The organism is Micromonospora inaquosa, from assembly GCF_003857055.1.
Lineage (GTDB): Bacteria > Actinomycetota > Actinomycetes > Mycobacteriales > Micromonosporaceae > Micromonospora > Micromonospora inaquosa.
In genome coordinates, this window is the sequence record NZ_QGSZ01000196.1 from 1 (window position 1) to 42,296 (window position 42,296).

A 42,296-nucleotide genomic window follows, 5' to 3' on the forward strand; every position below is an offset into this window, starting at 1 on the left:
ACTACGCGTCTCGTGGGCTCGGAGATGTGTATAAGCGACCGCCCCAGGAGCAACAGTTGACCAAGCAGCGCAGCCGGGACCCCCTCGACGTTTGGCACCAGCCGGGTCGGCTGCTGCCGAAATTCGTGGGTCAGCCTGGCCAAGCGTGCGCAGACAGTGACACCAGATTGTTTTTTCTCGAATCAACAGAACGCGCCGCGAAAGCGATCTGCAACACCGCTCCCTGCCGGTGGCGGGCCGAGTGTCTGCAATTCGTGTTGCAAATGACCGCCGATAGAGACCGATATGGCGTGTGGGGCGGCACCACCCCGGAAGAACGTCGCCTCTTGCGGCGCGAGCGAGCCACCAGAAGGTTCGCACGGGACGCAGCTCAGGTCGCACGGGGCGCAGCACAGTGCGTCGAATTGTGGAATCAGGGCTGGCTCATCGGTGATATTGCACACCATCTGGGGATCAGCTACGCCGAAGTCTATGAAGCGATTGACCAAGCAGGCGTCACTTACGCGATGGTCACCGAACGAAACGAGCAAGCCCAACGCAACACCGATCAGGCACCAACCGCGCAGCCCCAATAGAAGACGGCCCCGGGACGGTGCACCACCACCAACCCGGGGCCTTGACCGCCTAACAGGAGGCGACCCGTGGACAACCTACCCACCAGCACGAACTACCCAGTCCCCCGCCACGAACCCGACGACCACCGGCTGTCGTACGGCCTGCTGCTCGACCTGCGGGTCGTCCTGCTGCGGCACGGCTACCCCGAACTGACCAGCGCCGACCTCGCGGAGCTGATGAACGCCATCGACAGCTTCGCCTACGGCCCCCGACCGGCAGCCGCCGAGTACGGGCACGACCAGGACACCCCCGCCGGGCAGCCCCTCCCGGCAGGAGTCGAAGGCACCCCGATCAACACCCGCAAGACCAGGAGGAACCAGCGGTGAAGCGGTCGTTCGTGTACCGCAAGCAGCATGTCCCCGGGGTGTACCAGCGGTGCAACCGCGACTGCCCCGCCGACACCTGCAACGTCCACACCTGGTCGTACCACGTGGTCCTGCCCGCCAAGGACGGCCGGCGACCGCAGCTCACCAAGGGCGGCTTCCCGAACGGTCGGGAGGCGATGAAAGCCCGCGAGGAAGCCGCCAACGCCGGGCGCAACGGGAAGACCAGCAGCAAACCCAAACTGACCTTCGGCGATTGGGCGGACCGGTGGCTCGCCGGGAAGGTCGAACGCGGGGAGTTGCGCCCGTCCAGCCACACCGCCCACTTGACGGCCCTCGGCCACCTCAAGCGGTACCTCGGGAGCAAGAAGCTCAAGAGCCTGACCAGCCAGGACCTGACCGAGACCTACACCGCGATCATCCGAGACCGGCGGGTCGAGATCGAAAAGGCGGCCAAGGTCGGCAAGAAGGCCGTCGGAGCAAACGGGCAGACCCTCCGGCCGATCTCCCCGGCCAGCATCACCCGGGTTCACAGCGTCGCCAACGGGTGCCTGCGGGACGCCGCCGACGCGAAGTTCATCGACCACAACCCCGCCGCGACCGCGAAGAAGCCGAAGTACCAGGCACCGAAGATCAACCCGTGGGCACCCGCCCAGGCGCGGCAGTTCCTGGACTTCCTCGCCGGCAACGCCGACCGGCTGAACCCGTTGATCCACCTCGCGATCCACACCGGGTTGCGCCGGGGGGAGCTGCTCGGGCTCGGCTGGGCGGACGTCGATTTGGACGCCGGGACCGCCCGGGTGTGGCGGCAGCGGGTGACCGTCAAGGGGGAAGTCTTCGTGGTCGACCAGACCAAGACCGACGCCGGGGACCGGGTAGTCCCGCTGTTCGCTGACACGGTCGCCGTCTTGCGGCAGTGGCGGGCGCAGCAGAACCGGGAGCGGCTGGCGTGGGGGCCGGCTTGGAATGACGGCGGGTGGGTGTTCACCCGGGAGGACGGGCAGCCCCTGTACCCGGACACGGTCGGGCGGGCGTTCCGGAAGCGCACCGAGCAGGCCGGTCTCCCCCGGCTGCGGTTCCACGACCTGCGACACACGTTCGCGTCGATCGCGCTCAACGCCGATGTGTCGATGCCGGTCCTGTCGAAGGTGATGGGACACACCAACCCGAACTTCACGACCAAGCAGTACACCCACCTGTCCCCGGAGAAGCACAGCGAGGCCATGCGAGCAGTCGGCGAGAAGGTGCGCAGCGCCGCCGGCTGAACCCGCCGAATAGCAAGCGAATAGCAAAAACCGACAAAGAGCCCCTGCCGTGACCAGCGGCAGGGGCTCTGACTTTGGAAGACGCGACACAACGCACTCCCGGAACCATGCCCTGACGTGTCACGATTCAGAGCACGGCGTGCGGACGGGGCGTCGAAGGGCAGCGGTGGCCGCGCCGGAAGGCGCGTTAAGGGGGATGTCCGGGTGTCAGCGGGTGGGGCCCGCCGGGGACGGCGGGACAACGGGCTCGACGCGAACGAGTACGCCGTCGTCGGCGACGTCGATCCGCGCGTCGGTGAGCACCTGCTCGACGTGCTGGCCGCCGGTGGGATCGCCGCCTACCTTCAACCCTCCGCCGACCTCAACCCGGTCACCCGCACCACCACCGTGCCGGCCCGGCCGGTCGACCGGCTCTACGTCGACCGCTCGCATCTGACCACCGCACGGGACTACCTGACCCAGCTCGCCGACGAGACCGCTGTCGAGCAGCCGCCGGCCCGCGACGAACCGGACATCGACGCCGAGTGGGCACGGATCATCGCCGGCTTCCACACCACCTCCACGCCCGGTGATCACCCGTGGCCGGCCTCCGAGGACATCGACGAACGGGACACCCGGGACGAGCCGACCACCGGCCCGCTGACCCGCTCCAGCACCGACGAGCCGGGTCCGACCGCCACCGACGTTCGCCGGCTACCGTCCGCCACGGACATTTCCGGGATCTCCGTGGGGCGCGGCACCCGACCCGACGAGCCCTCGCTGCTCGACGGGCTGGACACCTTCGGCGCCGACCTGCCCGACGACGAGGACGACGAGGGTTACCACCCGCCGCCACCGCCGCCGCTGCCGCGGGTCAGCAAGTACGCGGTGATCGGCACGCTCGGGGTGGTCGTCGGGTTCGTGCTGTTCCTCTTCCCGTGGCTGCTCCCGATCGACCGCTCGGCTGTCACGCTGTTCGGGTTCACCGGCATCCTGGCCGGTTTCGTCACGCTGGTCTGGCGACTGCGCCCCGGCGACGAGGACGACGACGACCCGGACAACGGCGCCGTCGTCTGACGTCGGCCCGCATCCCGGGACAGCAGCGCCCCGCCGGGGGCGTAACAGTGGTGTAACTTACTGTCAGTAGGAATACCGCTGTACGTCACTTCCCCCGCTGACTGACCGGTTTTCCCTTGCTCGCGGCGGTCAGTCCTCTGCTGATCGGAATGCCCGAGATGCGACAGAGTTCTCTCGTGGTGGTGGCCAACCGCCTCCCCATCGACGACAATCAGGCGCCCGACGGGGCCTGCGAGTGGCGGCGAAGCCCAGGCGGGTTGGTCAGCGCACTGCACCCGCTCCTGCGGCACACGCCGGCGACCTGGGTCGGCTGGGCCGGCGGCACCGGGCCGGCCCCCTCGCTGCCGGACGTCGACGGCGTGCGGATGCAGACCGTCGCGCTCAGCCCGGAAGACCTGCGCGACCACTACGAGGGGTTCGCCAACGCCACCCTCTGGCCGCTCTACCACGACGCGGTGGAGCAACCGCAGCACCACCGCCGGTGGTGGGAGGCGTACCAGCGGGTCAACCAGCGCTTCGCCGAGGCGACCGCGGAGGTGGCCGAGCCGGGCGGGGTGGTCTGGGTGCAGGATTACCACCTGCAACTGGTCCCCGGTCAGCTCCGCGCGCTCCGCCCGGACCTGCGCATCGGGTTCTTCCTGCACGTGCCGTTCCCGCCGCCGGAACTTTTCATGCAACTGCCCCGCCGGGCCGAACTGCTGCGCGGCATGCTCGGCGCCGACCTGGTCGGCTTTCAACGAGTGCAGGCGGCGCACAACTTCGCCCAACTGGTGACCCGGGTGCTGGAGCTGCCGGCCACCGACCGACGGATCGGCATCGACGGCCGGGTCGTCCGCATCGGCGCGTTCCCCGTCTCCATCGACACCGCCGAGATGGCCGCGCTCGCCAGCCGCCCGGACGTGGCCGCTCGGGCCCACCGGCTCCGACAGGACCTCGGCGACCCCCGCCAGGTGGTCCTCAGCGTGGACCGGATGGACTACACCAAGGGCATCGAGCAGCGCCTCAAGGCGTACAGCGAGTTGCTCGCCAGCGGCGACGTCAAGGTCCGCGACACGGTGCTGGTGCAGGTCGCCATGCCGAGCCGGGAACGCGTCGGCCAGTACCAGATCCTGCGCGAACGCATCGAACGCGAGGTCGGCCGGATCAACGGCGAGTTCGGCCGGGTCGGCGAGCCGGCCATCCACTACCTCACCCAGCCCTTCGACCGGGCCGAGCTGGCCGCGCTCTACCGGGTCGCCGACGTGATGGCGGTGACCCCGTTGCGCGACGGAATGAACCTGGTCGCCAAGGAGTACGTGGCCGCGCGGGTCGACGACACCGGCGCTCTGCTGCTCAGCGAGTTCGCCGGCACCGCCGCGGAGCTGTCCCAGGCGTACCTGGTCAACCCGCACGACCTGGAAGGGCTCAAGCAGGGCCTGCGGGCGGCGCTGCGGGCCAGCCCGGCCGACACCACCCAGCGGATGCGGGCCATGCGCGCCCACCTGCACCAGCACGACATCCGGGCCTGGGCCCGCTCCTACCTGCGCGCCCTGGACGAGGGCGGTGCCCTGATCAATCGCCTGACCAGCCCCGACACCGGCTCCGACGGCACCGCACGGGTGCCCCGGCCGGCCACCCCGACCGGCAGCCCGGCCGCCCACCAGGCCGGCGGCTGACCACGGTCGACCCGGCCGCTCAGTGTGCCGCCGGCTCCTTCTCCAGCCAGTCCAGGATCGCGTCGATCGGCTCCGCCCACCGCGCGTCCAACATCAGGTCGTGGCCCATCCCGGGGAAGAGCAACGGGGCCGACCCGTACCGGCGGGCCACCCGGGTCAACGTCGACGCCGGCACCACCCGGTCGTCCGGGCTGCCCAGCACCAGCACCGGGGGCGCACCCACGGCCGGCTCGGCCGCCGGATCACCCAGCAGCGCCCACTGCGCCCGCCGACCCGCCCGACCGAGGCGTCCGACGTACCGCCGGGCCTCCTCGTCGGGCAACTCGCGGCTGAACAGCTGCCCCCGGTTGAGCCGCAACGGCCCGCCGAACACCGCCGGCAGCGTCCCTGCCGGGTTGCGGCGCAACGCCGCGCCCAACACACCCCAACCGCCGAAGACCGGCGCCACCAGCACCGCGCCCCGCGCCGGGTAGCGGGCCAACGCGTGCGCCACCACCAGGGCCCCGGCGCCGTGCCCCACCAGCACCGCCTGCCGCGGCAGGCTCGCCGCCACCTGGACCACATCGTGGGCGTACGCCCGCAGCGTCGCCTCCGGCGCCGGCTCGCTGCCACCGTGCCCGCGCAGGCTCATCGCGTACGCCGGGAACCCCCGCGACGCGGCGTGACCCAACCAGTGCTCGGCGAACGCCCACGCGCCGTGCCCGAACCCGGGAACGAAGAGCAGCGGCGGACGCCCCTGCTCCAGCTCGGGGATCGCGCTGAGCACCTCCCGCCGGGCCGGCCGGACCGGGCGGAACCACTCCCGGCCCCGCATGATCCGCAGCTCACTCGCGCTCACGGTGCAGACCTTTCGTTCGCGACTGCGGGGCTCGCAAGCTCACTCCTCGCGCTCACTTGCCCTCCAGCTCGACCAGGGCGCGCTGAACGGCGCGCAGATAGTCGGCGTGCCCGACCTCGAACCAGTGCCGGCTGCTCTCCTTCACCGGCCCGGAGTACCGCTCCCCGGCCCGGTCCCGCACCCGCTGCGCGAACGCCGCAGCCCGTTCCGGCCGGTCCCGACGGGCCGTGAGCAGTCGGGCGAAGAGCACCGTCTGCCAGTGCGACAGGGTGAACAGCCCGGAGTCCGGTTGCAGCAGGCCGGCTACCGCCAACGTCGGATGCCCCGGGGTGAACGCGTTGAGCCACAGCGTGGGCCGACCCGCGCCCGCGCTGTCACCGAACACCGACGCGTCGAGGAACTCGAAGCGCGGCAGGTAACCGGTGGCGAAGACGACCACCTCGGGGTCGATCTCACGACCGTCGGCCAACTCCACCGCGTACGGGTGGAAACGGGCGACGTCCGGCACCGGGCCGATCCCGCCGTGGCCCACGTAGTAGACGAGCTGACTGTTCGCGATCGGGTGCGTCTCGTACACCCGGTGGTCGGGCTTGGGCAGGCCGAAGCGGGTCAGGTCGCCGACGGTCAACCGCAGCGTCCAGTGGTAGAGCCACTGGCGTACCCGCAGCGGCACCCGCAGCGCCAACAGGGTGTCGTTGACCTGGTCGGCGGGCCGGCCGAGGACGTACTTCGGCGCGTACCAGTAGCCACGCCGGGTGGAGTGCCAGCAGCGCGACGCCTGCTGGGCGGCCTCGACGGCGATGTCGCAGCCGGTGTTGCCGGCGCCGACCACCAGCACCCGCTTGCCGCGCAGCTGCGCCGGGTCCTTGTAGGACGAGGCGTGCATGATCTCGCCACGGAACTGTTCGAGGCCCTCGTAGCGGGGCAGCTTCGGCGACCAGTTGTGGCCGTTGGCGATCACCACGGCGGCGTACCGGGCGGTGCGCTCGGGGCCGTACCCGCCGGTGGACCGGGTGGTCACGTCCCACCGCTCCCCCTCGACCGGCTCGACCCGGATCACCTCGGTGCCGAACCAGATGTGCGAGCGCAGGTCGAAGTGGTCGGCGTACCGCTCGAAGTACGACAGCACCTGACCGTGGTGCGGGTAGTCCGGCCAGGAGTCCGGCATCGGGAAGTCGGGGAACTGGGTGAACGGCTTCGACGAGATCAGGTGGGTGCTGGCGTACACCGGGCTGCGGTCGTGCCGCCAGTTCCAGGCGCCGCCGACGCCCGTCTCCCGCTCGTAGCAGTCCACGCCGAACCCGTGCTCACGCAGGTTCTTGATGGCCGTCAGGCCGCTGGCCCCGGCCCCGATGACGCAGACGGTGTCGCCCCGGTCGGAGACCGGGCGGCCGTCGCTGTTCGCCGTGGGCGAGGTCGCCTCCGGGTCGGGCCGGCCGTGGTCGGTGGAGGTGGACACCGGGGACATCTCCTTTTGGTACGGCAGGCGTGCCGGTCGCCGCGAAATCCTCTCCACAACCGAGCCGGATGTCCAGTCCTGGGACCGACGCGTCGACGCTCGGGCGGGGCTCGGAGGTCAGCCGGTGGCGGGCAGGAGCAGGTCGACCAGGACCGGGAAGTGGTCGCTGGCCCGGCGGGTCTGCGGGGTGTCCACCACGTCGTAGTCGACCACTGTGATCCGCGGGTCGACGAAGAGCGCGTCGATGCGTCGGCGCGGGTCGGCGCAGGGGAAGGTGAGCCGCTCGGCCCGGTCGGCCGCCACCGCGGCGTCGGTCAACCCGCGCGACACGGTGGCCCAGGCGGGCCCGTCCGGGCCCTCGTTGAGGTCCGCCCCGGCCAGCACCGGGCTGGTCGCCGCGTCCAGGCCACGCTTGAACTCGGCGGCCTGGGAGGGCCGCTCGGCCGGGTCGGTGGACAGATGCGAGCCGGCGAGGGTGAACTGGGCGTCACCGACCCGGCAGTCGGCGTACGCGGCGCCGCGCAGGTGCCGGCCGGGGGTCAGCGGGAATCGCTGACAGCGGGTGCCGCGCACCTGGACCCGCAGGCTGGTCAGGAGCAGGTTGCCCAGGGCGGGCAGTCCACCGGCGGCCACCACCAGACCGAACGACTCGGCCAACGTGGCGGACTTCTGCCGCCACCGGAACCGGCGCGGCCCCTCCTGCACGATCACCACGTCCGGCGTCGCGGCCCGGACCACCGCGGCCAGCGCGGCGGTGTCGTCGCGCTGACTGTGGATGTTGTACGACACCACGCGCAGCGGCACACCCATTCCGGCCCGCCTCAGATCCGGCGGGCCAGGTCAGCCGCGCCGATCACCCCGGCGCTGTTGCCCAGCTCCGCCGGGAGCACCTCGGCCACCGGCAGGCGACCGCGCTGGGCGAGCGCGTCGAGGTACGAGCGGCGGGTGGGGCCGAGCAGCAGGTCACCGGCGTCGATGACGCCGCCGCCGACCACCAGGGTCTGCGGGTCGAGGATCTGCGCCATGTCGGCGAGGCTGGTGCCCAGCCAGCGGCCGATCTGGGCGAACGCCTCGGTGGAGACCGGGTCGCCGCCCTGGGCGGCAGCGGTCACCATCGGGCCGGTGATCGCCTCGGCCTCACCGCCGGCCAGCTTCAGCAGGGCGGTGGCCCGGTTGGGCTCCTGCCGGGCGCCGGCCCGGGCGAACCGGACCAGGGCGCTGCCGCTGGCGTACTGCTCGATGCAGCCCAGCCGGCCGCAACCGCACTGGTGCCCGTCCGGCACGGCCAGCATGTGGCCCAGCTCCGCGGCGATGCCGTGCGCGCCGCGCATCAGATCGCCTCCGAGCACGATGCCGCCGCCCACACCGGTGCCGATGGTGAACATGATCATTGAGTCGTCGGCGTCGCGGGCCGCGCCGTAGCGGAACTCGGCCCACGCGGCGACGTTCCCGTCGTTCTCCACGATCACGGGCAGACCGACGGCCTCACTGACGTACTCGCGCAGCGGCTCGTCACGCCAGGCCAGGTTGGGGGCGAAGAGCACTGTCGAACGGCTGGCGTCGATCCAACCGGCCGCGCCGATGCCGACGGCCTCGATGGTCCGCCCGCTGGCCAGCTCGGCGACCAGCTCGATGATGACGTCGCGGGTCTTGGCGACGTCATCGGCGGGAGTGTCCCGTCGGGTCTGCACGAGGACCTTGCCGGTGTCGTCAACGACACCGCCGGCCACCTTCGTGCCACCGACGTCGACTCCGATGGTCAGCGTCACCGCTGCCGCCCCCCTCTGCTGTGCTGTCCGGCCCAGGTCCCGGCCCACTGCCGGTCCGGGTCGGAATGTCCCGCGCTCAGGCGCCGTCGCCCGATGCTTCCGCGTCGGCGTCATCGGGCACCCGCGAGGCGGGCACCACGGGACGGGTGGTCGGTGCCGGTACGGTCGCCGACCCGGCCTCGTCGACGGGTGGTGCGGCGGCCGGGGCGAGTGGGTCCGCCGTCCGGGTGGCGACCGACCAGACATCCCGCTCCGGCGCCGGCTGAGAATCATGCCCGCTACGGGTGGCATCGCGCCACACGTGGTCGTCGCCGGTCGCGGTGGACGGGGTGCTCAGGGCCGGCTCGGGGAGCACGTCGTCGGTGCTCGCGGCGGGTGCCGGCGTTGGCGGGGCGGTCCGCTCGGCGGCCGGCTCGGCGGGGCTCGGCGCGGCCGGTTCCGGCGGGGAGAACGCGCGGAGCAGGCTGGCGACGCCCGCGGCGAGGTCACCGGCGCCGGTCGCGAGGCGTTCGGCGAATTCCGGACTCGGGTCCCGCAACGCGGCGATGCCCCGACAGACCGGGCAGACGCAGCATTCGGCCGAACCGGTGGCGAAAGCACCACCTGCGCCGGAACGTCCGTCGGGGCCTGCGCTGTGACCGAGGACACCGGACAACATCCCGCCCAACGAGCCGAACGCGCCGCCCGCCGAGCCGGCGGAGGCCAGTCGCGCCCCCGCCAGCAGAGTGGCGACCAGTCGCTCCGCCTCTTCCCGGGCCGAACCCGGATCCGTTCCGCCCACCGTCGGCTCCTCTACCGTGCCACCGGACACGTCACTGCGCCGCACCGGTTGCTTCTACCCGGCGCTTGAGCTGCTTCAACGCGGTGTCCATGATCATCTTTTCGGCTTTGCGCCGAAACATCCCGAGCATTCCGACCGACAGCTCGACCTCCAGCGTGTAGGTCACCGTGGTGCTGCCGTCCGGGTTACCCACCAGGTCGTACGAACCACGCTGGGCCTTCTGCATCTTCGAGGGGGCGACCAGGTACCACTCGATCCGGGACAGATCCTCGGCGTACTCGTAGGCGAGCACGTACTCGTCGGCCATCACCCCGGCATCGATGGTGAAATGCACCTGACTGGCGTAGCCGTCCTCGTACTCCTCGACGACCTCGGCCCGGCGCACCGCGTCGGTCCACTCCGGGTAGCGCGCGAAGTCGCAGATGACCGCCGTCACCCGATCCGGTGCGGCGCCGATGATGATCGACTGGGTGGAGGAGTCCGCCATGGGGGGAGGCTACCCGCCTCCTGCTTGTCCTACCCCGACCGCCCGCCGGGTAGGTTTCGACACATGCCGACGCCACGGCGGCAGCCAGCCCGGCCAGTACGAGCACGAAGGAGTGCAGGTGCGCGAGTTTTCCGTCCCGCCGATCGTCACCGTTGGCGACGCGGCCAACCTCACCGATCCGGTCTGGGACAACGCCGAAGTCGCGCCCGACACCATCCAGTTCGCCCGCCCCACCCCGAGCACCGACGGCACCATCACCGCCTGGACCGAGGTGACCTGCCTCCAGTTCCGCGACGAGGTGGCCGCCGTGGCCCGCGGGCTGATCGCCGCCGGCATCGAGCCGGGTGTCCGCGTCGCTCTGATGAGCCGCACCCGCTACGAGTGGACGCTGCTGGACTACGCCATCTGGACCGTCGGCGCGGTGACCGTGCCGATCTACGAGACGTCCAGCGCCGAGCAGGCCGCGTGGATCCTCGAGGACTCCAACGCGGTCGCCGCGGTGATCGAGACCGAGGCGCACGCCGCTCTGCTCGCCGGGGTCCGGCACCGGCTGCCCGAGCTGGGCCAGGTCTGGCAGATCGACGGCGGTGGGGTCGACGAGCTGGTCACGACCGGCGCAACGGTCGAGCTGGCCGAGGTCGAGCGGCGACGCAAGGCCGTCCGGGCCGGTGACCTGGCCACGATCATCTACACCAGCGGCACCACCGGCCGGCCCAAGGGCTGCGTACTCACCCACCGCAACATGTACGCCGACATCGCCAACGCGGTGCCGGTGCTGCCGAACCTGTTCAACGCCGGCGCGAGCACCCTGCTCTTCCTTCCGCTGGCGCACGCCTTCGCCCGACTCATCCAGATCGGCGTCGTGCAGGCGCGGGCCACCATGGCGCACTGCGCCGACACCAAGAACCTGGTCGCCGAGCTGCAGGCGTTCCGGCCGACCTTCGTGCTCTCCGTACCCCGGGTGTTCGAGAAGGTCTACAACGCCGCCAAGCAGAAAGCCGAGGCGGACGGCAAGGGCGGCATCTTCGCCCGCGCCGAGCAGGTCGCCATCGCGTACAGCGAGGCTCTGGAGTCCTCGGGCGGGCCAAGCCTGGCGCTCCGCGCCCAGCACGTGGTCTTCGACCGGCTGGTCTACCGCAAGCTGCGCGCCGCGCTCGGCGGACGCTGCCGGGACGCGATCTCCGGCGGCGCGCCACTCGGCGCCCGGCTCGGCCACTTCTTCCGGGGGATCGGCGTGACGGTCTCGGAGGGCTACGGCCTCACCGAGACCTCGCCCGCCGCCGCCGCGAACCTGCCCACCGGCACCCGGATCGGCACCGTCGGCCGTCCGCTGCCCGGCGTGACAGTGCGGATCGAGGACGACGGCGAGATCCTGATCTCCGGCGATCTGATCTTCCAGGGTTACTGGCGCAACGAGACGGCGACCGCGGAGACGATCAGTGCCGACGGCTGGCTCCGCACCGGCGACCTGGGCCAGCTCGACTCCGACGGCTACCTGAGCATCACCGGCCGCAAGAAGGAGCTGATCGTCACCGCAGGCGGCAAGAACGTCGCCCCGGCGGTGCTGGAGGACCTGGTCCGGGCTCATCCGTTGATCAGCCAGTGCGTCGTGGTCGGTGACCGGAAGCCGTTCATCGCGGCGCTGGTCACCGTCGACGAGGAGGCGCTGCCAGCCTGGCTGGAGAGCGCCGGGTTGTCCCTCGACACCCCCGTCGAGCGGCTGCGCGAACACGAGGCCCTCCGCAAGGAGATCCAGACCGCGATCGACGCCGCGAACCAGGCCGTATCAAAGGCCGAAGCGATCAAAGTGTTCCGGATCCTGCCCCACGACTTCACCGAGGCGACCGGCGAGCTGACCCCGTCGCTCAAGGTCAAGCGCCAGGTTGTCCACAAGACGTACGCGGCGGAGATCGCCGATATCTACCGAGGCTGACTACCATCCGTCACGTGCCCGCATCGACAGCAACCGCACCGCACCCGCATCCCCTCGCCGCGGCCGCCCGCCTGGTGATGCTGGCGCTGATCGCCGTCCTGACCCTGTTCGCCACCCACGACGTCGCCCAGCTGTGGTGGATCGCGTTGCTGGCGGTGGCCGGGCTGCCGTCGCTGCTGGCACCGCAGCACCGGCTGGTCGGTCCGCTGAGTCGGGTGGCGGAGGTGGTGGTGCTGGGGCTGGCCGCGAGCCACGTCGCCGCGGTGGCGTCCATCGGCGGCACGGTCGACGGCCTGGGCGCGTCGGCGGTGCTGCCCTACCTGGCGGTCCCGGTGACCGTCACCGCGCTGCGCCGCCGCTTCCGCGAGGGTGCCGCCCTGCTCGTGGTCACCGCCGCGACGCTGCTGGTCAGCGGCGCGGTGACCCGGGTCGACGGTGGGCCCCAGCTCGGCCAGGCGGGTTACCTCGCGGTCTGCGCGCAGTGGTTGATCCTGGCGGCGCTGGGGCTGTACGCCGCCGGCACGCTGCACCGGGTGATGGCGGTCCGCGGTGAGGGCAAACCCCAGCCGTACGCCGAGGCCACCCGGCTGCTGACCCAGTTGCGTACGGTGGCCCGGCAGCTGCCCGGGGCGACCCTGGATCCGGGCGGCATCTCCGAGCACCTGCTGGAGGAGCTGCGCACGGTGGCCCGCGCGGATCGGGGCGCGGTGCTGTCGGCCAGCGGCGGCGGTCGGCTCGTGGTGCTCGCCCAGGCCGGCGTCGACCGGGTGGACTGGGAGACGACGCTGGACGCGGACTCGGCGATCGCCGACGCCTGGGCCACCCAGCAGGCCACCACGGCCGCCCGGTCGCAGTCGCGCTCGCACCGCGGCGCGGAGGTGTCCGCGCTGATCATTCCGCTGGTCGCCGGGGTGCGCACGGTGGGGCTGGTGGTGCTGGAGGCCGACGCCGCGCAGGCGTACCCGCCACCGGTGGTGTCCCAGGTGACCGCGCTGACCCGACCGGCCGCGCTGCGGCTGGAGGCGGCGCTGCTCTTTGACGAGGTGCGCTCGCTGGCCACCAACGAGGAGCGGCAGCGGCTGGCCCGGGAGATCCACGACGGGGTTGCGCAGGAACTGGTGATGGTCGGCTACGGCATCGACAACGCCCTGGCCACCGTGTTTGACGACGCCGACGAGACCGCCGAGGCCCTGCGTACGCTGCGCGGCGAGGTGACCCGGGTGATCCAGGAACTGCGACTGAGTCTCTTCGAGTTGCGCAGCGAGGTGGATCGGCAGGGCGGGTTGGCCGCGGCGATCGCGGAGTACGCGCGGACCGTGGGCGCGTCCGGTGGGCTGCGGGTGCACCTCTCGCTGGACGAGTCCACCGCCCGGCTGCCGGCCGCCACGGAGGCTGAGTTGCTGCGCATCGCGCAGGAGGCGGTGACCAACGCGCGCAAGCACGCCGGGGCGTCGAATTTGTGGGTCACTTGTGAGGTGGACCCCCCCTACGCGCAAATAGAAGTGTCGGATGACGGTCAGGGGATGGCTGACCAGCGCCCGGACGGGCGGTACGGTCTTGCGATCATGGCCGAGAGGGCGGAACGTATCCGGGGCCGGTTGGAGATCAGGCCGCGGCAACCCAGCGGCACGACCGTGGCGGTGGTTCTCGGCACCTCGGCCCGGCGCGATAACGTGCGCGGCAGCGCAGCACCAGAAGGGGAGTAACCCGAGGATGACCACAAGTCCGATACCGGCCACCCGTACCAAGGTCCTCCTTGTCGACGATCATGACCTGATTCGCAAGGGTTTGCGGCACGCCTTCGAGCGCGACCGCCAGTTCGAGGTCGTCGGTGAGGCGGCCACGGCGGCAGAAGGAGTACGCCAGGCCGGCGCCTTGCAGCCGGACGTGGTGATCATGGATCTGCGGCTGCCCGACGGCAGCGGCCTGGAGGCCACCCGGGCGCTGCGCAAGTCCAGCGCGTCGATGGGCATCGTGGTGCTGACCATGTACGCCGGCGACGATCAGCTCTTCGGCGCCCTGGAGGCGGGCGCGAGCGCCTTCGTGCCGAAGACCGCCCCGGCTGACGAGGTGGTGGCCGCCGCGCGGCACGCCGCCTCCTCCCCCAGCGCGTTCACCGCGGCCGACCTGGCCGAGGCGATGAAGCGTCGGCTCGCCCCGTCCGGTCCGCAGCTGTCTCCCCGGGAGGGGCAGGTGCTGCGGCTGCTCGCCGACGGGATGAGCGTGGCGGGCATCGCCAAGCAGCTGTTCGTCAGCGAGTCCACGGCGAAGACGCACATCTCCAAGCTCTACGAGAAGCTCGGCGCGGCCAACCGGGCTCAGGCCCTGATGACCGCACTCCGGCTCGGCCTGCTCGAGGCACCGGACGCGCCCAAGTTCTGACCTGCCTCCCGCTCGCCGAGCGGGATGTCGCGACCGACGGTCCGCGCCAGCTTCACCCTGGCGCGGACCGTCGCGCATCGACCGACGTCGGCGGGCAACCTCCGGCGCGCTATGGTCTGGCGTGCGTGGCGGGTGCACAATACCCGCGCGGGCGACGACGCTCGCGTCGCGGATTCGAGGGGTGAAACGCATGCAGCGGCCGGATTGGGCACCCGACACCATCGACATCGAGCGCCCGAGCGTCGCCCGGATGTACGACTACTACCTCGGTGGTTCGCACAACTTCGCCGCCGACCGGGCCGCAGCTCAGGCGATGGTCGCCGCGGTGCCCGAGGCGCCGCTGATGGCCCAGGCCAACCGTGCGTTTCTGCGGCGGGCCGTGCACCATCTGGCCGAGGCCGGGATCCGGCAGTTCCTCGACATCGGCTCGGGCATCCCGACCGTCGGCAACGTGCACGAGATCGCCCAGCAGCTCGACCCGCGGTCGCGAGTGGTCTATGTGGACGTCGACCCGGTGGCGGTGGCGCACAGCCGCGAGATCCTCGCCGGCAACGAGCAGGCCACGGTGGTGCAGGAGGACCTGCGCCACCCGGAGGCGATCCTGGCCCATCCGGACGTCCGTGAGCTGCTCGACCTGAGCCAACCGGTGGCCGTTATGGTCGTGGCCGTCCTGCACTTCGTCTCCGACGACGACCGGCCGGCGGAGCTGCTGCGGACGCTGCGGGACGCGTTGGCGCCCGGCAGCTACCTGGTGTTGTCACAGGCCAGCGACGACGGGCGCAGCGAGGACGAACGCGCCGAGGCGGAGCGGGTCTACCAGCGCACCGACAACCCGCTGTGGGTGCGCAGCCGCGCCGAGCTGACCGCGCTCTTCGACGGCTTCGAACTGCTCGACCCCGGCGTGGTCTGGGTGCCCCAGTGGCGACCGGACACTCCGGAGAGCGCGGAGGACGCCGAGCGCGCGGTCTTCATGGGCGGCGTCGGGCGCCTCGGTGACTGAGTCGCCGGGGGCGACCCCCCACCCGGGCACGTTCGCCCGGGCCTGGGCGAAGGCGGTCTCCGGCACCAGCTACCTACCGATGACCCAGGCCCAGTTGGAGTCCCTGCTGGACCGGCTCACCGCGGAACTGGCCAGCGCGTTGCTCACCGAGCCGTTCGACCTGCGGGCCGGGCACCGGGTCGGCGCCGAGTTGGTCGCCGCGCACATCGCCTCCGCCGAAGGGCTGGGCCGTACCGTCGAGGTCATCCAGCTCCGCCTGGTGCGCGACCTGGGGTTGGTGGCCGAGGAGGTCGAGGACCGGATGGCCCGGCTGTTGGCGGCCGTGGCGACCGGCTACGCCCGCGCGTTGCGCGACCGGACGCTCGACGAGCAGGAGTCGATCCGCCGCGCCGCGATGCGGGCCCGCACTCAGGCCGAGCGGGCGCTGCGGGCCAGCGAGGCGCGGTTCCGGCATCAGGCCACCCACGACCCGCTCACCGGCCTGCCCAACCGGACGCTGTTCACCGAGCGGCTCACCGCCGCGCTCAACGAGCCGGGTCGGGGCGCGCAACGGGTCGGGGTGTGCTTCCTGGACCTGGACCGCTTCAAGGTGGTCAACGACACCCTGGGTCACCAGATCGGTGACCTGCTGCTGGCCACGGTGGCGGAGCGGCTGCGCAAGGCCATGGGTGAGCACCTGGTGGCCCGGCTCGGCGGCGACGAGTTCGTCATCCTGGTGGAACAAACCGCCGGCACCGACGACATGGTCGCGCTGGCCGAGACGGCGCTCGCCGCGGTCCGCACACCGGCGCTGGTGGACGGGCACGAGCTGCAGATCTCGGCGAGCATCGGCATCGTCGAGCGCCAGGTGGCGGGGGCCAACCCCACGGATCTGATGCGGGCCGCCGACAGCACCCTGCACTGGGCGAAGTCCGCCGGTGGGGCGCGCTGGGCGCTCTACGACGCCGAACGCAACCAACGTGAACTGGCCCGCTACGCGCTTTCCGCGGCCATTCCGGCGGCGTTGGAGCGGGGCGAGTTCTACCTCGACTACCAGCCGCTGACCTCACTGCGCGATGGCAGCCTCGTCGGTGTGGAGGCGCTGGTGCGCTGGCGGCACCCCGAGTTGGGGGTGCTGCGCCCGGACAGCTTCATCGGGTTGGCCGAGGAGACCGGCCTGATCGTCCAGCTGGGCGGGTGGGTGCTGGCCGAGGCGTGCCGCGAGGCCGAGGCGTGGTCGGCCGGGGGCGCGGCGGCGCCGTTCGTCAGCGTCAACCTGGCGGTACGGCAGGTGCACCGGCCCGGGTTGGTGCAGGAGGTCCGCGCGCTGTTGCGACAGACCGGCCTGCCCCCGGAGCGGCTCCAGCTGGAGATCACCGAGAGCACGATGATGAGCACCGCCGAGGAGCCGGTACGCGCCCTGCGGGTCCTTGCCGACCTCGGGGTACGCATCGCCATCGACGATTTCGGCACCGGTTACAGCAACCTGGCGTACCTGCGGGACCTGCCGGTGACCGAGTTGAAGGTGGCCGGCGAGTTCGTGGCCGGTCTGCGGTCGTCCTCTGTCGGCCGCACCGACGAGCGGATCCTCGCCTCGCTGGTCTCGCTGGCGCACGCACTGGACCTGACCGTCACCGCCGAAGGGGTGGAGACCGCCGGGCAGGCCGAGCGGCTACGCGCGATCGGTTGCGACGCCGCCCAGGGCTGGCACTTCGGCCGCCCGGCCCCCGCCGATCGCATCATGGCGCGCATCCGCTGAACCTCCCGGGCCCGACCACCTACCTCGGCTCGCTTCACACCCCCGGCCCGCTCCACACCGTCGGCGGCCGGGGAAGCGGGGGTATCCCTGGCACCAGGACACCCCGGCTTCACGAAATCGGAGGGGATCACGCGGGGCAGCGAGATCCCACGCGGGAGGTAGACAGTGTCTACGTCGCCTGGTAGACACTGTCCATGGACGCGGACGAGCAGGGGCTGCGCGCGCGGCTGGTCGCCGCCGGCGTGGACCTGGTGCTCAGCGAGGGCCAGTCAGCGGTGTCGCTGCGGGAAATCGCCCGCCGCGCGGGGGTCTCGCACGGCGCACCGCGCCGCTACTTCCCCACCCACGTCGACCTGCTCTCCGCCATCGCCCGCGAGGGCTTCGCCGACCTCACCGCCCGGGTCGAGCAGACGATGCGCGACGTCGACGCGGACCCGCGTACCCGATTGACCGCACTGGCCCGGACGTACCTGGACTTCGCGGCGGCCCACCGCGGCATGTTCGAGCTGATGTTCCGCCACGACCTGCTGGCCAGCGGCCGACTGCGGCTGCGTGAGACCAGCCTGCCGCTGTTCGCCGTGCTGGCCGACCTGGTGGCGCAGGTACGCCGACCGACCGACGCGCCCGCGGCGGTGCTCGCCGGCGCGCTCTGGGCCAACCTGCACGGCATCGCCCAGCTCTGGGCCTGGGGCAGCCTGCCGCTTGCCACCGGCGCCACCGACGACGACGCCCTGCTGCGTGCCGCGCTCGACGCCCATCTCGGCCCGTCCCCCGCCTGACCCGAACCCGGAGAACACGTGCCCCTGCTGTACGACCTCACCAAGCTGACCGTCGGCACCACGCTGCGGCTGGGCTGGCGGCCCCGGGTGGAAGGGCTGGAGCATCTGCCCCGGCACGGCGGCGCGATCCTCGCCGGCAACCACCTGTCCGTCGCCGACGAGTTGTTCCTCGTCACCTCGACGCCCCGACACGTCACCTTCTGGGCCAAGGTCGAGTACTTCAACGGCCGGGGGCCGGGCGGCTGGCTCAACCGACGGATCGTCGCCGGCATGGGCGCCATCCCGGTCGACCGCACCGACGGCCGGGCCGCCCTGCGCGCCCTGGACGCCGCCGTACCGGTGCTGCGCGCCGGCGGCTTCGTCGCCGTCTACCCGGAGGGCACCCGCTCACCGGACGGGCGGCTCTACCGGGGCCGCGTCGGAATGACCCGACTGGCCCGCGACGCCGAGGTGCCGATCATCCCGGTCGGCGTGACCGGCACCGCCGAGGTGCTGCCCGTCGACGCGCGGCTGCCCCGCCGACACCCCGTCACCCTGCGGTTCGGCCCGCCGATCCCGGTCGCCGGACGGATCAACGGCCCGCGCGACATCCGGACGGTCACCGACGAGGTGATGGCGGCGATCCAGCAACTCACCGGCCAGGAGTACGTGCCGCGCTACGCCCCCAGTCGGGAGAACCTGACCGACTGAACCCACCCTCGTCGGCCCGCGGAACGCAACAGACCGTGCTCACGAATATGCCGGCCGCAGCCCGATACGCGAGTTTTTCCGCCCCAAACGGTTGGGTCCACATTGAAGCGAAGCCGGGCGCTAAGATACACCTTCTCACGCCAAATACGGGGGTAAATGTGCGTATCTGGAAGGGCGGCCTGGTGGCCGCGACCGTTCTTACTGTTCTTTTGGCGAGCGCCGGTGTTAGTTCGGCAGCCGCCAACGTCAGCTACAACATCTGGACCTGGAATGTGGCGGGCTGGACGATGCACCGCGGTTCGACCAGCAACGGTCTGATTGACGTGATCTCCGATTCCATCCGGAACCGCTCGACACATCTCGCCGCGCTCAACGAGCTTTGCTGGGGGCAGTACAAGGCGGTGCAGGCGAATCTCCGAGCGACCAACTGGGGCGAGGACCCGGAAGACTACTCGAGGTTCGAGAGCACCAACGACACCGGCTGCGGCGGCGAAAAGTCCGGCATCGCCCTCTTCAGCAAGGCACCGATGGGCACGGCCAACCGCATCACGTTGCCCGACGACGGCCGGGTGGAGAAGCGGAAGTTGTTGTGCGCCCCGCTTGAGGCTCGGCCACACCTCAGGTTCTGCACGACCCACATCACCACGTCGAGCGACACCATCGGGAGCGGCCCGATCAACCAGCAGCAGCTCGACGCGGTCCGCGCTCACGTGGATGCGTTCAACGCCAACGGCGACACCGTGATCATCGCGGGCGACTTCAACGCCCAGCCCAGCTACAACCGTCTGGACAAGTGGTATGCGCAGTCGGTGAACAACGCGAACAATCCCAACAACACCGGCGCCCATCGCGAGCTTGACGATCGTGATTCGCGATGCGTCGGATACGGCGAGAACTCCCAGGACGATGGGATTCCTGCCGGTCCGTGCGGGCCGGGCAAGAAAGTCGATTTGATTTTCGTACGGGAGATCAAGATCGTGGGCGCCTACGACGGTGACTCACTGAGCATTTCCAATAACTGCGGCGGTGCCTGCTCCGATCATCGAATCGTCATCGGATCGGTAACCGTGACGGTTGCCTCCTGATCCACGAGATCGCACGCAAGGCCCACAGCGGAGGGGCCTCGTCCACGACGACGAGGCCCTTCCGCTCCAGGATGGAGCTGGGCCCCGCTGCCGGCGGGTAGCCGTCAGCCGGCGAGCAACGCCGCCATGCGTTCGGCCTGCGCCTCCCAGCGCCACTCCCGTTCCACCCACGCCCGGCCAGCCGCGCCCAGTTGGCGGGCCAGGTCCCGGTCAGCGAGCAGCCCGGCCACCCGGTCGGCGAGCTGGGCGACGTCCCGGCCGCGTACGACGTAGCCGGTCTCCCCCTCGCGGACCGCGTCCGGTGCGCCCCCGGAGTCGCCGGCCACCACCGGCAGGCCGGTCGCGGACGCCTCCAGGTAGACGATGCCCAGCCCTTCGACGTCAAGACCACGGTTGCGGGTGCGGCACGGCATCGCGTAGACGTCACCGGCCGCGTAGTGCGCCGGCAGCTCCACCGACGGCACCGTGCCGGTGAACACCACATCGCGTTCCACACCGGCCTGGCGGGCCAGCTTCTCCAGGGTCGCCCGGTACGGCCCGCCACCGACGATCAGCAGCGCCGCGTCGGGCACCCGGCGGCGGATCTCCGGTAGGGCCCGGATCAGCGTGTCCTGACCCTTGCGCGGCACCAGCCGGGACACGCAGACGACCACCGGCCGGTCGGTCAACCCGAGCCGGGCCCGGACCTGCTCACCGTCCACCGTCGGGTGGTAGGTGTCCACGTCGACCCCGGGCGCGAGGCGGCGCAGCTCGGTCACCCCGTCCAACACGCGGGCCAACCGGCTGCGGGTGTACTCACCGAGATAGGTGGTCACGTCGACACCTCGGCCGATGCGTCGCAGCGCCGGCCGGGCGGCCGGCACCGCCGCCCAACCGACCTCGTGGCCATGGGTCTGCGCCACCACCCGACGGATGCCGGCCCGCCGCCGCAGGCCGGCCGCGAGCAACCCCAACGGGGCCGCCGCGCCGAACCACACCGTGTCGCAGTCGTACGCGCGAGCCAACCGGGCCACCCTGCGGGCGACCAGCGGGGTGGGCAGCAGCACCCGGGTGCGCTCCCGGATCACCTCGAACGGCTGGTCGGCGTCGAACTTCGCGGCCCCCCGCCAGCTCGACGCGTAGACGACCACCGATCCGGCCGGTTGACGGACCGCGAGGTTGTGCACAAAGGACTGGATCCCACCCGGGCGGGGCGGAAAGTCGTTGGTGATCAGCAGGGTGCGGCTCATCGGCCGGCCTCCCGGGCGTACGCGCGGGCGGCGGCCATCCGCTCCACGGTGGATGGATGGGTGGCCGAGTAGAGGTATTCCCAACGGGGTGGATCGGGATCGCCGAGGTTGACCGAGCCGAGCCGGCGCTGCATCGACTCGAAGGGCTCCGGGTCGTTGGTGAGCGCGAGCGCATGCGCGTCGGCCCGCGCCTCCACCCGGCGCGACATCAGCGCCTGCACCGGAGCGGCGACCAACCCGGCCACCGTGACCAGGGCGACCAGCAGCGGAAACGCGCTCGGTTGCGCCACCGAGTCGACGCCGGCCAGCCGCAGCAGCGGGCCCCACGAGCCGAGCAGATAGAGCGCCACCACGGCCGCTGCCGCGCCCAGCGCCCCGGTCAGCGTGCCGACCGCCACGTCGGAATCCTTCGCGTGGCCCAACTCGTGCGCCACCACAGCGGTCACCTCAGCCGGGGTCGCCTCGCGCAGCAGCGTGTCGTAGACGACCACCCGTCGGGTCGGCCCGAGACCGGAGACGTACGCGTTGACCGCCCTGGTGCGGCGGGAGGCGTCGGCGACCAGCACGTCCCGCACCGGCACCCCGTCGCGGGCGGCCATGCTCATCAACTCGGTGCGCAACGGGCCCTGCTCCATCGGGGTGAACCGGTTGAACACCGGCTCCACCAGCACCGGCAGCACGAACGACAGCAGCACCACCAGCACCGCGGCGCCGCCCGCACCGAACGCCCACCACCAGCGCGGCGCGAGCCGGATGACCGCGTAGAAGCCGAACAACGCCACCGCGCCGATCACCGCGCTGACCGCGTACGACTTGAGCAGGTCGATCGCCCAGCCGCTCCACCCGTTGGTGCTCAACCCGTAGCGGGTGAGCACACTCTGCCGCCAGGCGGCGAACGGGAGCGTCACCAGGTCGGCGACGAGCACCACCGCCAGCCCGCCGAGCACGGCCTGCGCGGCCCAGTGCCCACCGAACGGCCGGCCCACCAGCTCGACCAGGCGACTGCCCAGCGGGGTCAACCCGAGCGCGAGGGCGATCAGCAGCCCAACGGCGAGCGCGGCATAGCCACCGGGGCGAAGCGCGGCCCGGAACTCCCGGCCCTTGGCCACCTGCTCGGCCGGCAGGTCGCCCAACGCGGCGAGCTGGTCGGCCCGGGGCGCCGGCGGGCGGTGCCACGGGATGAGCAGCGCGGCCAGCACGACCAGCGCGATGGTCAGCCCGGCCAGGGACAGCAGCGCCCAGCCGCGCGGGGTCACCGCGTCACCACCCGTCGTGCCCCGCTCATCGCGCCGCTCCTCCCGCCGTGACCGCTCATCCTATGGCCCGCGAGAAGCGCGCTTCCGAGTGCGGTGTCGCGCTCAGGCGACGCGGCGGGTGGCGCGGCGGCGAGCCGTCTGCGGGCGCGCGGGCGCGGCCAGCACCTCCACGTCGAAGCCAGCCCGGGCGAGCACCTCGATGGCCTCGACCTCGGCGGCGACCAGCCCGGCCGCCGGGGACGTCTCGTCGAACAGGGCGGTCAGTGGGCAGCCGGAGCAGCCGTCGGCCCGCTTCGCGCACCCGTCGCAGTCGATGAGCATCACGCCTCCTGATCGGCTCGCGGTGCCCAGCCGACGCCCAGTCGTCGTCGACCGAGCACCGTCGGTCACATCGACGCTAACCACCGGGTACGACAGGAACCCCGCCCGACCGCCCGTTTCAGGGCTGGATCCACTCCAGATCAGCGAAATCGGGCTATCCCACCCGGTCGGAAGACCCGACATCAAGGAACTCGTGTCGATCGAGCGGCGGAGGGGCATTGTTTGTCGACCGGCCCCTCGGGCACTGAGCGACGGTGGCCGACCTCGATGCTTCGTCCGTCGTGGACTTCCGGTACTCCCCGCGCCGACATCGCCTCGCCAAGCTCCTCGCCGTGCTGGGCGCCGCGGCCCTCCTCGCCTTCTACACCGTGGTGTTCGACGAGGTGTGGTGGAAGGTGTTACTGCGGTTCGGGATGATCGGCGTCGTCGTCGCGCTGACCGCCAACTGGCAACTGCGCCGTCAGCCTCGTCTGCCGCTGCGGGTGACCGACGAGACGCTGCACCTGACCGGACCGAACGGGACCAGGCTCAGCATCGACTGGGTCAACGTGGCCAGCGCCCAGGTGCGAGGCCGCCTGGATCCGCGGCTGGTGGTCACGCCACTCGACCCGGAGCAGACGCGGCCCCCGATGCGACCCGGGCAGTGGTCGACCCCCGAACGCCGCCCCTACGAGTTGGTCGTCCGGCTCGCCTGGATGACGCCGGGCACCGACGCACTGCGTCGTGAGCTGGCCCGGCGACTACCGACCGGCTGACTGGCGGCGTCCCGAACGCCCGGCCGGTCGTCGGGGCCAGGTCTCAGCCCTGCGCGTCGAGGTCACGCAGTGCGTAGCGGAGGTGCTGCCACTCCTCCTGGAAGATCACGTGGAGGCAGTGCAGGACGCACACCTGCTTCTCGGGCCACCAGGCGGCCGGCCGGGTCTCCGCGAGCAGGTCCGGCGTGACGGTCGCGAGAAAGTCGCGCACCATCGCCTGTCGCTCGGCCCGCAGCTCAAGGATCTCGGCGAACGTCGGCTGCTCGACGGCGAAGATCGACATGTCGAAGCCGTCGGTCTCGTACTCGGCATGTGGTTGCCCGAGCGGGTGGAAGGGCTGCGGCAGTCGCCGGATCGACTTGCCCAGCCAGGTGTCGGTGGCAAACGCGAGATGGCGCAGCGTCTGCGCGAACGACCACTCCCCGTCGATCGAGACGTCGACCGCACCGTCGGGCATGGACACGGCCCGGTCGACCGCCGCCGCCCAGGCCCGTTCGGCCGCGGCCCACCCCGCCCGGAGGTCGTCCGGGTTGTTGGCCTGCCTGAGCTCACGCCCGGGGAACCGTCGGTTGAGCTCGGCCTCGACCAGCGGCACCACATCGACGCCGTTGATCAGGAACGTGCCCTCGGCCAGCCACGGCGCGTCGATGTCCAGACCATCGACGTCGACGCCGCGCATCACCGCACCGGCCAGCGTCGACCTGTTGAACCGGGCACCCCGCAGGTCCCGGTCGACGAAGACCTTGACGTCGTCCTGTGTCATGGCGACTCCCATCCCTCGGCGGTCGCGGCGATGCTAGCGCCGGGATGGGACAGGTTCGGGCACAGTGCGACGTGTGGCGCGCCCGCCCGGATCGCCCAACCCTCGCCGAGACCCGGCCCGTCGACGAGTCGGGCCGCCGTGGTCAGGAGCGGGCGAGCCGCCGCAGCAGCGAGTCCGCGCCCAGCGGGTAGGCCCCGTGCCGGCGTACCCCGTCGGCGACCTCGCGGTCCGACGAGACCACGACCACCGGCCGACCCGCGGGCTCGGCGCGGACCAGCCGCCGGATCAGCTCGTCGGCGGTCTCGCCCTTGCGGGAGAAGAGCACTCGTACGCCGCGCGGCGCGGGCGGCAACCCGTGCATCCGCTCGGCACCGTCGAAGACCACTGTGACCTCGTCACCGGTCTGCGCGGCGATCCCGCCCAGCCCGGTGATGAGGCGTTTGCGCTGCTGTTCCAGGGACATCTCACCGAAGCCACGCTTGGTGACGTTGTAGCCGTCCACCACCAGGTGCGCCCGGGGCAGGGCGAGCAGTTGGTCGAGACGGGCCGGGTCGTCGGTGTCGCGGGCGCGGGTGGCGGGGCCGGCCGGGGCGGTGCCCGGTTGCTCGGCGAACGCGTCGGCGACGAAGTCGGCGGGGAGTTTGTCCACCGGGTCGAGCGCCAACTCCCGGCGCAGCCCGACGGCGGCCTGGCCGATGGTCTCCAGGAGCAGCCAGAGCCGGGCGTCATCGACCGAGCGGGCCTCCTTGGCGCTGGCCCGCGCCACCCCGGCGGCGGCCTCGGCCTCGGCCAGCCGGGCCCGGGCGCGGCGGAGTTCGGCGTCCACGTCGGCGCTGGCGCGGGCGGCCCGGCCGCGCTCGGTGGCCAGCAGCTCGGTGGCCTTCCGTTCGCGGGCCTGGGTCTCCCGCAGGGTGCGGGCCACCTGCCGGGACTCCTCGCGGAGCTGACCCAGCTCCTCGCGGACGCGGGCCAGTTCGTCGCGGAGCTTCTCGGCCTCGACCCGGGCCACCGCGCGATCGTGCTCGGCCCGGGTGGCCCGCTGCTCGGCCTCGCGGACCAGCTCGGCGACGACGGCGCTGTCCGCCTCGGCGCGCACGGCCGCGCCGCTGGCGTCGATCAGCTCCCGCCAACCGCGGGGCCGGGCCAGGTAGGCCAGCGCGGCCACCTCGACCGGGTCGGCGGCAGCCGGCGCGGTGCCCTCGACCACTGCGGCACCGAGGTCACCGGCGTCGGCCAGGACCCGCGCGGTGACCCGCTGCCGGAACAGCGGGTCGGCGGTGAGCTGGGCGGCGATGACCGGCGCGCCGAGCCGGGCGCGTCGGTTGGGGGCGAACTTGGCCACCCGGCGCAACGGCACCGGGACCTCGTCGGTGGGGAGGGTGGGCAGCACCGCCGCGGTCAGCGTCACGATCCGCTGCCGGACCGGCTCGGGCAGGGTCGGCTCGGGCTCGGCAGCGGAGCCGTCGCCCGGCGTCGTTGAGCCTGATGCGCCTGATGTGCCGGTGACTACGTTGTCGTCCGGGTTGCCCACAACACCGTCGAGCGCGACCGGATCCTCCTGTGGGAGGTGGTCGTCGTACGGCTCGGTGAGGGGCATGTGGCAAGTCTCCCACCGCGACCGGGCCCACCGCCCGGTGAGTGAGCCGATCTCTCATCCTAGCCCCATGGTGACGGATGGGACGGCTGCGACGGGAGTGTCGGACCGGGGCGCTAGCGTGCCGCCGATGGCACAGGCGGAGTACGTCCAGGAGTCACTGGCCGGTCTCGACCCGGCGGTGGGCGGGGTGGACCCGGCGCTGCCGCTCTACGCGACGACCTTCGTGGTGGTCGACCTGGAGACCACCGGCGGCGCGCCGGACGGCGGCGGCATCACCGAGATCGGCGCGGTCAAGGTGCGCGGTGGCGAGCAGTTGGGGGTGCTGGCGACCCTGGTCAACCCGGGGCAGCCGATTCCGCCCTTCATCACGGTGCTGACCGGGATCACCCAGGCCATGCTGGTGCCGGCGCCCCCCATCGAGCAGGTGCTGCCGAGCTTCCTGGAGTTCATCGACGACGCGGTGCTGGTGGCCCACAACGCCCCGTACGACGTGGGCTTCCTCAAGGCCGCCTGCGCCAAGCACGGCTACCGCTGGCCCAACCCCCGGGTGCTGGACACGGCGGCGCTCGCCCGCCGGGTGCTGACCCGCGACGAGGTGCCCAACCGCAAGCTCGGCACCCTGGCCGCCTACTTCCGCACCACCGTCCAACCCACGCACCGGGCCCTGGACGACGCGAAGGCCACCGTCGACGTGCTGCACGGGCTGATCGGCCGGCTCGGCGGGCACCGGGTGGACACGGTCGGCGACGCCATCGAGTTCGCCCGCGCGGTCACCCCCACCCAGCGCCGCAAGCGGCACCTGGCCGAGGGGTTGCCCAAGGTCCCCGGGGTCTACATCTTCCGGGCCGCCGACGACCGGCCGCTCTACGTGGGCACCTCCGTGGACATCGCCACCCGGGTGCGCAGCTACTTCACCGCCGGCGAGAAGCGCGCCCGGATCTCCGAGATGCTGGGCGCGGCCGAGCGGGTCGAGGCGGTGGAGTGCGCCCACTCGTTGGAGGCGGAGGTCCGTGAGTTGCGGTTGATCGCCGCCCACGCCCCGCCGTACAACCGCCGGTCCAAATACCCGGAACGGATGCTCTGGCTCAAGCTGACCGACGGTCCGTACCCTCGGTTGTCAATCGTCCGAGACCTCTCCCCCACCGACACCGCCTACCTCGGGCCGTTCACCTCCCGGCGGGCCGCCGAGCTGGCCGCCGCCGGTTTCCACGACGCGGTGCCGCTGCGCCAGTGCACGCACCGGCTCTCGCTGCGCACCGTCACGCCGGCCTGCGCGCTGGCCGAGCTGGGTCGCTGCCCGGCACCCTGCGAGCACAAGATCACCCCCGAGGAGTACGACGACAGCGCCGCCGCGCCCTTCCGCACCGCCACGGCCAACGATCCTCAGCCGGTGGTGGACGCACTGCTCGCGCGGATCGACGTGCTCTCCCGGGACCAGCGCTACGAGGAGGCGGCCGTGGTGCGGTCCCGGCTCGCCGCCGTCCTGCGGGCCACCGTGCGGATGCAGCGGCTGGCCGCGCTGGCCGGCATCGTGGAGCTGGCCGCGGCCCGGCCGGCCGCCGGGGGCGGCTGGGAGTTGGCGCTGGTCCGCCACGGCCGGCTGGCCGGCGCGGGGGTGTCCCCACCGGGCGTGCACCCGCGGCCCACCTTGATCACGATCCGGGCCACCGCCGAGACGGTGTCGGGCGGGCACGGTCCGGTGCCGGCCGCCACCGCCGAGGAGTCCGAGCGGATCCTGTCCTGGTTGGAGCGACCGGAGACCCGACTCGTCGAGATGTCCTCCGGTTGGTCCTCTCCGGCGAGTGGTGCGGGCCGCTTCCGTGACCTGCTGGCGAAGGCCGAGAGCGGCGCGTCCCACCAACTCTCGACCGAACGCTCATGACCAACTGACCGATCGGACTACGTCGGCTCGCTTAGGCTGTTAGAGAAGTGCAGTCCTGCCCGATTCGTGGGCCTGCTCCCGCCGCCGGGCTCCGGCGACGCGGAGCCGGGGTGAGGAGGTGTCCCTCGTGGACGTCGACGCCGGACACGGCGCCGCCCTGGGGGGCGCCCTGCCGACACAGCCGGGTGAGCTGCCGCTCGCCCGCCGGCTGCGGTCACTGCTCAGCTGGCCGACCACCGACTCCGACCCGGTCACCCAGCTGGTCCGCACCCACCGGGGCATCCATGCCGGCACCGACCCCGCCGTGCTGCGCCGCGCCTACACGATCGCGGAGAACATGCACCGCGGGCAGTTCCGCAAGAGCGGGGAGCCCTACATCACCCATCCCCTCGCGGTGGCGCAGATCTGCGCCGAGCTGGGGATGGACACCACCACCCTGGTCGCGGCGCTGCTGCACGACACCGTGGAGGACACCCGCTACACCCTCCAGGCGCTCTCCGAGGATTTCGGCGGCGAGGTCGCCCACCTGGTCGACGGGGTGACCAAGTTCGACAAGGCGTTCTACGGCAAGGCCGCCGAGGCGGAGACGATCCGCAAGATGATCGTCGCGGCCGCCAAGGACGTCCGGGTGCTGATCATCAAGCTGGCCGACCGGCTGCACAACATGCGCACGCTCGGGGTCCGCTCCGCGTCGTCGCGGGAACGGATCGCCCGCAAGACCCAGGAGGTGCTGGTCCCGCTCTGTGACCGGCTGGGCATCCAGACCCTCAAGCGCGAGCTGGACGACGTCGTGCTGCTGCACCTTGAGCCCGACGAGCACGCCCGGCTGGCCCGGCACGTGCACGACCGGCCAGGCTGGGATTCGTACCTCGACTCGGTCGTCACCCGGGCCCGGGTGGCGCTGCGGCGCAGCCGGGTCGACGCCGAGGTGAGCCCCCGTCCCCGGCACCTCTACTCGATCTGGAAGGACACCATCGCCGGCGGCCACACCGCCCCGTACGACCTGCCCCGCATCGTGGTGGTGGTCGACGGCCCGGCCACCGACTGTTACGCCGCGCTCGGCGCGATCCACGGCACCTGGCGACCGATGGCCGGCCGTTTCAAGGACTTCATCGCCTCGCCGAAGAACAACCTCTACCGGTCGCTGCACACCAGCGTCTGCGGCCCCCAGGACCGCACGGTGGAGGTGCTGATCCGCACCGAGGAGATGCACCGCTCGGCCGAGTACGGCATCGCCGCCGACTTCCGTTTCCCGCGCTCGGGCAGCGGCAGCGCCGCGGCCCGCGCCGAGCAGTTGGACTGGCTGCGCCGGGTGCTCGACTGGGAGCCGGACGCCGCCGACCCGGCACAGTTCTACGAGTCGCTGCGCTGTGACCTCGCCGAGGGGCAGATCCAGGTCTTCTCCGACGGGCGGCAGGTCGTGCTGCCGGCCGGCGCCACCCCTGTCGACCTCGCCTACGAGTTGGGCAACGACCGGGGCGACCACTGCCTCGCCGCACGGATCAACGGTCGGCTGGCCCCGCTGAGTTCGGAGCTGGACGAGGGCGACGTGGTGGAGATCTTCACCGAGAGCGACGGTGACAACGGCTTCGAGGCCGGCGTGGCGCCGCGCGGCCCCCGCCGGGAGTGGCTGAGCTTCGTCAAGTCGCCGAACGCCCAGATGCAGATCAACAGGTGGTTCGCCGAGCACACCGAGCCGGGCATCACGATCAGCGACAAGGTTCGCCTCGGCCGGGCCACCATCGGGCTCGCCCTGCGCCAGCACAACCGGGGCCTCGCCAGTGACCTGCCGTTGCTGCGCCTCTCCGAGGAGTTGGGCTACCCCGACCTGGAGACCCTGCTGGTCGCGGTCTTCGACCGGGTGATCGAACCGGACACCGTGGTCCGCCAGCTCATCGACCTGGTCGACCATCGTCAGTGACCCGACGTGCCCCAGCGCATCCGAAGGACATTCGTGACCACTAGCCTGAGGTCATGATCCCCCGCTCCCGCGCCACCGGTCGGGCCCTTTTCTACCAGGCCTTCTACCGGCTGCCGTTGCCGGTGCGCAGACGGCTGGTCCGGCTGGCCGTGCCCAAGTACATCGTCGGCGCGGTGACCCTGGTCCGTGACTCCGAGGCGACGGGTGCGGGTCGGTTGCTGATGCTGCGCCAGCCACCCGGCAAGGGTTGGTCACTCCCCGCCGGCCTGCTCGACCGGGGCGAGGCCCCGGTGGTGGGTGCTGCCCGTGAGCTGTTCGAGGAGTCCGGCATCCGGCTCCCACCGTCCCGGCTACGCCCGGCGGTGCCGAACGCGATCGTGCACGCCAAGGGCTGGGTGGACATGGTCTTCGAGACCGAGGTGCCGGCGTCCAGCACCGAACTGACCGTCGACGGCGCGGAGGTCTTCGAGGCCGCCTGGCACCCCCTGGACGACCTGCCCAAGCTGACCTGGCCGACGGCCCGGCTGCTCGCCTACTACGACATCGGGCCCCTGGCCGGGCAGTTCCCGCCACCGGTGCCTGACGACACCCCGTGACCGGCGCGGCCGATGTGCCGGCGGAGCTGTGCGCGGTGGTGCTCGCCGCCGGCGAGGGCACCCGGCTGCGCCCGCTCACCGAACGGGTGCCCAAGGCCCTCTGCCCGGTGGGCAACGTGCCCCTGCTGGATCGGGCGTTGGCGCGGTTGGCTGGCCTCGGCCTGACCGGTTCCGACCGGGTCGCGGTGAACGCCTGCTACCTCGGCGACCAGGTGGTGCGGCACGTCGGGGACCGCGCACACCTGTCGGTGGAGCCGGGCGACCCGCTGGGCACCGCGGGCGGGGTGGCCAAGCTGCGGGACTGGATCGACGGGCGGCCGGTGCTGGTCGGCAACGCCGACGCGTACCTCGCCGACCCAGCCGCTCCCCCGGGCCCGGACGTGGCCGCCCTGCTCGACGGCTGGGACGGGCACACCGTACGCCTGCTCGGCCAGCCGGCCGCGGACCCGGCGGCGCCGGGCACCTTCGCCGGGCACTGCTTCACCGGCTTCTCGCTGCTGCCCTGGCGGCTGGTCCGGGACCTGCCGGTCGTCTTCTCCGACCTGGTCCGTGCCGTGTGGCGACCGGCCGAGGCGGCGGGCGCCCTGACGGTGGTGCCCTACCCGGGCACCTTCTTCGACACCGGCACCCCGGCCGACTACCTGGCGGCCAACCTGCACGCCGCTGCCGGCGGCGCTCTCATCGCGGAGTCCGCGACGGTGACCGGCCGCTGCGTGGAGTCGGTGGTCGGCGCGGGCGCGCGGGTGGACGGCGACGTGTCCCGCACGGTGGTGTGGCCGGGCGCGAGCGTCCGCGCCGGTGAGCGACTGCGGAACGTGATCCGGGCCGGGAGCGACCTGACCGTGCCCTGCGCCGCCCAGGGCTGAGCCCGGACGACTCCCGCCTCCGGTCTCGGGCCGGAACATCTAGCATGGGCGACGACGCCGACGAACGGAGAAATGCCCCGTGATCACCGCGATCGTGCTGATCGACTGCGCCACCGACGCGATCCCCGAGGTGGCGGAGAACCTGGCCAACCTTCCCGGTGTCAGCGAGGTCTACTCGGTGGCCGGGCACGTCGACCTCATCGCCATCGTCCGGGTCCGCGAGTTCGACCAGATCGCCCAGGTCATCGCGGGCAGCATCTCCAAGGTGCCGGGCGTGCTCAACACCGAGTCGCACATCGCCTTCCGGGCGTACTCCCAGCACGACCTGGAGGAGACGTTCGCGATCGGCCTGGCCAGCGCCGACTGACCCGCTCGCCGGGCCGGTGCCGGCTCCGAGCGTCGGGTAGCGGGGCGGCGCGCACAGGGCGGCCGGCCCACCGCGTGGGTGGACCGGCCGTCTGCTGTGGCTACGTCAGCTCTCGCTAGGAGCCGGTACCTCGGTGGCACCGCCGCCCGGAGCCGGGGACTCGGTACCGGTGCCGCCACCCGGAGCCGGCGACTCGGTGGTGCCGCCACCCGGAGCAGGCGACTCGGTGGTGCCGCCACCCGGAGCAGGCGACTCAGTGCCGGTGCCGCCCGGGCTGGGCGTACCGCTGGCGCTGGTCTGGGGAACCGGGATGCCCAACGTGTTGGCGAGCGCCACCAGCTCGTCGTAGTGCGTCTGCAGCGTCGGAAGCGCCGTCTGCGCCAACTGGACCACCGACTGCTCGGAGCCCTGCGAGATCTCCGTCTGGGTGGCCTGGATGGCCTGGACGTGACCGGCCAGCTCACTGGTCACCCAGAGCCGGTCGAACTCCGCACCGCTGGCGTTGTTCAGCTTGTCGATGACCGCCTGCTGATCGGCGCTGGGCTCGTTCGGCAGTTGCACCCCGAGTTGCGACGCGGTCTGCTGCACCGTCTGGTCCAGCTGGGTGTGGTCGGTCTTCAGCATCGCGCCCAGGTCCTTGACCCCCTGGTCCTGACCCTTCTGCTGGGCCAGGTCACCAGCGGTGATCTCGAACAGGTTGACCTGGTGTATCGCCTGCAGGTACTGGGTGTCCTGCGTTGACGGCTGTGCCGCGGCCTGCGCGGCCGCAGCCGGCGCGACACCGACCAGTACCAGCGCGGCCAACAGGCCGAGGCGTTTGAGACCCAACATGCTTCCCCCCCTTGAGACGTTGGACCGCACGGATACCCGGCTCACCGGGGTTATTCCTGCGATCGCCCGTCGTACGGGGTCGGCCGGTCCCACCGTGGCCGTCCGACTCCGGGCCGGATGGGCGGGGGGTGCGGATACGACGTGGCGCCCGCCGGAATCCGGCGGGCGCCACGTAACGGTGCTACTGGGCGGTCAGTGGCGGCTCTCGCCGCTGCCGACCTCCTCGCGCTCGGGTCGGGCCTCGACCGGCGGGTGCCCCGGCGAGACCGGTGCCTCGACCGGCTTCTCGATCGGGTAGAAGAAGCCCCGGATGGCCGGGCCGAGGGCCCCCAGCCGGTTCATCTTCTTCGGTACGACCCAGCCGACGTAGTCGAGCTGGCCGTGACCGTCCGCGTGCCCGTTGGACGCGCTGAGCGGCTGGTGCACCTCGACGAACCGGCCGTCCGGCATGCGCCGGATGATGCCGGTCTCCACGCCGTGCGCGAGCACCTCCCGGTCGTGCTGCTGCAGACCCAGGCAGAGCCGGTAGGTGACGTAGTACGCCAACGGCGGGGCCACCAGCAGGCCGATCCGGCCGGCCCAGGTCATCGCGTTCAAGCTGATCTGGAACTTGTCCGCGATCACGTCGTTGGCGCCGGAGAGCGTCAGCACGATGTAGAACGCGACGGCCATGGCGCCGACGGCGGTCCGGGCCGGGGCGTCCCGGGGACGCTCAAGCAGGTTGTGGCTCCGGTAGTCCTTGCGTTGCCGGGCCTCCAGGAACGGATACATCGTCGACAGGCCCACCAGGATGCCGGGCAGCACTACCGTTGGCCAGAACAGCGGTGGGATGACGTACCCGTCGCCGAGCGGGATGCTGATCTCCCACGCCGGCATGAGTCGGGTCGACCCGTCGAGGAACATGACGTACCAGTCGGGCTGGCTGGCGGCCGAAACCACCCACGCCTCGTACGGGCCGAACAGCCAGATCGGGTTGATCTGGAACAGACCGCCCATCAGCGCGATGACGCCGAAGACGACCATGAAGAAGCCGCCCTGCTTCAACGCGTACCGCGGGAACATCCGCTCGCCGACCACGTTGTTGTTGGTCCGGCCGGGGCCGGGCCACTGGGTGTGCTTCTGCGTGAAGACCAGGCCCAGGTGGACGCTGATCAGCGCGACCAGCAGACCCGGGATGAGCAGCACGTGGGCGATGAAGAACCGGCTGATGATGATCGTGCCCGGGAACTCGCCACCGAAGATCGACGAGGTGACCCAGGAGCCGATCACCGGGATGGACAGCATGATCGCCGAGGCGATCCGCAGGCCGGTGCCGGAGAGGCCGTCATCCGGCAGCGAGTAGCCGGTGAAGCCGGCGAGGAAGCCGACCCAGAACAGCAGCGAGCCGATGATCCAGTTGGTCTCGCGTGGCTTGCGGAACGCGCCGGTGAAGAAGATCCGCAGCATGTGCACGACGATCGCGGCCATGAACAGCAGCGCCGCCCAGTGGTGCATCTGCCGCATCACCAGACCACCGCGGACGTCGAACGAGATGTCCAGGCTGGAGGCGTACGCGGCGGACATCGGGGTGCCCTGCAACGGCGCGTAGCTGCCGTCGTAGACCACCTCGGTCATCGCCGGCTCGAAGAAGAAGGTGAGGAACACACCGGTCAGCAGCAGCACGACGAACGAGAACAGCGCGATCTCGCCGAGCAGGAAGGACCAGTGGTCCGGGAAGACCTTGTTCAGCAGCTTGCGCAGCGGGGTGGCTACCGCGAAGCGGTCGTCCACTCCCGCCGCCGCCTTGCCCGGCGTCGCCGCAAGGTCAAACTTTCGACGCTTCATGGCCGCTCCCAGAAATCAGGCCCGACGGTCTCGGTGTAGTCGGACTTCGCCACGAAGAAGCCCTCGGAGTCCACCTCGATCGGCAGCTGCGGCAGCCGCCGGCTGGCGGGGCCGAAGATGGGCCGGGCGTTGTCGGTGATCAGGAACTGGGACTGGTGGCACGGGCAGAGCAGCCGGTTGGTTTGCTGCTCGAACAGGCTGGCCGGGCATCCCGCGTGCGTGCAGATCTTGGAGAACGCCGCGTAGTTGCCCCACATGTAGTCACCGTGGCCGATCCGCTCGTTGGCCCGGCGCGACTCCTGCGCATCCGAGTCGCGGAGGTGGATCAACAGCGTCGGCGAGTCGGCGTGCTTGTTGCTCACGCCGTGGTCGATGCCGGGGAAGACGGTCAGCTGACCACCGGTGCTGATGTCCGCCGGGCGGATCGGTCGGCCGTCCTCGCGGACCAGGCGGATCCGCTGGCCGCCCTCGGGCATGGCGAACCCGGTGGTGAACATCTGGTTGTTCTTGTGCGGCTGCGAGATCAGGCCGCCGACCAGCGGCGCCGCGGCGACCGCGGCGACCGGCGCGAGACCGGCCAGCAGCGAGATGCCGAGCAGTGGGCGACGCTTCACACCCAGCTCGTCCGCCATGTAGAGCATGGTCTGGCCGGTGATGGTGCGGCTTTCCTTGTCCACCTGACCCTCGTGCCGGTCCTGGATCGAGACCTCCTTGGGCAGCAACTTCTTGCCCCAGGTCAGGATGCCGAAGCCGACGGCGAGCAACGCCACGCCGAGGGTGAGGCCGAGCAGCGGGGTGTAGAACTTGTCGCCACCCCGGCCCGGCTCGTACTGCCACGGCCACCAGATGTAGATGGCCAGAAAGGCCGTCGCGGCCAGGCCGGTGATCAGGAAGAAGCCGGCGACCACCCGGGTCAGCCGACGCTCCGCCTTGGTGCCCGGCAGCACCTGCGGCTCGTAGTGGACGATCTCGATGTCGTCCCGGTGCGCGCCCTCACGAACGATGTCGAACCGGGTCAGCCTGGGGTCGTTCACGTCGAGCGGCTCCCGGCCCTGCGAGGCCTGGTGCTCGGTGTGGGGGCTCATGCCGTCACCTCGCTACGGGTGGCGCCGAGCGGCACCACAGCACTGAATCGGATGGCCTGCTCGATCACGACTTACCCGCAATCCACAGGCTGGCGAAGACGAGCGCCACGATGCCAACCAGGAAGATCGCCAGGCCCTCGGTGGACGGGCCGTACCGACCGAGGTTGAACCCGCCCGGGTCCTGGTCGTGCTTCAGCGTCTCCTGGATGTAGGCGATGATGTCGGCCTTCTGCTCCGGCCGGAGCTGGTTGTCGCCGAACACCGGCATGTTCTGCGGACCGCTCAGCATCGCCGCGTAAATCTGGCGGTCGGTCGCGGGGTGCAGGCTCGGGGCGAACTTGCCCGAGGAGAGCGCGCCGCCGCCGCCGCCGAAGGCGTGGCACTGCGAGCAGTTGATCCGGAACAGCTCACCGCCGGCCGCGACGTTACCGTCCTCGCGGAGGTCGTCGCCCTCGGGAACGACCGGGCCGCCGCCAAGCTCCTGGATGTACTGGGCCAGCTGACGGGTCTGCTCGTCGGTGAAGACCGGGGGCTTGCGGTGCGCCTGAGCCTCCTGGCGGGCCAGCGGCATCCGCCCGGAGCTGACCTGGAACTCGACCGATGCCGCGCCGACGCCGATCAGGCTCGGCCCGCGGCCCTCGACACCCTGGGCGTTGCGGCCATGGCAGGTCACGCAGCTCACGTCGAACAGCGCCTTGCCCTCGGCGGCGGCGCCGGTGAGCTGCGGGTTGTCCTGCGCCTGGGCGCCCGGGGCGAAGACGGTGTATGCGCCGCCGGCGAGCATCAGCGCGGCGATCAGCCGGACCGCGGCGCCCAGCCGGCGGCGGCCCCTGCTGCGCGCGGCGGGCCGCTCACGCAACCGCGCGAGCAGACCGCGTCGGCGGTCGTTGTCAGAAGTCATGAGCGGTGTCCTTAACCGGTTGGACCTGTCTCAGGGGACGGAGCAGCAGCGCGGAATGTGACGCGCAAGATCACTGGAGCCAGTAGATCATGGCGTACAGCCCGATCCACACGACGTCGACGAAGTGCCAGTAGTACGACACGACGATCGCCGACGTCGCCTGCGCCGGCGTGAACCGGCCCATGGTCGTACGGACCATGAAGATGACGAAGGCGATCAGACCACCGGTCACGTGCAGGCCGTGGAAGCCGGTGGTCAGGTAGAACACCGACCCGTACCCGTCTCCGTTGATCTTGATGCCGTCGGCGACCAGGTGCCGGTACTCGTTCAACTGGCCGAGGACGAAGATCAGGCCCATCACGAAGGTGACGGTGAACCAGCGCCGCAGCGCGTGCACGTCACCCTTCTCCGCCGCGAAGACGCCGAGCTGGCACGTCACCGAGGACAGCACCAGGATCACCGTGAAGGTGGTCGCGTACGGAATATTCAGCGCCTCGGTGTGCTTCTCCCACTGCTCCGGCGCAGCCGCGCGGATCGAGAAGTACATCGCGAACAGCGCCGCGAAGAACATGAGTTCGCTGGAGAGCCACACGATCGTCCCGACGCTGACCATGTTCGGTCGTGTCAGAGAGTGGATCCGGCTCTTGTCAATGGCTGGGGCCGCAGTCACGCCGTCATTATTGCCCCTGACCGGGGCCGGCGATCAGCGGGGGGCCAAACGTGCGCCTTCCGTGGCCCGGGCGTCAGGGTCCGGTTCGCCTGGCCTAGCCTGAAAAGCGTGCTGCACGTCGATCCGATCTTCGCCACCACCTCGGCCCCGCCGCCGTTCACCATCAGCGCGGTGCTGACCGAGACCCGGCTGGACAGCTGGCTGGCCCTCGGCCTGGTGCTCGCCGCCGGCCTGTACCTCTACGGGGTGTACCGGCTGCGCCTGCGGGGCGACCGCTGGCCAGTCATCCGAACCGTGTTCTTCCTCGGCCCCGGGCTGGGCGGCATCGCGCTCGTCACGGTCAGCGGGCTACACGCCTACGACACCGCGCTGCTGTCCGTGCACATGATCCAGCACATGGTGCTGTCCATGGTGGCGCCGATCTTCCTGGCGTTGGGCGCCCCGATGACCCTGGCCCTGCGGACCCTGCCGGTCAGCCCGCGCAAGCGCCTGCTGGCGATCGTGCACAGCCGCGTCGCCCGGGTCTACAGCTTCCCGCTGGTGGCGTTCGCCATCTTCGTGGTCAACCCGTTCGTGCTGTACTTCAGTGACCTGTACCGCTACACCCTGGAACACGCCTGGGCGCACGAGCTGGTGCACGCGCACTTCATCATGACCGGCTGCGTGTTCTTCTGGCCGTTGCTCGGCCTCGACCCGCTGCCCGGCCGCTGGCCGTACCCGGCGCGCGCCCTGCTGATGCTGCTGTCGGTGCCGTTCCACACAGTGCTCGGCCTCACCATCATGCAGAGCAGCACGCTCCTCGGCGGCGACTGGTACCCGTCGCTCAACCTCGGCTGGGTCGACCCCTGGCAGGACCAGGTGGTCGCCGGCGGCATCCTCTGGGCCGGTGGCGAGTTCGTCAGTGTGACCATGCTCGCGGTGCTGGTGGTGCAGTGGGTCAAGCAGTCCGAACGGGAGGCCCGCCGGGTGGACCGCGAGCTGGACCGCCAGGAGGCCCGCGAACGCGCCGCCGACTCCGCCCCAGCCTGAGCTGCCCGGACGGTACGCCCGGACGCGCGACACCGGGCGGGATGTCGGCTACATCACCCCGCCCGGTACGATCTGCGGGCAGCTACGAGGTGGGAGTCAGGCCAGCCATGAGTGAGCGCATGTGCACCGTTTTGCTCTACAGCGACGACCCGCAGGTCCGTGACCGGATGCGGATGGCCGTCGGCACCCGTCCCGCGCCCGGTCTGCGGATCGAGTTCGTCGACGCGTCGAGCTACGCGGAGACCATCCGACTGGTCGACGACTACGAGATCGACCTGCTGCTGCTCGACGGTGAGGCGAGCCCGGGTGGTGGCATCGGCATCGCCCGACAGATCAAGGACGACCGGGACGACGCTCCCCCGACCTGCCTGGTGATCGCCCGCGCCGCCGACCGATGGCTCGCCGCGTACGCCGAGGTCGACGCGGTGCTGGTGCACCCGCTCGACCCGGTGACCACCGGCGGCACGGTGGCCGAGCTGCTGCGGACGCACGCACCCGCCTGACGTCCCACGCTCCTCCGGCACCCCACGGCGCCGGATCTCCTCGGCGCCGGTTCCAGCCCACCCGCACTTCGCATGCTCGGGAGGCCCGCCATGGGCGATCGGACCTGGCCGCACCTGCTCAACGCGCTGCTGCGCGGTGACGAACTCTCCACCGCCGACACCGCCTGGGCGATGGACGAGATCATGACCGGCTCGGCGACCGCCGCGCAGATCGCCGCCTTCGCCGTGGCGCTGCGCGCCAAGGGGGAGACTCCCGCGGAGCTGGCCGGCCTGGTGGAGGCGATGCTGGGTCGGGCTGTCCCGGTGGAGCTCCCCGAGGAACTGCGCCGTACCGCCCTCGACGTGGTCGGCACCGGCGGTGACCTTGCCCACACGGTCAACATCTCCACGATGACGGCGCTGGTGGTCGCCGGCGCGGGCGTCCGCGTCGTCAAGCACGGCAACCGGGCCGCCTCCTCCCTGTGCGGCACCGCCGACCTGCTGGAGTTCCTCGGCATCCCACTGGATCTCGGCCCGGAGCAGGTCGCCCGCTGTGTCGAGGAGGCCGGCATCGGGTTCTGCTTCGCGGCCCGCTTCCACCCCGGGATGCGCCACGCCGGCCCGGTCCGCCGCGAGGTGGGCGTGCCCACCTTCTTCAACTTCCTCGGCCCGCTGACCAACCCGGCCCGCCCCCGGGCCGGCGCGGTCGGCTGCTTCGACCTGCGGATGGCCCCGGTGATGGCCAGCGTGTTCGCGGCCCGCGGCGACTCGGCGATCGTGATGCGCGGCGAGGACGGGCTGGACGAGTTCACCACCGCCGCGCCGACCCGGATCTGGGCGGCCCAGGGCGGCACCGTACGTGAGGCCGTGCTGGACGCCACGGACCTGGGGGTACCCCGGTCCACCCTCGCGGACCTGCGCGGCGGTGACGCGGCGTACAACGCGGGCGTGGCCCGTCGCCTGCTGGCCGGTGAGACCGGCCCGGTTCGGGACGCGGTGCTGGTCAACGCGGCGGCGGCGCTGGCCACCCAGGGCCCGCTGGACGGCGATCTGACCGAGGCGCTCCGCGCCGGTCTGGCCCGCGCGGCCGAGGCGATCGACTCCGGCGCGGCCGCCGCGACCCTGGACCGCTGGATCGAAACCGCCACCGCCGGACCTCACCACGCCTGACCCGTCGGCGCCGTCTCCGGGTGGGGTCTCGGGCGTGATCGACTCGGATTCCTGAAATCCGTGGTGTCCGGGCAGCCGGAAGGCCCCGACTTCAATGAAGTCGAGTGGATCACACCCGGATGCCGGTGAGCGGACGACGGCGCGCGGAGATTTGTCGGACCCGTCTGGGAAACTACAGCTGAGTAGTTCTCCGCTTCCGTCCGTGCGTCGTTGTCGCATCCGGGGGGGCGGGCCGCCTGGTATCGAGAGGAGACGCCCGTGTCGCACCGCGAGCTCTACTGCGACGTCTGTGAGGGCGTGGCGTTGTTCGAGCCGCCGCCCTGCGTCGACGGCCACGGCACCGACTGTCCAGAGCTGATCTGCACCGCCTGCGGCGCCGCCGTGGTGGTCGGTGTGTTCGCCTTCCCGGCCACCCGGGTGGCCGTCCGCCGGGGCCAGCCCGCCCGCCGCCACGCCGCCTGACGACAGCGCCGGCTGACGAAAGCGCCGGCTGACGAAAGCGCCGGCTGACCACGGCGACGCCTCACCGCCAGTGCCGGCGACCTGGCCCGCGCATGATCGAAGGCCCGCTCCCCCTCGGGGAACGGGCCTTCGTCGTGCGCGGGTCGGTCGCGCTGGCGACCGGGTGGGTCAGTGCTCGGCGGTACGCCGGGTGCCGCTGTAGTACTCGAACAGGAGCCCACAGGCGGCGAAGACAACAGCCACCAGGCCGGCGCCGATCAGCCAGAACTGCCAGAACACCAGGCCGAGCGCGGCGATCGCGGCGGCCAGCGCCAGACCGAACGGCCAGTAGCTGCCCGGGCTGAAGAAGCCGACCTCGCCGGCGCCGTCGGCGATCTCGGCGTCCGGACGGTCTTCCGGGCGCAGGTCGATGCGGCGGGAGACGAACCAGAAGAAGCCACCGCACATCGAGCAGAGCAGGAACGACAGCAGCAGGGCGACGGTGCCGACCCACTCGACGCCGCCCGACTCCCCGTTCGTCCAGGCGCCGTAGAGGATGGTGGCACCGAAGAGGAACCCGGCGATGATCAGGAAGATACGCCACTCGGTCTTCATGCCGCTGCCTCAGCTTCCGGTGCGGGCCGGAACTTTGTCCGGGTTGAAGTTGTCCTGCGTCCGCCGGGTGTCGAACGGCTCCGTGGTCTCCGCGTACGGGTCCTCGCCGATCGCGGACAGCGCGTCCTGGGTGGACTTGCCGCTCTGCTTGGCCGCGAGGAACTGGTCGTACTTCTCCGGCGACACCACCCGCAGCTCGAAGTTCATGAACGCGTGGTAGCTACCGCACAGCTCGGCGCAGCGCCCGACGAAGGCGCCCTCGGTCTCCAGGCTGGAGACCTCGAACACGTTGCGGATCTTGCCCGGCATGACGTCCCGCTTGAAGAGCAGCTCCGGCACCCAGAAGGAGTGGATGACGTCGCGGCTGGTCTCCTCGAACCGGATGGACCGGTTGGTCGGCAGCACCAGCACCGGGATGACCTCGCTGGTGCCGAGCGTCGACGCGGTGGTCTTGGCCTCCGGGCCCTGCCCGTCACGGTAGTTGAACTGCCAGTTCCACTTGAACGCGACGACCTCGACCGTGACGTCCGGGTTCTTCGACAGCTTGTCCACGTCGGTCTGCACGATCGCCGTGTAGTAGAAGAGCACGGAGACGATCAGAATCGGCGCGATGGTGTAGAGGAACTCCATCGGCATGTTGTAGCGGGTCTGCACCGGCAGCGTGTTGCCGCGCTTGCGGTAGCGCACGACGCACCAGAAGATCAGACCCCACACGAAGACACCGACCGCGAGGGCGGCGATGCAGGAGGCGATCCACAGGTCGTACATCCGCCGGGACTCCGCCGAGATGCCCCCCTGCGGCCAGCCGAAGCCGTCGAACGTCGCTCCAACGTCACAGCCCGTGAGCAGGACCAGCAGCGCTACGCCACCGAGACCGAGCCCGGCCAGCCGACCAGCACCGCGCCTCCGGCGCCCACCGGCCCCTGGGGAAGCGCTGTGCCGTACGGCCGACGGCCGTACCTCCGAACTCCTTGCGACCACCTGGTCCTGCCTCCCTAGCGCGCCGCGGTGCGTCTTTCCTCGGCACCGACGGCAAAGGCGTCACCGACGGTCGCAGATTACTCGACCATGACGGACTCGGCCGTGGTGGGGTCACTGTCCGCCCCCCATCGGGGGGAAGCTAGGCATACCGCCGCGATACCGTCGGACCTGTGAGCGCGAGGAGTGAGCCGGGTTTGCGAGCCCCGCAGCCGCGAACGAAGGTGGCACCGTGAGCGCATCCCCGGTCTACCTGGACGCGGCGACCGCCGCGCCGATGCATCCGGTCGCGCGGCAGGCATTGCTGGCCGCGCTCGAGGACGGCTGGGCCGACCCGGGCAAGCTGTACACGCAGGCCCGCCGGGCTCGACAACTGCTCGACGCCGCCCGCGAGGCCACCGCGTCGACGCTCGGCGTCCGCGCCGACGAGCTATCCTTCACCCCCAGCGGTACGACCGCAGCCCACGGCGCGGTTCTCGGGGGCCTGGCGGGGCGGCGCCGGGTCGGGTCGACGCTGGTGCACTCGGCGATCGAGCACTCGGCGGTGCTGCACGCGGCGGAGCGGCACGTCGACGCGGGCGGGATCGCCACCGCGGTGCCGGTCGACCGGCTGGGCCGGCTGGACCTGACCGCGTGGTCGACCGCCGTGCGGGCCCCCGGGGTCGCGCTGGCCACTTTGATTACCGCCAGTCACGAGGTGGGGACCGTGCAGCCGGTCGCCGAGGCGGCGGCCGCGTGCGCCGACGTGGGGGTGCCGCTGTACGTGGACGCGGCCCAGTCGGTGGGTCGGGTGCCGCTGCCGGCCGGCTGGTCGGTGCTCACGGCGAGCGCCCACAAATGGGGCGGGCCCCCCGGGGCTGGG

The 42,296-nt window shown here is 71.5% G+C and carries 42 protein-coding genes; 24 read left to right on the forward strand and 18 right to left on the reverse strand.

Features of this window, described 5'->3' with window-relative positions:
• The first annotated feature begins 56 nt into the window (after window positions 1-56).
• The 5 genes from DLJ59_RS13035 (at window position 57) to DLJ59_RS13055 (ending at window position 4,914) form a co-directional block, all read left to right on the forward strand.
• Entirely contained in the window at window positions 57-575 is a 519-nt protein-coding gene (locus tag DLJ59_RS13035; protein ID WP_244235994.1) for a WhiB family transcriptional regulator, read from the forward strand.
• A 66-nt stretch (window positions 576-641) separates the two neighbouring features.
• Window positions 642-941 (forward strand): hypothetical protein, encoded by a 300-nt coding sequence (locus DLJ59_RS13040; RefSeq protein WP_124772778.1) that lies wholly within the window; start codon window positions 642-644, stop codon window positions 939-941.
• Entirely contained in the window at window positions 938-2,203 is a 1,266-nt protein-coding gene (locus DLJ59_RS13045) for a tyrosine-type recombinase/integrase (protein ID WP_124772779.1), read from the forward strand. The genes DLJ59_RS13040 and DLJ59_RS13045 overlap by 4 nt, the downstream gene beginning before the upstream one ends.
• 204 nt (window positions 2,204-2,407) lie before the next feature.
• Window positions 2,408-3,259 carry a DUF308 domain-containing protein gene (locus DLJ59_RS13050; RefSeq protein ID WP_124772780.1) on the forward strand — a complete coding sequence of 284 codons (852 nt, stop codon included), beginning with the start codon at window positions 2,408-2,410 and terminating at the stop codon, window positions 3,257-3,259.
• Between the two features lie 158 nt (window positions 3,260-3,417).
• The gene (locus DLJ59_RS13055; protein ID WP_244235996.1) at window positions 3,418-4,914 is read left to right on the forward strand and encodes an alpha,alpha-trehalose-phosphate synthase (UDP-forming); all 1,497 of its coding nucleotides are present in this window, start codon (window positions 3,418-3,420) and stop codon (window positions 4,912-4,914) included.
• 19 nt (window positions 4,915-4,933) lie between these two features.
• Here DLJ59_RS13055 and DLJ59_RS13060 read toward each other — a convergent pair whose 3' ends face one another.
• The 6 genes from DLJ59_RS13060 to DLJ59_RS13085 form a co-directional block, all read right to left on the reverse strand.
• Window positions 4,934-5,728 (reverse strand): alpha/beta hydrolase, encoded by a 795-nt coding sequence (locus DLJ59_RS13060; protein ID WP_124772815.1) that lies wholly within the window; start codon window positions 5,726-5,728, stop codon window positions 4,934-4,936.
• A 76-nt stretch (window positions 5,729-5,804) separates the two neighbouring features.
• A complete protein-coding gene (locus DLJ59_RS13065) occupies window positions 5,805-7,211 on the reverse strand; it encodes a flavin-containing monooxygenase (protein ID WP_124772782.1) in 1,407 nt (468 codons plus the stop codon).
• Window positions 7,212-7,328: 117 nt separating this feature from the next.
• Window positions 7,329-8,021 carry an endonuclease/exonuclease/phosphatase family protein gene (locus DLJ59_RS13070; protein WP_124772783.1) on the reverse strand — a complete coding sequence of 231 codons (693 nt, stop codon included), beginning with the start codon at window positions 8,019-8,021 and terminating at the stop codon, window positions 7,329-7,331.
• An 11-nt stretch (window positions 8,022-8,032) separates the two neighbouring features.
• Window positions 8,033-8,980: an ROK family glucokinase gene (locus DLJ59_RS13075; protein ID WP_124772784.1), complete on the reverse strand. Its 948-nt coding sequence runs from the start codon at window positions 8,978-8,980 to the stop codon at window positions 8,033-8,035.
• A gap of 76 nt (window positions 8,981-9,056) precedes the next feature.
• A complete protein-coding gene (locus DLJ59_RS13080) occupies window positions 9,057-9,761 on the reverse strand; it encodes a hypothetical protein (RefSeq protein WP_124772785.1) in 705 nt (234 codons plus the stop codon).
• Window positions 9,762-9,792: 31 nt separating this feature from the next.
• Window positions 9,793-10,248, reverse strand: a complete 456-nt coding sequence (locus tag DLJ59_RS13085) for an SRPBCC family protein (RefSeq protein WP_124772786.1) — start codon at window positions 10,246-10,248, stop codon at window positions 9,793-9,795.
• Between the two features lie 118 nt (window positions 10,249-10,366).
• On the opposite strand from DLJ59_RS13085, the gene DLJ59_RS13090 reads away from it, so the two are divergent.
• From DLJ59_RS13090 to DLJ59_RS13125, 8 genes are all read left to right on the forward strand, one after another.
• Window positions 10,367-12,181, forward strand: a complete 1,815-nt coding sequence (locus DLJ59_RS13090; RefSeq protein WP_124772787.1) for an AMP-dependent synthetase/ligase — start codon at window positions 10,367-10,369, stop codon at window positions 12,179-12,181.
• A 14-nt stretch (window positions 12,182-12,195) separates the two neighbouring features.
• The gene (locus tag DLJ59_RS13095) at window positions 12,196-13,887 is read left to right on the forward strand and encodes a sensor histidine kinase (RefSeq protein WP_124772788.1); all 1,692 of its coding nucleotides are present in this window, start codon (window positions 12,196-12,198) and stop codon (window positions 13,885-13,887) included.
• Between the two features lie 7 nt (window positions 13,888-13,894).
• Entirely contained in the window at window positions 13,895-14,563 is a 669-nt protein-coding gene (locus DLJ59_RS13100; protein ID WP_030337723.1) for a response regulator transcription factor, read from the forward strand.
• Between the two features lie 190 nt (window positions 14,564-14,753).
• A complete protein-coding gene (locus tag DLJ59_RS13105; protein WP_124772789.1) occupies window positions 14,754-15,563 on the forward strand; it encodes an SAM-dependent methyltransferase in 810 nt (269 codons plus the stop codon).
• A gap of 79 nt (window positions 15,564-15,642) precedes the next feature.
• A complete protein-coding gene (locus tag DLJ59_RS13110) occupies window positions 15,643-17,301 on the forward strand; it encodes a putative bifunctional diguanylate cyclase/phosphodiesterase (protein WP_244235997.1) in 1,659 nt (552 codons plus the stop codon).
• Window positions 17,302-17,495: 194 nt separating this feature from the next.
• Window positions 17,496-18,080 (forward strand): TetR/AcrR family transcriptional regulator, encoded by a 585-nt coding sequence (locus tag DLJ59_RS13115; protein WP_124772791.1) that lies wholly within the window; start codon window positions 17,496-17,498, stop codon window positions 18,078-18,080.
• Window positions 18,081-18,098: 18 nt separating this feature from the next.
• Window positions 18,099-18,770, forward strand: coding sequence for a lysophospholipid acyltransferase family protein (locus DLJ59_RS13120; protein WP_124772792.1), 672 nt, complete (start codon window positions 18,099-18,101; stop codon window positions 18,768-18,770).
• 158 nt (window positions 18,771-18,928) lie between these two features.
• A complete protein-coding gene (locus tag DLJ59_RS13125; protein ID WP_244235995.1) occupies window positions 18,929-19,855 on the forward strand; it encodes an endonuclease/exonuclease/phosphatase family protein in 927 nt (308 codons plus the stop codon).
• A gap of 104 nt (window positions 19,856-19,959) precedes the next feature.
• Here DLJ59_RS13125 and DLJ59_RS13130 read toward each other — a convergent pair whose 3' ends face one another.
• From DLJ59_RS13130 to DLJ59_RS13140, 3 genes are all read right to left on the reverse strand, one after another.
• Window positions 19,960-21,084 carry a glycosyltransferase family 4 protein gene (locus tag DLJ59_RS13130; RefSeq protein ID WP_124772793.1) on the reverse strand — a complete coding sequence of 375 codons (1,125 nt, stop codon included), beginning with the start codon at window positions 21,082-21,084 and terminating at the stop codon, window positions 19,960-19,962.
• Window positions 21,081-22,340, reverse strand: coding sequence for a M48 family metallopeptidase (locus DLJ59_RS13135; RefSeq protein WP_124772794.1), 1,260 nt, complete (start codon window positions 22,338-22,340; stop codon window positions 21,081-21,083). The genes DLJ59_RS13130 and DLJ59_RS13135 overlap by 4 nt, the downstream gene beginning before the upstream one ends.
• 102 nt (window positions 22,341-22,442) lie before the next feature.
• Window positions 22,443-22,661, reverse strand: coding sequence for a hypothetical protein (locus tag DLJ59_RS13140; RefSeq protein WP_124772795.1), 219 nt, complete (start codon window positions 22,659-22,661; stop codon window positions 22,443-22,445).
• Between the two features lie 254 nt (window positions 22,662-22,915).
• Between DLJ59_RS13140 and DLJ59_RS13145 the strand changes: the two genes are divergently transcribed.
• Window positions 22,916-23,416, forward strand: coding sequence for a hypothetical protein (locus tag DLJ59_RS13145; protein ID WP_124772796.1), 501 nt, complete (start codon window positions 22,916-22,918; stop codon window positions 23,414-23,416).
• Between the two features lie 43 nt (window positions 23,417-23,459).
• Here the strand turns inward: DLJ59_RS13145 and DLJ59_RS13150 are convergent, their stop codons facing one another.
• Entirely contained in the window at window positions 23,460-24,179 is a 720-nt protein-coding gene (locus DLJ59_RS13150) for a DinB family protein (RefSeq protein ID WP_208648663.1), read from the reverse strand.
• Between the two features lie 142 nt (window positions 24,180-24,321).
• The gene (locus tag DLJ59_RS13155; protein ID WP_124772798.1) at window positions 24,322-25,776 is read right to left on the reverse strand and encodes an NYN domain-containing protein; all 1,455 of its coding nucleotides are present in this window, start codon (window positions 25,774-25,776) and stop codon (window positions 24,322-24,324) included.
• A 127-nt stretch (window positions 25,777-25,903) separates the two neighbouring features.
• Here DLJ59_RS13155 and DLJ59_RS13160 point away from each other — a divergent pair, with 127 nt between their 5' ends.
• From DLJ59_RS13160 to DLJ59_RS13180, 5 genes are all read left to right on the forward strand, one after another.
• Window positions 25,904-27,658, forward strand: a complete 1,755-nt coding sequence (locus DLJ59_RS13160; RefSeq protein WP_124772799.1) for a DEDD exonuclease domain-containing protein — start codon at window positions 25,904-25,906, stop codon at window positions 27,656-27,658.
• 127 nt (window positions 27,659-27,785) lie between these two features.
• Window positions 27,786-29,579, forward strand: coding sequence for a RelA/SpoT family protein (locus DLJ59_RS13165; RefSeq protein ID WP_124772817.1), 1,794 nt, complete (start codon window positions 27,786-27,788; stop codon window positions 29,577-29,579).
• A 53-nt stretch (window positions 29,580-29,632) separates the two neighbouring features.
• Window positions 29,633-30,175, forward strand: coding sequence for an NUDIX hydrolase (locus tag DLJ59_RS13170; protein ID WP_124772800.1), 543 nt, complete (start codon window positions 29,633-29,635; stop codon window positions 30,173-30,175).
• Window positions 30,172-31,041: a nucleotidyltransferase family protein gene (locus DLJ59_RS13175; RefSeq protein ID WP_124772801.1), complete on the forward strand. Its 870-nt coding sequence runs from the start codon at window positions 30,172-30,174 to the stop codon at window positions 31,039-31,041. The genes DLJ59_RS13170 and DLJ59_RS13175 overlap by 4 nt, the downstream gene beginning before the upstream one ends.
• A 79-nt stretch (window positions 31,042-31,120) precedes the next feature.
• Window positions 31,121-31,408 (forward strand): Lrp/AsnC family transcriptional regulator, encoded by a 288-nt coding sequence (locus DLJ59_RS13180; protein WP_124772802.1) that lies wholly within the window; start codon window positions 31,121-31,123, stop codon window positions 31,406-31,408.
• 105 nt (window positions 31,409-31,513) lie between these two features.
• On the opposite strand, the gene DLJ59_RS13185 is transcribed toward DLJ59_RS13180, so the two are convergent.
• From DLJ59_RS13185 to ctaE, 5 genes are all read right to left on the reverse strand, one after another.
• Entirely contained in the window at window positions 31,514-32,239 is a 726-nt protein-coding gene (locus tag DLJ59_RS13185; protein WP_124772803.1) for a DUF4142 domain-containing protein, read from the reverse strand.
• A 192-nt stretch (window positions 32,240-32,431) separates the two neighbouring features.
• A complete protein-coding gene (qcrB, locus tag DLJ59_RS13190) occupies window positions 32,432-34,063 on the reverse strand; it encodes a cytochrome bc1 complex cytochrome b subunit (RefSeq protein ID WP_124772804.1) in 1,632 nt (543 codons plus the stop codon).
• Window positions 34,060-35,148 (reverse strand): cytochrome bc1 complex Rieske iron-sulfur subunit, encoded by a 1,089-nt coding sequence (gene qcrA, locus DLJ59_RS13195; protein ID WP_124772805.1) that lies wholly within the window; start codon window positions 35,146-35,148, stop codon window positions 34,060-34,062. Before qcrA ends, qcrB begins: the two co-directional genes overlap by 4 nt.
• A gap of 64 nt (window positions 35,149-35,212) precedes the next feature.
• Window positions 35,213-36,049: a cytochrome bc1 complex diheme cytochrome c subunit gene (gene qcrC / locus DLJ59_RS13200; RefSeq protein ID WP_124772806.1), complete on the reverse strand. Its 837-nt coding sequence runs from the start codon at window positions 36,047-36,049 to the stop codon at window positions 35,213-35,215.
• A gap of 70 nt (window positions 36,050-36,119) precedes the next feature.
• Window positions 36,120-36,719: an aa3-type cytochrome oxidase subunit III gene (gene ctaE, locus DLJ59_RS13205; RefSeq protein ID WP_124772807.1), complete on the reverse strand. Its 600-nt coding sequence runs from the start codon at window positions 36,717-36,719 to the stop codon at window positions 36,120-36,122.
• 108 nt (window positions 36,720-36,827) lie between these two features.
• Here ctaE and DLJ59_RS13210 point away from each other — a divergent pair, with 108 nt between their 5' ends.
• The 4 genes from DLJ59_RS13210 (at window position 36,828) to DLJ59_RS13225 (ending at window position 39,862) form a co-directional block, all read left to right on the forward strand.
• The gene (locus DLJ59_RS13210) at window positions 36,828-37,748 is read left to right on the forward strand and encodes a cytochrome c oxidase assembly protein (RefSeq protein WP_425271418.1); all 921 of its coding nucleotides are present in this window, start codon (window positions 36,828-36,830) and stop codon (window positions 37,746-37,748) included.
• Between the two features lie 107 nt (window positions 37,749-37,855).
• Window positions 37,856-38,251 carry a response regulator gene (locus DLJ59_RS13215; RefSeq protein WP_124772808.1) on the forward strand — a complete coding sequence of 132 codons (396 nt, stop codon included), beginning with the start codon at window positions 37,856-37,858 and terminating at the stop codon, window positions 38,249-38,251.
• 90 nt (window positions 38,252-38,341) lie between these two features.
• On the forward strand, window positions 38,342-39,400 hold the full coding sequence (gene trpD / locus DLJ59_RS13220; RefSeq protein WP_124772809.1) for an anthranilate phosphoribosyltransferase: 1,059 nt from the start codon (window positions 38,342-38,344) through the stop codon (window positions 39,398-39,400).
• 258 nt (window positions 39,401-39,658) lie between these two features.
• Window positions 39,659-39,862 carry a hypothetical protein gene (locus DLJ59_RS13225; protein ID WP_124772810.1) on the forward strand — a complete coding sequence of 68 codons (204 nt, stop codon included), beginning with the start codon at window positions 39,659-39,661 and terminating at the stop codon, window positions 39,860-39,862.
• Between the two features lie 168 nt (window positions 39,863-40,030).
• On the opposite strand, the gene DLJ59_RS13230 is transcribed toward DLJ59_RS13225, so the two are convergent.
• The gene (locus DLJ59_RS13230; protein WP_124772811.1) at window positions 40,031-40,456 is read right to left on the reverse strand and encodes a cytochrome c oxidase subunit 4; all 426 of its coding nucleotides are present in this window, start codon (window positions 40,454-40,456) and stop codon (window positions 40,031-40,033) included.
• A 9-nt stretch (window positions 40,457-40,465) separates the two neighbouring features.
• Window positions 40,466-41,437 carry an aa3-type cytochrome oxidase subunit II gene (gene ctaC, locus DLJ59_RS13235; protein WP_124772812.1) on the reverse strand — a complete coding sequence of 324 codons (972 nt, stop codon included), beginning with the start codon at window positions 41,435-41,437 and terminating at the stop codon, window positions 40,466-40,468.
• A gap of 229 nt (window positions 41,438-41,666) precedes the next feature.
• On the opposite strand from ctaC, the gene DLJ59_RS13240 reads away from it, so the two are divergent.
• Window positions 41,667-42,296 (forward strand): aminotransferase class V-fold PLP-dependent enzyme (locus DLJ59_RS13240; protein WP_124772813.1); only part of this gene is annotated, 630 nt, incomplete at its 3' end.

What these genes read in the sequence shown, in the direction of transcription:
- qcrC (WP_124772806.1), bottom strand. Translation starts at nt 36,049, where the DNA reads ATGACTTCTGACAACGACCGCCGACGCGGTCTGCTCGCGCGGTTGCGT.
- DLJ59_RS13140 (WP_124772795.1), bottom strand. Translation starts at nt 22,661, where the DNA reads ATGCTCATCGACTGCGACGGGTGCGCGAAGCGGGCCGACGGCTGCTCC.
- qcrA (WP_124772805.1), bottom strand. Translation starts at nt 35,148, where the DNA reads ATGAGCCCCCACACCGAGCACCAGGCCTCGCAGGGCCGGGAGCCGCTC.
- DLJ59_RS13185 (WP_124772803.1), bottom strand. Translation starts at nt 32,239, where the DNA reads ATGTTGGGTCTCAAACGCCTCGGCCTGTTGGCCGCGCTGGTACTGGTC.
- DLJ59_RS13160 (WP_124772799.1), top strand. Translation starts at nt 25,904, where the DNA reads ATGGCACAGGCGGAGTACGTCCAGGAGTCACTGGCCGGTCTCGACCCG.
- trpD (WP_124772809.1), top strand. Translation starts at nt 38,342, where the DNA reads ATGGGCGATCGGACCTGGCCGCACCTGCTCAACGCGCTGCTGCGCGGT.
- DLJ59_RS13055 (WP_244235996.1), top strand. Translation starts at nt 3,418, where the DNA reads ATGCGACAGAGTTCTCTCGTGGTGGTGGCCAACCGCCTCCCCATCGAC.
- DLJ59_RS13070 (WP_124772783.1), bottom strand. Translation starts at nt 8,021, where the DNA reads ATGGGTGTGCCGCTGCGCGTGGTGTCGTACAACATCCACAGTCAGCGC.
- DLJ59_RS13215 (WP_124772808.1), top strand. Translation starts at nt 37,856, where the DNA reads ATGAGTGAGCGCATGTGCACCGTTTTGCTCTACAGCGACGACCCGCAG.
- DLJ59_RS13085 (WP_124772786.1), bottom strand. Translation starts at nt 10,248, where the DNA reads ATGGCGGACTCCTCCACCCAGTCGATCATCATCGGCGCCGCACCGGAT.
- DLJ59_RS13060 (WP_124772815.1), bottom strand. Translation starts at nt 5,728, where the DNA reads ATGCGGGGCCGGGAGTGGTTCCGCCCGGTCCGGCCGGCCCGGCGGGAG.
- DLJ59_RS13155 (WP_124772798.1), bottom strand. Translation starts at nt 25,776, where the DNA reads ATGCCCCTCACCGAGCCGTACGACGACCACCTCCCACAGGAGGATCCG.
- DLJ59_RS13110 (WP_244235997.1), top strand. Translation starts at nt 15,643, where the DNA reads ATGACCCAGGCCCAGTTGGAGTCCCTGCTGGACCGGCTCACCGCGGAA.
- DLJ59_RS13105 (WP_124772789.1), top strand. Translation starts at nt 14,754, where the DNA reads ATGCAGCGGCCGGATTGGGCACCCGACACCATCGACATCGAGCGCCCG.
- DLJ59_RS13170 (WP_124772800.1), top strand. Translation starts at nt 29,633, where the DNA reads ATGATCCCCCGCTCCCGCGCCACCGGTCGGGCCCTTTTCTACCAGGCC.
- DLJ59_RS13130 (WP_124772793.1), bottom strand. Translation starts at nt 21,084, where the DNA reads ATGAGCCGCACCCTGCTGATCACCAACGACTTTCCGCCCCGCCCGGGT.
- qcrB (WP_124772804.1), bottom strand. Translation starts at nt 34,063, where the DNA reads ATGAAGCGTCGAAAGTTTGACCTTGCGGCGACGCCGGGCAAGGCGGCG.
- DLJ59_RS13100 (WP_030337723.1), top strand. Translation starts at nt 13,895, where the DNA reads ATGACCACAAGTCCGATACCGGCCACCCGTACCAAGGTCCTCCTTGTC.
- DLJ59_RS13150 (WP_208648663.1), bottom strand. Translation starts at nt 24,179, where the DNA reads ATGACACAGGACGACGTCAAGGTCTTCGTCGACCGGGACCTGCGGGGT.
- DLJ59_RS13115 (WP_124772791.1), top strand. Translation starts at nt 17,496, where the DNA reads ATGGACGCGGACGAGCAGGGGCTGCGCGCGCGGCTGGTCGCCGCCGGC.
- DLJ59_RS13230 (WP_124772811.1), bottom strand. Translation starts at nt 40,456, where the DNA reads ATGAAGACCGAGTGGCGTATCTTCCTGATCATCGCCGGGTTCCTCTTC.